The following is a 57,671-nucleotide window of genomic DNA, read 5'->3' on the forward strand; positions in this document are numbered from 1 at the left end:
GGTGCGGCGCAGGTGGTGATGGTAGTAGCCGCCGCCGTGCAGGAAACCCTCGGTCCCCGCGGCCACCATCTCCCGCGTCGGAGCCAGCGTGTCGGTGAACGGCGCGCTCACTCTGGCCTCGCCCCCGGCCAGGTCGACGCGCGCCGCGCCGATCAGGTGCAGCCTGGCGGGCCAGTGCACCAGCACCTCGGCCAGCCACGCCTTGACCTCGTCCCTGGTGCCCCTGATGCCGCCTGACGAGCTGTAGTCGATCACCGCGTCCTGGCAGAACACCTCGTCGAGCAGGTCCCACTGGCCCGAGTCGATGGCGTAGGTGTAGCGCGCGAGCAGGCCGGCGATCTCTAATCGGTCGGCGATCTCCTGATGGTCCATGTGCTGATCGTCGCGCTAAGGACGCCGGATGACCAGGCCGGCCAGCCGATCGCCCGGCACCCGTGCCGTGAAGGGGGCACAGGGGACGCAGAAGTAGTCGCGGCCGAACGTCAGCTCCACCGCGCCGGGGGCCAGGTTGACCAGCAGGCGGTCGCTGTCCACGCTCACCGTCCGCGGGTCGTGGCCCTTGGGGGCCAGCGGGCGCAGCACCTCCGCCAGCCGCCGCCGTCCTGCCGGGGTGAAGGCTTGCGGGGCGAAGACGTCCCGGACGGTGAGGGTTCTGCCCGCGCGACGGTCGTAGGTGACGGCGCGGCCGAGCTCGCCCGTCAGCGCGTAGCGGACGGAGATGAGGTGGGCGTCGTTGCGGACGAGCGCGTATCCGCCGGTCAGCGTGGTCGTGGAGGTGGTGGGGTGCATGCGGTGCCTGCGCAGCGCCTCGGTCACGTACGCCCGCACGGGGGCTGCCAGCGCGGCGCTGACCCTGGAGGCGTCCTGCGCGCTGGCGGTGCTGGGGTAGGAGACGTCGATGGTGAGGCCGGGCAGGCGTTCCTGCCAGGTCTCGGTGGTGATGGCCAAGGGGTGTCGTTCGCCGGTCACGAAGACGAGCGGCGCCGCCGCCGGCACGGTCAGCACCAGCCCTCCCACCAGCAGCACCTTCCGCGGCACCGCGACCGCCGCCGCACTGCCCGGCTGCGCCTTCCGCCGTGCCGTGACCGCCGCCGCACTGTCCGGCTGCGCCTTCCGCCCTGTCGTGACCGCCACCCCGGCCACCGCGAACGGCCCCGCCAGCAAGCCGAGCTGCAGCCCCGCGGGTGTGCCCAGCCCCGCCGCCACCCCGGCGAGCACCGACATCCCCCACACCGTCGACCACACCGCCCACCGCCGCTCCGCCACGTTCACCCTCGCCAGCCCCACATACACCAGCACCCCGAGCAGCACGAGATAGGCCAGCCCGGTCAGGTTGTCCGCCACCGGAACCCCCGCCGACAACACGGGAAACGCGAGAAACACCCCACTCCCACGCCACGGCCCGGGATCCACCGGCCCCCCGAACCCCTGAACCGCCCCGGCGACCACGGCCAGCACCAGCGCACCCCCGGCCGCCCTGGCCGCGATCAGCCCGCGCTCCCGCCTCCCCGGCACGTGCCCGCGCACCTGCTCCCGCCAAGCCCGGTACCGCTCGGCCAGCTTCTCCCACTTCTGCTCACCCTCCAGCTCCACGACCCGCGCGAACCGCGTCACCCCCACCTGCGAGTGCACGATGAACAACACCGCCGCGAACACCGGCGCCGCGAACACCGTGAACTCGGCCGCCTCCACCGCGGGCGAGATCCCGGCGGGCCGCCCCCCTGTCAGCACCAGCCCGGCCAGCCCGCCCACGTTCCACGCCAGCGCCGCGGCCAGCGCGACCGCCGCCACCAGCACCGGGTACGCCGACACGGGGAAGACCCGGACGAGCTGCCCCCGCACGGCGACGTACACCAGCACCGCCGCCGCCACCGCGAACACCGCCGGGATCGCCCATGACCACACCACCGCGACCCGGCCCAGCCCGGGGTCGGGCGGGGCGAGCAGCGCCAGCGCCCGCACGGTCACGGGCGTGTCCGCGTCGAACGTGCGCCGCGTCAGCAGCGTGAATCGCGAGGTCACGGCCAGGCAGAAGTACGTCAGCGCGACGGCCGCCCCGGCCACCAGCAGGCCCCACCGCCGGTCGGTCCGCACCGGGTCGGCGGGCACGGGGGCCGGTTCGGCGCGCAGCACCCGCTGCACCCCGGTCGCGGCCAGGGCCAGCAGGAGCGGCGGCAGCGCGGTCTGCGCGGGCGCGGCCACCAGCACCGCCGTCATGTCGGTCGCGTACTCGGCCATCCAGGCCGTGCCCAGCGGCGCCGTCAGCAGTGACTCCCGCATGCCCAGGTCGATGGCGACGACGGCCGCGTACACGACGGGCGCGACGGACAGCGCGATCCACGCCAGCACGAACGCCCGTCCTGGCCGCCCCTCCACGGGCAGCCGCCGCCGCAGCGCACCTTCCAGCGACGCCGCCGCGATCGTCGCCAGCACCACGGCCACCTGCTCGAAGTAGCTGAACGACAGCGGCAGCCAGCCCAGCAGCGGCAGCCGTTCGCGCAGCAGCACGCTCCACACCAGCGACCACCCGGCCACCAGGCACGGCAGCACCCACGCGCGGGGCCTGAAGGTCCGGGTCCGCTCCCGTCCGGCGGCGGGCAGCATCCGCGTCCCGGCCAGCGCCAGCCCGGCGGCGGGCAGCGCGATCGCCATCCCCCAGGAGGCGGCGTCCGTGACGTACGGGCCGGACGGCAGCCGGTGCCCCCGCGCCCACAACAGCACCGCCAGCACCCCGGCGGGCCCGCCGGCCAGCCCCCAGCACACGAGCAGCCCGACCCGCGACTCACCGAACCCGGACCACCGGTAGGCGAGGTACGCCCCGCCGGTCAGCATCACGCAGAACGCGCCGAGCGTCACAGCCGTGCCGGCCGCCCGCCCCTGCCCGAGCCCGGGGAAGACCAGCGTCGCCGCCACGGCCCGGTCGAGCAGGAACCCGCCGACGGCGGGGAGTGCGCACAGGGCGGCCAGGCCCAGCGCGGAGCCCGCGGAGGCGAGCAGGAATGTCCGCGTCGTCGTCCGGGCCGCCGCCGGGGTCGTCCGGTTCGTTAACGTCTGGGTCGTCTTCGCCACGCCCTGTCATCTGCCCGCCACGACCCGCTTGCGCTCGCCCGGTGACCTGGAACTGGCCGCCTGGTGAGGCCGTTCCGCCCATCTTCAGCACGGACGGCCTGGCCTTCTCGCTGAACGGCAGCATCAGGTATGTGGGGATGAGCAGCTCCGCCGGCCCCGAACCAGCCGCACCCGTGGCCGCGCCAGGCGAGCATCCCCTTGCCTCGAACAGCAAGAAGCCCCAGCTCCCGGTGTATGCCGGGCGCTGGGGCCGCAATGCTGGTGGACGATACTGGGATTGAACCAGTGACCTCTTCCGTGTCAGGGAAGCGCTCTCCCGCTGAGCTAATCGTCCTTGCGAGGTGGCGACGGGATTTGAACCCGTGTGGACGGCTTTGCAGGCCGCTGCCTCGCCTCTCGGCCACGCCACCGAGCCGGAAGCTCCGAGCGGAAGACGGGATTCGAACCCGCGACCCTCACCTTGGCAAGGTGATGCTCTACCACTGAGCCACTTCCGCATCAACCCCGTGGGCTCAACCCCGGGGCGACGAGAGAACTCTAGCGAATCCTGGCCGAGTCCCCAAACTGGAATACGCCCGCCCAGGTCAGGTGTGCCCGCCGTTGACGGTGAGGCGCTGGCCGGTGACGAACGCGCCGCCCTCCGAGGCGAGGTACGACACCGCCGCCGCGACGTCCTCCGGCGTGCCCATCCGCCGCAGCGGCACCTCCTCCCGGTAGGCGCTCTCGTCCAGGCCCTCGTGCCGTTCCACCGGGATCCAGCCGGGCGCGACCACGTTCACCGTGATGCCGTGCGCGCCCAGCTCCCTGGCCCACACCTGGGTGAGCGCGTGCTGCGCGGCCTTGGCGGCGGTGTAGGCGGAGCTTTCCGGCAGCTTGCGGTCCACGATGTCGGAGCCGATCTGGATGACGCGGCCGCCGCCCTGCTCCCGCATGCCCGGCAGGACCGCCTGCACGAGCAGCGTCGGGCTCTTGACGAAGAAGGTGAGCTGGTCGAGGTGCGACTGCCAGGTGAGGTTCTCGACCGCGATGACCGGCTGCGGGCCCGTCGCGTTGGCCACCAGCACCCCGACCGGGCCGAGCCGGTCGGTGACGGCGGCGGCCAGGCGCTCGACGGCGGTCTCGTCCGTGACGTCGGCGGCGAACGCCTCGGCGACGCCGCCCGCCGCGCGGACGGACTCCACGACCTGCTCGGCTCCGGCGTGGTCGGAGTGGTAGTTGACGGCGACGGCCAGGCCGTCGGCGGCCAGCCTGCGGGCGATGACGGCCCCGAGGCCGCGCGAGGCGCCGGTGACGAGCGCGACTGTTGTCATGGGGCCGAACTCTAACCTGGCGATGACAGGCGCCCGCGCTAAGGGGCCGCCGACCGGCCGGTCAGCGGCTGAGCTGGAGGCCCGCCGGATGCGGCCCCTCCGTCTCCAGCCGGTACTCGCGCCCCGAGATCGCCCGGTTGTCGTCGATGACCCGCTCGGACGCCGGCTTCTCCCCGTTCATCACGGCCTCCTGCATCCGGGTGAACCGCTCGTGCGCCTCCTTCACGTACCCCGTGCCCAGCGTCGTGCAGTCGATCTGGGTGGCGAGCAGCTCCCGGATGTAGGCCTTGTTCGGCTCGAACGTCACGGGCGGCGGCAGCGCCGGGGCCAGCACCTGATCCGGCTCACGCCCGTCGAACCGCCTGAACAGGTCGGCCGCCAGCCGCAGGTGCTCCAGCTCCATGTTGAGATGCAGCTCCCAGATGTTCTTCACCTTGGGATCGGACTCGGTCTCCATGAACGAGTAGTACAGGTAGCACTCGTTGTACTCGTGGTTGAGCAGCATCTCCCACCAGCTCTCACCGGGGTCGACCAGCGACTCGTAGTGGGTGACGTGCTCCTCCTCCACCATCGCGATCTCCTGGTAGAGCTGCCGCGCGATCGGCTCCATGCAGGTGGGGCCGACGTTCATGTAGAAGTTCATCGTCTGCTGCTCGGCCGCCATGACGGTCAGGGCGTGCAGGCGGGACAGCGGCTCGGTCACGCTCCGGTCGTACGGCTGGCGCACGTTGTCGAGCGGGTCGCGGTGGTGCAGGTACGTGGGGCGGCCCGGCATCACCTCGGTCAGCCCGTCGACGATCTTCTCGGCCTTGCGATGCTCGATCATCTCGTACAGGTTGGCGTAGCGGTACAGGTGGTCGAAGTCCTCCAGCACGCCGAACTGGTAGGCCTGCTTGAGGTACGGGTCCGGCTCCATCCGCGCGACCCACGCCGTCAGGTCCACCGCCACCTGCTCGTAGGCGATCGTCGTCTCCAGCACCGACGACGTCCCCGGCAGCAGCCAGTTCACCGCCTTCTGCTGCTGCGCCTCGACGTAGCGGACCCGGGCGAGCTGCTGCTTGATCTCCAGGTCCGGGCAGTGCCGGGCGAGCTGGTGGCTGAACAGGATCGCCTCGGTCTCGATCCCGTTCATCGTGATGATCCGGCACCGCGTGTACGGGTCGGCGTGGTCCGGGTCGATCGGCGTGACGTTCAGCTCCCGCCAGTCGCGGAGCTGCTCGTCGAGCGGGATGCCCCGCTGCTGGAGTGGGTCGAAGGCCATGCCGCTGCGCGTACCCGGCGCCTATCCGGGCAACCTCCGCGTTCGGTCCGCGTTCGGTAAGGCGGCGCGTGCCGGGTGCGGGCCCGGGTACGGGCGCTGACGTGGCTGAACAAGATGTCATCGAGCTCCTGATGGCCCAGCACGGTCAGATCAGGGACCTGTTCGACGAAGTGGAGCAGGCGCCGCCGGACAAGGTGGGTGAGGCCTTCGACCGGCTGACGCGCATGTTGTCCGTGCACGAGACGGCCGAGGAGGAGATCGTCCACCCGTACGCGCGCCGCAAGCTCGACAACGGCCAGGGCGTGGTGGCCGACCGGCTGACCGAGGAGAACAGGGCCAAGCGACTCCTGCTCGACCTGCACAAGAGCGGCGTGGACCATCCGCAGTTCTGGGACGGCCTGGCGGCGCTGCGTACCGCCGTCTTCACGCACGCCCGCAGCGAGGAGCGTTACGAGTTCGTCCGCCTGCGCGCGCGGACGTCCGTCGTGGAGCGGCGGGCGATGGCGGCGGCGGTGCGCGCGGCCGAGACGCTCGCGCCGACCCGCCCGCATCCCGGCACGGAGTCCGCCGCCAAGAACCTGCTGATGGGCCCGCCGCTGGTGGTCATGGACCGGGCGCGCGAGCTGATCAGAAAGGCGCTGGGCAAACGCTGACCCTTCGACGTGCGTCGAAAGGTTCTCGTACTACCGTCGCAGGCATGGAACACATCGCCAGGGACGCGGACATCGCCCCCGTCGCCGCCCTGATCGCCGACCCCACGCGGGCGGCGATCCTGACGGCGCTGCTCGGCGGGCGGGCGCTGGCGGCGGGCGAGCTGGCCAGGATGGCGGGGGTGAGCGCGGCGACCGCGAGCGCCCATCTGGCCAAGCTGCTCGACGGCCGGCTCGTGGACGTGGTGCGCCAGGGCCGCCACCGCTACTACCGCCTGGCCGGCCACGAGATCGCCGAGGTGCTGGAGGTGCTGGCGCGGATCAGCGCCCGCCCGCCGGTGCGCTCGCTGCGCCAGTCGCGGCAGGCTAAACAGCTGGAGGAGGCCCGCACCTGCTACGACCACCTGGCGGGCCGGGCCGGGGTCGGGCTGCTGGACCGGCTCAAGGAGAGCGGCTGCTACGACGGGCACGACGTGACGGAGGCGGGGGAGCGGCTGCTGTCGCGGCTGGGCGTGGACGTGGCGGGCGCGCGCCGGTCGAGGCGGCGCTTCGCGCCCGAGTGCCTCGACTGGACCGAGCGCCGCGCGCACCTCGGCGGCGCGCTGGGCGCGGCGATCACGGAGGTCCTGTTCGAACGGGGATGGTACCGGCGGGGCAACGTGCCGAGGGCGGTGGTCCTCACCGACGAGGGCAGGCAGGGGCTGGCGGAACTGTTCTCCGGTAAGGGGCTAACATCGGTTACGCCGGTTACCTGAACGAGAGAGACGCACCATGCGCGACAACGAGGTCGTGACCGTCGGTCCGGAGCCCCTCACCTTCGACGACGTCATCAGGGTGGCCCGCCACGGAGCCCCCGTACAGCTCGGCGACGATGCCATCGCCGCCGTCTCGGCGGCCCGCCAGCGGGTGAACGAGCTGGCCGAGAGCCCGGTGCCGGCGTACGGCATCTCGACCGGGTTCGGCGCGCTGGCCACCCGCCACATCGACCCGGCGCTGCGCGCCCAGCTCCAGCGCTCGCTGGTGCGCTCGCACGCGGCGGGCAGCGGGCCCGAGGTGGAGACGGAGGTGGTGCGGGCGCTCATGCTGCTGCGGCTGAGCACGCTGGCCACCGGCCACACCGGCGTCAGGCCGACCACGGCCAAGACCCTCGCCGCGCTGATCAGCGCGGGCATCACGCCGATCGTGCACGAGTACGGCAGCCTCGGCTGCTCAGGCGACCTGGCGCCGCTGGCGCACGTGGCGCTCACCCTCATGGGCGAGGGCGTCGTACGGGACGCCTCGGGCACCGTCCAACCGGCGGCCGAGGCGCTCAAGCAGGCGCGGATCGACCCGGTCGAGCTGGCCGCCAAGGAGGGCCTGGCGCTGATCAACGGCACGGACGGCATGCTCGGCATGCTGATCCTCGCCATCGACGACCTCACCAGGCTGGTCAGGACCGCCGACGTGAGCGCCGCGATGAGCGTGGAGGCGCTGCTGGGCACCGACCGCGTGTTCGCCCCAGAGCTGCAGGCGCTGCGGCCGCACCCGGGGCAGGCGCTGTCGGCCGCCAACATGACCAAGGTCCTGCGCGACTCGGGCATCATGGCCAGCCACCGCGACCCGGCGGCCTGCACCCGCGTCCAGGACGCGTACTCGCTGCGCTGCGCCCCCCAGGTGGCCGGCGCGGTCCGCGACACGATCGCGCACGCCGCCACCGTGGCCGGGCGGGAGCTGGCCAGCGCCATCGACAACCCGGCCGTGCTGGCCGACGGCCGGGTGGAGTCGAACGGCAACTTCCACGGCGCGCCCCTGGCGTACGTGCTGGACTTCCTCGCCGTCGTGGCCGCCGACCTGGCCTCCATGTCGGAGCGCCGCACCGACCGCTTCCTGGACGTGGCCCGCAACCACGGCCTGCCCGCGTTCCTGGCCGACGACCCCGGCGTGGACTCCGGCCACATGATCGCCCAGTACACCCAGGCGGCCGTCGTGTCGGAGCTGAAGCGCCTGGCCGTGCCGGCCAGCGTCGACTCCATCCCCAGCTCGGCCATGCAGGAGGACCACGTCTCCATGGGCTGGTCGGCGGCCCGCAAGCTGCGCAGGTCCGTCGACGGGCTGACCAGGGTGCTGGCCGTCGAGGTGCTCACCGCCGCCCGCGCGCTCGACCTGCGGGCCCCGCTGGAGCCCGCGCCCGCGACGGCGGCCGTGGTCAGGGCGCTGCGCGAGACCGTGCCCGCGCCGGGCCCCGACCGGTTCCTGGCGCCGGAGATCGACTCCGCCGTGCGCCTGGTGTCCGAGGGCGGCGTGGTCGCGGCGGCCGAGACGGTCACCGGCCCCCTGGACTAGCTTCCGGGCAGGGCGACGATCAGGTCCACCTCCAGCAGCAGCCCCGGCATGAACAGTTTCGACACCTCGACCGTCGTGCTGGCCGGGGCCGTGCCGGTGATGTACTTCCTGCGCACCTGCCCGTACGCGACCCGATCGTCCATGTCCGTCAGGTACGTCCTGACGAACGCGATGTCGTCGAACGTCGCCCCCTGATCGGCCAGGATGCGCGAGACGACCTGGAAGACGTGCTCGGCCTGCTCCGCCATGGAGCCCTCGCCGACGACGTTGCCCTGCTCGTCGAAGGCTGCCTGGCCGGAGACGTAGAGCATGTCGCCGACGCGCACGGCGTGCGAGTACATGCCGTTCGTGGCGGGGATGGCGGGCAGGTTCAGCGGCACGGCCCGCCGCCCGGCACCGCCGCCGACGCCCCCGGCTTGCCGGTCCTGGCCCTCGCCGACGTGCTCGGCTCGCCGTTCCTGGTCCCCGCCGACGTGCTCGGCGATGGCGGTCAGGTCCCGCTCGCCCAGCCCGGCCGCCTGCGCCTGCCGCATCCTGGCCCGCGCGGCCGTGGCCATCGTCGCGCCCTGCCACGCGCCCAGCCCCAGGTCCTTGGTGGCGTGCGCGAGCGAGTAGCGGGTCTCGGCGGACGGCACGCGCAGCCGCTCGGCCAGCGTGCCCAGCGGGGTGCCCGACAGCACGTCGATCAGCGCGTTCCGGTCCACGCCGTGCGCCTCGCCGTACGCGAACGTCTCCGCCAGCAGCACCTGCGCGGGCACCAGCGCACTCATGACGGCGATCTTCATCGCGGCGCCGGACCCGAGCGGCCCGCACTCGCGGACCGTCCCGAACACCGACAGAGTCTCCCGCCATCGCCGCACGTCACCACCGGCCAGCACGGTCAGCGTGCCGTCGGCGGCGGGGCCCACGCTGCCCAGCACCGGCGCGTCCACCAGGCTCACCTCCGCAGGAAGCAGCGCGCGCAGCTCCCGCACCGCCTCGGGCCCGATCGTGGACATCTCCACCACCGTCGCCCCAGGCCGCAGCCCCGGCAGCGCCGCCGTCAGCACCTCGCGCACCGCCGCCGGGTCGCTCAGCATCGTGATGACCAGATCGGCGCCGTCCACCGCCGTGGCCACCTGCACCCCGTCCGCGCGCCGCCACGTCGTCACCTGGTGCCCGGCCTCCACGAGTCGCCGGGCCATGGGGGCGCCCATGCGTCCCTGTCCGAGAAAAGTAATCACGTGCCACATGGAACACCTTGGCGAGGTATTCCACCACCGACTAGATTGCATGGCAGCCATGCCTGACACGAATGCCTTCAACCCCGCTACGCCGCAGCTGCCCGACACCGCCTTCGACTCACGGACGCCGCAGCTGCTCGACACCGCCTTCGACTCACGGACGCCGCAGCTACCCGGCACCGGCGTGTCGCGCGTCCTCGACACCGGCGCGCTGCGGCTGTTCGACGAGGTCGCCAGGAGCGGCTCGTTCACGGCCGCCGCCGAGCTGCTCGGATACACCCAGTCGGCGGTCTCCCGCCGCGTCGCCGCGCTCGAACGCGCCGCCGGCGGGCCCCTGTTCGAACGGCTGGCCCGCGGCGTGCGCCTGACCCCGGCGGGAGCGGCCCTGCACCGGCACGCCGTCGCCGTGCTCGACCGGCTCGACCGCGCCGGCGACGAACTGGCCGCCATCCACCGGGGGCGCGGCGGGATCCTGCGGGTGGGCTCGTTCGCCACGGCCAACATCGACCTGCTGCCCGGCACGCTCAAGCGGTTCCTGGAGCGGCGGCCCGGCGTCGAGCTGCGGCTCACCGAGGGGCTCAGCGCCCGGCTGATGGAGCTGCTGCACGCCGGGGCGCTCGACGTGGCCGTGATCAGCGACTACCCGGCGGGGTTGCCCGGCGAGGGGGAGCGCACCGTCCCGCTGCGCGAGGACCGGCTGCTGGTCGCGCTGCCCGCCGGGCACCGGCTGGCCGGCGAGCCCGACGTGGACCTGCGCGACCTGGCGGAGGAGAGCTGGATCGAGGCCGCCCCGCGCGGCCAGCCGACGCTGCTGGTCACGGCGTGCGCGGCGGCCGGGTTCCGGCCGCGCGGCGGCCCGCGGGTGGCGGAATGGTCGGGCAAGTTCGGATTCGTCGCCGCGGGGCTCGGGGTGACGCTGGTGCCGGAGCTGGCGGCGCGGGCCGTACCGGCGGATCTGGTGCTCAAACCACTCAGAGGCGGTACGACCCCCGCACGCAAGGTCTACGCGGCCCTCCCCGAGTCGCCACTGCCCGCCGCACTGGAACTGGTCGAGATGCTGGGAGAATGGGAAGTGTGTACGACGGATTCGCCCACTTAGGCGGCTTTCTCGCCAGTGGGTTGCGGGATGTGACCTCGGACCTCGCCGCGCTCGACGGCCAGGGCTGGTGGGCCGTCGTGGTCGACTACGAGGGCAAGGTCACGTGCGCCCGGTTCGACCGGGTGCGCAGGTCGCCCCTGCCCGTCCCCACCGTCCCCTGGCGCGGGCCGCGCCCCGGCCAGTGGCGCAGCTCGCTCGACCAGGCCGCCTACGAGCGCGGCGTGCGGATCATCCGCGACTACATCGAGCAGGGCGAGGTCTACCAGGCCAACCTCTGCCGCGTCCTGAGCGCCCCCGTGCCCCGCGACGCCGATCCGCTCGCGCTGGCGGCCCGGCTCGCGGCCGGCAACCCCGCCCCGTACGCCGCGGTCATCGACGTCCCCGGCCTGAGCGTGGTGTCGGCCTCGCCCGAGCTCTACCTCTCGCGCGACGGGGACGTGATCGAGTCCAGGCCCATCAAGGGCACCGGCGCCACCGCCGGCGACCTGCTGGACAAGGACTACGCCGAGAACGTCATGATCGTCGACCTCGTCCGCAACGACCTCGGCAGGGTCGCCGCCGTCGGCTCGGTCGAGGTGCCGTCGCTGTGCGCGGTCGAGGAACACCCCGGGCTCGTCCACCTCGTCTCCACCGTGCGGGCCAGGCTCGCGCCGGGGGCGGGCTGGCCGGAGCTCTTCGCGGCCACTTTCCCGCCCGGATCCGTCACAGGCGCTCCGAAATCGTCGGCTCTGCGCATCATCAATGAGCTCGAACCAGCCCCCCGCGGGCCGTACTGTGGGGCCGTGGGCTGGGTCGACGCCGACCGGGGCAAGGCGGCGCTGGCCGTAGGCATCAGAACATTCTGGATCTCAGGCAGCGAGATCCGGTTCGGCACGGGAGCGGGCATCACCTGGGGCAGCGACCCCCGGCGCGAGTGGCTCGAGACCGAGCTCAAAGCAGCCAGGCTCATCGCACTGGCATCCACGCATCCACAGGAGGCAACTGAATGAACATCCCTGTCTGGGTCAACGGGGAGCTGATCGACCCCGCTCAAGCCACCGTGTCGGTGTTCGACCACGGGCTGATGGTCGGCGACGGCGTCTTCGAGACCATCAAGATCGTGGACGGCACGTCGTTCGCGCTCACCAGGCACCTCGATCGGCTCACCCTCTCGGCCCAGCGCATGGACCTGCCCGACCCCGACGTCGACGCCATCGCCGACGGCATCACCAAGCTCCTGGAGGTCGCGCCCGCCTGGGCGCTGGGCCGCATCCGCGTCACCTACACCAGCGGCCCGGGCCCCCTCGGCTCCGACCGCGGCGACCAGGGCACCACCGCCGTCGTCATCGTGGACGAGCAGAAGCCGTTCCCCGCCACCGCGAACGTGGCCGTCGTCCCCTGGCCGCGCAACGAGCGCGGCGCCCTGTCGGGGGTCAAGAGCACCTCGTACGGCGACAACGCCAAGGCCCTGCTGCACGCCAAGAAGCGCGGCGGCGGCGAGGCCATCTTCGGCAACCTCGCCGGCAACCTGTGCGAGGGCACCGGCTCCAACATCTTCGTCGTCCGCGACGGCCGCCTGCTCACCCCCACCCTCGCCTCCGGCTGCCTGGCCGGCGTCACCCGCGCGCTGGTGCTCGAATGGTGCGGCGGCGAGGAGTCCGACGTGCCGCTCTCCGCGCTGTACGAGGCCGAGGAGGCGTTCCTCACCTCGACGACGCGCGACGTGCAGCCCATCAAGCTGGTCGACGACACCGAGCTCCCTGTCGCGCCCGGCCCCATCACCACCAAGGTCATGCGCATCTTCGCCGAACGCTCGGCCGCCGACCTCAACCCGTGAGTGGGGGGGTCTGTCTGCTTTTTTGTTACGGCAGAGCCAAGTGGGCCCCGCCCGCCGTCGGGCGCTGACGGCCCTCCAGGGGGACGCTCCTCCGCCTCACCGCCACCTCGCCGTTACGCGCGCATGTTGCCCGGCGAGGTGGTGACAGCGGAGGATCTCAGCGACCGAGCGGCCGATGGGACCGGGTGAAGGAGCCGGTTCCGGTCGGCCGTCTGCCGCATGTGGCGTAGCTCAGGCCGGTTGGCGTAGCTCAAGCTGTTTGGCGTGGCTCAAGCCGTTTGGCGTGACTCAGGCCGTTTGGCTGGCTCGCTCAGCTCAGCCGCTCAGCTCAGCCGGCTTCGGCCAGTCATCCGCCTTCCTAGTACGACTTCTGGGTCTGGACGTTGAAGTCGTCCATCTTGACCTGCTTGGCCGGGTCCGTCAGCGGATCGGTGATCTCCAGGACGTCCAGGCCCTCAGTCATGTCGCTGGAGTAGATGTAGCCGTTGTAGTAGTAGGCCGACCAGGTGCCCGCGATGCCGCCGCCGTCGTGGGGCCCGCGCTCGAAGTAGCCGATCTCCTTGGGGTTCGCCGAGTCGGTGAAGTCCCAGATCGACACACCGCCCTGGTACCAGGACTGGACCATGATGTCCTTGCCGTCCACCGGGATCAGGGAGCCGTTGTGGGCGACGCAGTTCTCGTTCTCCTGCTGCTCCCTGGGGATCTTGAAGTAGCCCCGCTTCTCCAGCTTGCCGTCGACCAGGTCGTAGATGGCGTTGGCGCCCTTGGTGGCCGGCGTGTTGCGGTCGCAGGTGGCCTGGCCGCCGCCGCCCAGCTCGTCGCTGAAGACGACCTTCGTCGCGTCATTGTTGAACGTGGCCGAGTGCCAGATCTGGAAGTTCTCCAGGTCGGTGAGCTGCTGGAGGACCTTCGGCTTGACCGGGTCGGAGATGTCGAGCAGCACGCCGTCGCCGAAGCAGGCGGCCGCGGCCAGCTTCTTCTCCGGGTAGGCGGTGATGTCGTGGCAGCCGGAGGCGAGCTCGGAGTGCTGCCGCTCGGGGAAGATGTCCGGCTTCGCCACGACCTTGGCGTCCGCGGGCGACTTCACCGGCACCTCCACGATCGAAATGAGCTCGTGCGGTGCGGGGCAGGTCTGCGAGTCGGGCTCGGGGCCGGGCGAGGAGACGTACACGTACAGCGTCTCCCCGGCGGGCACCATCGTGTGCGTGTGCGAGCCGCAGTCGGCCTGCACCGCGCCCACGTACTTCGGGCTCTTCTTGTTCTTGACGTCGAAGATCCGCAGGCCTTCCCAGTTGCGCTCGCCGTCGTCCGAGCCGCACTCGGGGCCGCCCTGCGGTTCGTCGATCGAGAGGATCAGCAGGTCCTCGTAGATGGTCACATCGTTCTGCTGCGCCGGGCAGGACACCTGGCTGACGAGCTGGGGCTTGGTCGGGTCGCCGATGTCGTAGATCGAGAACCCGCCGAAATTCCCCACGTAGGCGTAGTCGCCCTGGAACGCAAGATCGGTACCTAGGTCGCCCTCGCCGTTGAACGGAGCCGTCAACGGCATGTTGGCGATGTGCTTCACGTTTTCGCTCGTCATCACGTCGCCGGAGGGCGAGGTGGCGGGCGTGCTGGCCGCAGCGCTGGTCTCCTGCGGAGCGGTCGCGGGTGCCGGCTCCTCGGTGACCCCCGGTCCCGCGGCGCACGCGGAGGCCAAGAACAGCACCGTACACAGCAACACTCCGCGCAACTTGGCAGAGATCAACGCGCATCCCCTTTGTCTAGTAGCTCACTATGGAAGCTATGTCAGCAGGTTATGGGCCGCGTACGGTCTTCATCACAGTTATGTCGACATTTGCCCTTGCCGCCTGCTCGCAACAGCCCGCCGAGCCGGCGGGCCCGTCGCCGGTGGGCACGCAAGCGCCGGTCATCGTGCCGGGCAGCCCGGGCGCGCCGGGCCGCACGGCGACGCCGGGCGAGCGGGTCGGGGCCACGCCTTCTCCCACAGTGGCCTCGGACGTGCGCTTCGCGGAGGGCATGATCCCGCACCATCGGCAGGCGCTGGAGATGACGTCCATGGTGGAGGCGCGTACGAGCACGGCGTCGATCCGCTCGTTCGCCCGCCAGATCGCGGCGGCGCAGACGCCCGAGATCAAGGCCATGACCGCCTGGCTCGCCGAGCTGGGCCGGTCGGTCCCGGCGGGACACCAGCACGAGCAGGGCGCGACCTACGGGATGGCGACGCAGGAGGAGCTGAACAGGCTGCGCGCGGCCAGGGGCGCCGCCTTCGACCGCCTGTTCCTGCAGCTCATGACCAGGCACCACGAGGGCGCGGTGAAGATGGCGGGGGAGCAGCTGGCGGGCGGGCGCGACCAGCGCATGCGGCTGCTGGCCAAGGACGTGTACTCGGGGCAGAGCATCGAGATCGCCCGCATGCGCGAGGTCCTGAAGTCGCTCCCGGCCTAGATTCGACGGGGAGACCCGGGGCTTCTGGATGCGAGGGAGAGAGCCGGGGGCCTGGAGCAGCAGCTCGCGGCCTGAACGCGACGGGGGACTCGGGGGCTTGGAGCAGCGGCTCGCGGCCTGAACACGACGAGGAGGCCCCGCCCACGGGCGGAACCTCCCCATCGCACAACAGAGTCCGGCCCCCTCGGGGATCGCCGGACGCCTTCCCTGTCCCTGCCCTGCGCCTGCTAGGACGGCCAGAGCATGTTGGTCAGCTCGGCGTCCAGATCCATGAAGTCGGTCTCCCGCCCGGCGGGCACCTTCTCGTAGGTCCGATGGAGGAACTCGGTCAGCGGGGCCAGCGGCACTTCGAAGAGCGCCTGACCGAACGGCGATGTGAGACTGATGTGCAGGGTGCGCTCGCCGTCGGCGCGCGCGGGCCACACCTGCACGTCGCCGTCGCCGACACGCCTCACGATGCCCACGGTCAGAAGCTCGCGGGCGAAGATCCACTCGACCGGCTCGTCGTTCCCTACGTGGAAGGCCATGCGGATGGCGTACGGATCGTCGGCTGTGTAACTCAGTCCGGCGAGCAGGGGGACGGTAGTACGGTCGGGGACCACAAGCCGAAGGCCAAGCTCGGCGGAGACGGTGGTGCTGTTCATCGTCAGCCAAACCTTTTCGTCGTAGGTCCCCTCTACGGGGCTTTCACTGCTCTGACGGACTTCGTCCTGAGCTATGACGCGGAACGAAGAAACCTGTAGGAAAGATTCCGCTCCTAGGGCCTTCTGTAACGCACATCACAGCTGGACATTTAGGCATCTACCAGGCTAAACGGCATCAATCGGGTCGTATTTACAAGGGTTTTGCGTGCTGTGGAGCCTGCCCCGGACGCGCCCTCCATGAACGTTTCTCGCGAAAAGATCATGGCCGGAGGGATCCGGGACACGACGATGGTATGCCACCCGCCCGCCGTGCCGATGGGCAACCGCCGCGTTTCACCCGAATCCCTCTGAGACGCCACCCCTGTGTGTCCCTCAGGTGTAGTCATGATCGTCTTGGCGGCCATCGGTTCGCCGTCGCTGCCGGAGTACGGTATGGTTTTCCACGTCGGCACCGCAAGGAAGCCGACGAGGGCGGGCGATTAGCTCAGCGGGAGAGCGCTTCGTTCACACCGAAGAGGTCACTGGTTCGATCCCAGTATCGCCCACCACAGATCAAGGGCCACATCCCACAAATGGGAGTGGCCCTTTCGATCTTTGTGCAGCAGCAATGTGCAGCAGTCTCCATGAATCGAGGCTGCCACCCAACCGCCTGAGCGCGTTCCTGGTCTCCTCGTTCGGTACTTCGCTGTAGACGTCCATCGTCACCGTGATCTTGCTGTGACGGAGGATCTGCATCGCCACCCGCGGGTGCACGTTCAACGCGACGAGGAGCGACGCGCACGTACGACGAGTGGACTGACGTTGCGCGGCTCGTACGGCGTGCCGTGCCTGGTTGTGATCACCGATCCGTTATCGACCCACGCCACACCGGCCGCGGCCTTGTCCACCACCTGCTGTTCTGACCGTTCCTTGAGCGCCGCCACGCACATGTCCGGGATCGGCAGCACCGCCGCCGACCCAGGCGTCTTGGTTTCACGATGGTGCAGCTTGCCGCCGACACGTTGGAGCTGCCAGGCGACCGTCAGTTCGCCCGCATCGAGATCGACCCTTGCCGGACGAGCCCGAGCACTTCCCCACGAGGCAGCATCGGCGGACGGACCGCTCTGGTTACGCTCTTGGAGATGATCTCTTCGGTGATGGCAATGCTCGGCGCTGCTCGCGGGCTGCCCCGAGCGTCCTTGATCGTGCGGGCGGACAAGACGCTCTGGCAGCACCTGCCCATGGCGCAGCGCTTCGGCGTGCGCCGCTGGGCATCCTTGCCCAGAGCGCAGCACTGGCAGGTCCGACGGAGCTTGTTGCGCCACTCGCGGACATGCTTGACCGTCAACTTGTCCAGGCGGCGAGAGCCGAGCCCGGGAACAAGGTATAACCGCACGAAGCTCTCATACCGCGCATACGTTGCAGGCGTCAGATTGGGCTCCACCAAGGCGCGTCCGGCCCGGTGCGACGTAACCTGTCCGACGAGGAGACGCCCCGAACCGCCCCCTTGTAGATGGCTGACGCCGGAGCCATCGAGCTAAACCACACCCCTTCCGTGCCAGACGGACGTTCGGGATTCGACTACATTCACGACAATGGTCATGTTTGCGTGCGCCACGTGCGGTACGGCTGTGACGTTGGACCTGGAAGAGACCGACTACCCCACCGGCCTCCAGCCCGATCGTGAGCTCAGCCTGACTGATGAGAAGCCGCAGCTGATTCCGCAGGGCAGGTACGCGGTCAATCCGCGGTCAGTCCGGCGGAAGCCGTACATCGCCATCGCGGGGTACGGCCGCGAGTTCGTGTCCGAAGGGCCAGGCAGATCGATCGTCGTGAATTCGGCGGACATCATCGCGTTGACCTGCCCTCCGAATCCTCCCGGGGGCGGGTGCTGCGGCTGGGGGCCGAACGATGGGCCCAACCTGGCGTGTGAGGCATGCGGCAGGGAGATCGCCACCGAGGTGAACGACTGCGGCATGAGCTGGTGGTGGGTCACGCTCTTCCTCGACGACGTGCTCGGAGCTCCCCCCGCACGGCCTGTCAGGAACCCGCCCGCCGTTCAGCGGAGGCATGACAAGAGGCGACGGCTGCGGTGACCCAGGACAAGTCGCTCGGGAACCGGTCGTGTTCGTCTACCGGCGCGGTGCAGCGACAGAGTGCAGCAACTTCTCACGCGCGGGAGTGGCCCTTCGGTCTTTCCCTGACCGAGTTCCTGGCGACGACCCGTCATCTGCAGGCGGTAGACCGTCTCATTGACGGCTGTCCACCGGGGCGTTGCCGGCGCGCTCATCTTGGGGCTGTTCTGGGCGGCGGCCACCAAGTCATCCTGATCGTCCCCCTGCCGGCGCCTTGCCGGTGGCGCTCAGAGGCTTCAGGACGCGTCGAGGGTCACGACGTGCGACCAGTTCAGGCCGTGAAGATGAAATGTCCTTTCAATGAGAAGACCACCAAGGCCATCGACGGAACTCTTGTCGGCATCGGGTCCTGCACCTTTTGGCCGTGATCGACCTCGTCCCGAGATCTGCGTGGACCAAGGCTGATGGCGAAGGTCTGGTTCGCGTCCCATCGCATAAGTGAGTGACGAACTGCGTGACGTCCGGGATGCGCAATGAGGTCTGGTCATGAACGTCGCTGCAGCTCAAGGTCTTCCTGAGCGACCAAGGCTCCTGGCCGCCCTTGAGGCGACGCCGTTCCCGGAGACCGCCCCCCGACGCGCGCATACCTGCCGCATACCGCCCCTTGTTAGCGTCCGCCGCACAAGTACGTGCCCATTCTCCCGGCAGAGAGGAACGCGCATGTCCCGCACCCGACAATGGGTGGCCGCGCTCACAGGAGTCCTTCTCCCCATGGCCGTCGCCGGTGTCTGCGCCGCTCCCGGCGCGTCCGCGGATCCGATCGGCCCGACCTTCCGGTTCGTCTACAGCGTCAAAGTGACCAGCACGCACACGGCCGCGGTCAATCGTGACCGCGTGCTGGCGACCTGCTCGGCAGGAAAGGGCGGAACCTGCTCGATTTCGAAGTCCCGCTCCGTCGCGCGCACCATAGACCTTGGGCTGGGCGTTTCGCGGGGTTTCGTCGCAGGGCAACTGGGCTGGAGCAAGAGTTCTTCTGTCACGGTGACGGCGCAGTGCACCTCCCCGGTGTTCACCAAGAGCGGCCAGGTATACCGCGCTTACCCGCAGGGAATCAGGAAGCGCTACACGATCACGAAGAAGACCTATTCGTACGGTTCCAAAAAGCCCAAGCTGATCAGGATCGAGACCACCGGCGGGGTGGCCTTCAATCCCAAGGGTGTCTCCTGCTACCTGTCCTGAGCGTCACCATCCGATTTCGCCGCCGGGCAGGAACACCACGGAGATGTCGTCGTGGCGTTTGGCCCGCGGCCAGCGCTCACCCTCGGGGTCGCTGGTCTCGGCCGCTCGGATCTCGTCGAACAGCCGCCACGGCGTGCGTGATCCGAGTACGTCCAGGAGGTCAGCGAAGGTCCCCAGGCCGAACTCGACGAATCGGGTGGCACCATCGCTCAGGAGGGCCAGGCGGCGCACCTGCCCGGCCGGGTGGCTGCCTGTGAGCGCGTGCCGGGCCGCCTGTTCGTGGACCGAGGCGATGGGGTAGCCGCGGGGGTGGTTGCGCATGCGGCGCTGGTGTTCGACGAACTCGATGCGGGCCGCCTGGTGGGCTGGGGTGCCGGTGGGGAGCGACGCCATCCGTTGCCAGAGGTCGTGGCCGACCGCCTCGATGCGCCGGTCCGTCACCGTGACGATCTGACCGTCGAGGTCGGCGACGAAGGTGGAGTCGCCGAGGACGAGGTACTCGACGTGGCCGTCCCGGAGTCGGACCAGGGCGGTCGTGCTGGACGGGGTGCCGGGGTGGCCGAGGTCGCAGGTGTACGCGCGATGCGTCCGCGTGACGGAGGCGATGGCGCGTAAGAGGGCGAGGTCCACGTCGACGGCGGGGTCGCGCAGGTGGGTCATGGCGGCCTCGCCGAGCTGGGCGACGAACCAAGGGGTGCCGTGGCGGCATCCGGTGGGGAGCTCGGCGGGGCCGCCTGCGCCGTCGAGCAGGAGGGCTTGGGTCATGGTGCCGGCGGCTGCGGCCACGTAGTCCTCGTTCGGTTTGCCGGGGCTGCCGGGCCTGCTGTGGAGGAACAAACGCTCTCCTTGGGGGTGGGGGTCGGGGCCGGGGAGTCGGGTGTGAGTCGAAAAGTGGGGCGTGGGCTGGGGAGTGGGCGAGGGCCGGGGAACTGGGCGTGGCTCGGGTGTGGGGTGAGGAGTTGGGCGTGGCTCGGGTGTGGGGTGAGGAGTTGGGCGTGGCTCGGGTGTGGGGCGAGGAGTCGGGCATGGGCCGCGGTGTGGGTCGGGGAGTTGACCGTGGGGCGGAGGTGGGTCGGGGAGTTGAGTGTGGGTCGGGGAGCGGGTGCGGGGCGGGGCGCTGGGTGTGAGCCGGGGAAAACGGGTGGAGGCCGGGTCTGCTCTGATGCGATAGTCATCCCGCACGCCTGCATAGCTCAGTCGGTGAGAGCGCCGCACTCATAATGCGGAGGTTCCCAGGTTCGAGTCCTGGTGCAGGTACAGAAGCGGAACCCGCCGTAACGGCGCAGTGAGCAGAATGAGCTTTTCTTGACCATGTCAGAGTGAGTCAGTAATGATCATCGCCGGACCCCACCGAAAGGTGATCACGTGCGACTCTTCTCGACAGCAAGAGCCGCGGCGTTAGCCGCCGTCCTGACCGCCACCACCTTAGCCGTCCCGCCGCCGGCCTCCGCCGCCGCCCAGCTCATCGCGAACGGCACCTTCACCGGCTCGACCTCCCCCTGGGCCGCCATCGGACAGACCACGGTCGCCGCCGAGAGTAACCGCCTGCGGATCAATGTCACGCAGGTCGTGGCCAACCCCTGGGACGCGATGGTGGCCGCACCCACCACCGCCGCCCTGAATCCCGGCAAGAGCTACACCCTCTCCTTCGACGCCTACTCCACCGTCGCCTTCACGGCCAGGACCACGGTGCAGTACACGGCCACCCCCAGCTCCAACCAGTCGCTCGCCGCCGACGTGCGGCTCACCACCGGGAGCAAGCGCTACAGCATCCCGTTCACGGCCGCGTCCGCCTCCGCGACGGCCGCCGAGGTGACGTTCCAGCTCGGCGGGTCGGGCGGCAAGCCGGTCGTGCGGCTCGACAACGTCTCGCTGATGGAGACGCAGACGACCAGGCCCACGTCCCTGTACGTGTCGCCGCTGTCGCACCCCGCCAAGTGGGCCGCGGACAACGGCAACACGACCATCATGACGAACATCGGCAGCAAGCCCATCTTCGAGTGGTTCGGCGGCTGGTTCAGTGACCTCACGCTGGCCGTGGACACCTACGTCGGCGCCGCGCAGGCGGCGGACCGGCTGCCGATGCTGGTGGCCTACAACATCCCCAACCGGGACGCGTGCGCCGGGCATTCGGGCGGTGGCGCCGGTGACGCGGCCGGATACCACACCTGGATCACCGAGTTCGCCAAGGCGATCGGCACCCGGCACGCCATCGTCGTGCTGGAGCCCGACGGGGTCGCCGCCGCCGGATGCGTGACGCAGATCGGCAAGGACCCCGAGGACCAGTACCGGATGCTGCTGGACGCCGCGCAGGTGCTGCGTGCGCAGGCGCCGAACGCGTGGGTGTACCTCGACGCGGGCAACGCCACCTGGATCCCGGCCGCGGAGATGGCGTCGCGGCTGGTGAAGTCGGGCATCGCCGACTCGCGGGGCTTCTCGGTCAACGTGTCCAACTACTTCACCACGGCCGACAGCGAGACGTACGCGGTGGCGGTCAAGAACGCGCTGCAGGCGTCGGTGGGCGCGAAGACGTACGTGATCGACACCAGCCGGAACGGCAACGGCCCGTACGTGGACGGCACACCGGACGACAACTGGTGCAATCCGCCGCAGCGCAAGCTGGGCGCCACGCCGCGGCAGCAGACGAGCGGCGCCGAGTACCTGCTGTGGGTCAAGGTGCCGGGCGACTCCGACGGGCCGTGCGGCATCGGCGCGACGATCCCCGCGGGCACCTTCAGCCCCGATCTGGCCATGGCTCTGATCAACGGCAACCCCTGACGTCGTACACCCCCCAAAACACGTGGACCGCGGCAGGTCGGCCGCGGTCCACGCCCGCGACTCTCTGGAGGCTGAGACCCCCGTGTCAGACCGGAAACGCTTAGCGGTGGGCGTCACCGCTCTCGCGCTCATGACCGCGAGCGTCCTGTCCACCCCGGCCGTCGCAGCGGCCCCCGCCACCTACTACGTCGACAGCGTCAGCGGCAACGACGCGAACCAGGGCACGTCCGAGGCGACCGCGTGGCGGACGCTGTCCAAGGCCAACGCGGCCAACCTGAGCGCCGGCTCCAAGCTGCTGCTGCGCAGGGGCGGCACGTGGGCGGAGCAACTGCTCATCACCGAGTCCGGTACGCAGGCGGCCCCCATCGTCGTCGAGGCGTACGGCACCGGCGCCAAGCCCGTGATCAAGGGCACCGACGAGGTGGCCTGCGTGCTGCTGTCCGGCGACCACCTCGAGGTCTACGACTTACAGGTCGGCGTGGAGGGCGCGGGCCGGTGCGAGTGGTCGGGGTTCTCGGTCGAGGGCGACCACAACTTCCTCAACCGCAACTACATCACGGGCGCGTCGGCGGGCGTCTTCATCGACGAGGACGCCGACTACACCTCGATCAACAACAACGAGTTCGTCAACAACAACGTCATGAGCGTGAACACCGACGCCTCGGAGATGGGCGAGGAGTACTCCAACGACGACTCGGGCGCCTTCGCCATCCTGGTCCACGGCGACGACTCCGAGATCTCCTGGAACGACATCAGGGGCTCGATCGCGCCGAGCTTCGACTACGTCTTCGACGGCGCCGCGGTCGAGATCTTCAAGGGCTCGCGCAACCGGGTGCACCACAACATCTCGGTCGACAACGACACCTTCACCGAGCTGGGCACCCTGACCTCGCCGAACGGCCAGACGCAGGACCCGGACGGCACCGCGGACAACGTGTTCGAGTACAACGCCATCTACGGCGACCGCACCAGGGGCGGGATGGTCACCCGCGGCCCGTACAAGGAGGAGGCGGGCTCGCCGATCGAGCCGAACGGGCCCGTGCTGCGCACGGTCTTCCGCAACAACTCCATCTACCTGACCCACGAGGACGCCGAGGGCGTGGTCTGCGACGCCACCTGCACGAACCAGCACCTGACGATGACGCAGAACGCCATCTACGCCAAGAAGAAGAGCGTCTACGCGCCCGGCGTGACCGGGGCCGCCAACACGTACAACGTGCTGGAGGGCGACCAGTACCAGGCGGGTGACGACGGCGTCGGCAACTTCTTCGAGGACCCCCGGTTCGACCCGGCCAACCCGCTGCGGCTGCTCGCCGGCAGCAAGGCGATCGGTCTCGGCAAGGTCGCGTACGGGCAGATCGACCTGAACGGGGTGGCGATCGGCTCGGGCGGCGGCATCGAGGCGGGCGCCTACGAGTACGCGGCGGCGCAGCGCTGAGAAACGCGGTTGCGGGAGCACGGGCCGGGTCGTCATGATCCGGTTCGTGCTCACCGAACTGTGGCCCACGTACGGCCTGACCATCCGCACGCCACGACTCGAGCTCCGGCTGCCTCGGGAGGACGAGGCGGCGGCGCTCGCGCGGCTCGCCGGCGAGGGCGTGCACCGGGCGGACGAGCGCCCGTTCCTGACGCCGTGGACCGACGGCGGCCCCGGGGAGCGGGTGCGTTCCGTGTTGCGGGGGCACTGGAGCCGCCTCGCGGAGTGGGACGTGGCGGATTGGCGGCTCGGGCTCGGGGTCTTCCTGGACGGCGAGCCGCTCGGCATGGTGACGCTGCGGGCGCGCGACTTCCGCGTCGTCAGGGAGGTCACGACGTTCTCGTGGCTGGGGCTCCGGCACCACGGCAAGGGGTACGGGACCGAGGCCAGGACGGGGGTGCTGGCCCTGGCCTTCGACCACCTGGGGGCGCGGGCCGCGCGCACCGAGGTGTTCCAGGACAACCACGCCTCCCAGGGGGTTTCGCGCAAGCTCGGGTACGAGCACGACGGCGTCTCGGTCGACGCCCGGGGTGAGGAGGCCGTCGTGTCGGATCGGCTGCGGCTCACCCGGGAGAGGTGGGCCGGTCAGGAGCGGCCCCCGGTGCGGGTCGAGGGGCTGGCGGGCTGCCGTTCCCTCTTCGGCGCCTGATACGCGTCAGAAGCCGCGCGTCCGCCGCAGCTTCGGCGGGCGGCCGTCCGGGTCCACCGCGAACCGGTACAGCGGCAGCGCCATCAGCTTCCGTGCCCGCGACAGGCGCGGCTCCGGATGGGGCCGCAACCGCCCCGGCGGCCGAGGCCCCGCACCATCGGACTCGTGCCAGGCCTCCAGCGCCTCCGCCGACCGTTTGAACGCGTCGAAGGCGGCCACCGGATCGCACAGCTCATCCACCCGCTCGCCGGGCAGATCCAGATGCTCGGCCATCAACGTCAGCCGCAGATCCCTGGCGAACCGCAGCGCCCCGGCCGGCGCCCGAGGGTCCTCCTCCTCGTCGAGCACCGCGCAGCTCAGCTCGGAGTCGTACGTCCACGACCGCAGGTTGACGTTGTCGGAGCCGATGGCCGCCCACACGTCGTCCACGACGCACACCTTGGCGTGCACGTAGATGGGCGTGCCGTGGTGGTTCTCCAGGTCGTAGATGCCCACCCGGTCCCCGCCGGCGTCGCGCAGCCGGCGCAGGGCGTCGGTGCGGCCGATGAGGCTGGCGGGGCCGGCGAGCCAGCCGTCCTGGTCGGGGTGGCGGGGGACGATGACGATCATGCGCAGGTCGGGCTCGCGTTCCAGGGCGCGGGCGAACGGCTCGATGACGTCCGTGGACCACAGGTACTGGTCCTCCAGGTAGATGAGGGAACGGGCCCGGGAGAGGACCTTGCGGTAGGCGTGGGCGATGCTGCGTTCCCCGTCGGGCGCGAACGGGTAGCCGCTGCGCCGGGCCGGGTAGGTGCGCAGCAACTGGACGCGGTGACGGCCGGCGGGTGGCGGGGGCGGGCCGGGGCGGGGGAGCGGCGGGGCGTCGTCGAGGCGGCCGAGGTGGTCGCGCAGGCGGCGCAGCGGGTCGCGGGTCTCCGGGGCCGGGTCCTCCCAGCGCTCGCAGAACACCTGCTCCACCTCCGCCACGGCGGGGCCGCGGATGGCGGCCTGCACGTCGTGCCAGGGCGGGCGCGGCCCGTACACGTCGGGCATCGGCGCGGACTGCGGGTCGCCCTCGTGCGCGGCGTCGTCGCGGCGGCTGTGGCACAGGTCGATGCCGCCGACGAACGCCACGTCGCGCGTCGCGTCCTGGTCGTGGCGCAGGATGACGAACTTCTGGTGGTGGGAGCCGCCCGCCTTGGTGCGGGTGTCGAGGAGGGCCTGGCCGCCGGTGTCCTCGATCTCCTGGCCGAGGTGGCGGTTCTCGGCGGAGCTGAACCGCAGCAGGTCGAGGTGGGAGCGCCAGATGAGGCCGCGGACGAGCGCGCCGCGCTTGGCCGCCGCCGCCATGGCGGCGCCCACGGTGGGCCCGTCGGGCGTCAGGCGCTCGTCGGGGTCGCCGCGCCAGTCCGCGAACAGCAGCAGGTCGTCCTTGTCCAGCCGCTCCAGGCAGTCCTGTAACACGGCGAAGTAGGCGGCGCCGTGGACGAGCGGCCGCACGTCGTTCCCGCACGACCAGGGCTTGAGCTTGGTCGCCGGATTGCCGCGCTCCTCGTCGGTGAGGAACCAGTCCTCGATTCGCATTCGGTTCTGGCTACCCCGGCAGCGGCGGCTGATACCTCTGATAGGCGGGCTCCACGATCGGTACGGGCGGGTGGGCGGGCAGCCGTACGGTGAACTCGGCGCCGTCTCCGGGCCGGCCGTCGGCGGTGATGGTGCCGTTGTGGCCGTCCACGACCTCGCGCACCAGTGCCAGCCCCAGCCCGAACCCGGTCCCCTCGAACCGGGTGAACAGCCGCTCGGCGTGCTCCGGGTCGAGGCCCGCGCCGTCGTCCCTGACGGTGAGGCCGACCGTGCCCGGCCCGCTGGACAGCGTCACCCAGATGTGCCCGCCGGGGCCGGTGTGGCCGAGCGCATTGTCGAGCAGCGCCGAGACGACCCGCCGCAGGGCGGATTCCACCCCGCGCACCACGTGGTCGCCCGGCCCGTCGCAGCGCACCTCGATGCTCACCCCCTGGTCGGCGGCCCTGACGTCCTCGGCCACGGCCAGCTCGGCGGCCAGCACGGCCAGGTCCACCGGGCCGAAGGGGCGGCGCAACTGCTTGAACTGGGCGGATCTGAGCAGGTCCTCGACCACCTCGCCGAGCTGCCTGGTGCCGGTCGCGAGCTGGTCCACCTCGTCGATGAGCAGGATCGGGTCGGTGTCGCCGCGCAGCCGCCGCGACAGGAGCTGCGCGCGGGTGTGCAGGCGGGTCAGCGGCGTGCGCAGCTCGTGGCTGACGTCGGCGGCGAAGCGGCGCTGGCGGGCCAGCGCCTCGCCCAGCGGCGCGATCGCGCGGCGTGAGACGACCTGCCCGACCAGCAGCGCGGCCAGCAGCCCGGCGATCTCCGCGCCGACCAGCGTGCGCAGCAGCCGCTGCTGCTCGGCCATCAGATAGCGCAGGTCCATCGCGGCCTGCACGGTCGCGCCGCCGCGCTCGCGCGTGTGCACCAGGTAGTCGCGCCCGGCCACGCTGACGTGCGCCGTCTGCGGCCCCGACCCGGCCGCGACGCGCGCGAGCGCCACCCGTACGGGCAGCGCCGCGGGCGCGCCGGGCGAGGCGCGCACGGTGCCGTCGGCGCGCAGCTCGTACAGCCACACGCAGGGCGGCGGGTACGCCACGGGCGAGCGCTGCGCGGCGGCGGCCAGGTCGCGTTCGGCGGCCACGCCCTGGCTGTGCCCCATGGCGCACCACACCAGCACGCCGACGAGCGCCAGGACCACCGAGATCGCGCCCGCGACCTGCACGGTGATGCGCCGCCGGGCACGGACGAGCAGCCGATGGTCGGGGTCCGGCAGCCGGGGACGGCCGAACCAACCAACGCTCATAACGCACCCAGGCGGTAGCCCACACCTCGCACGGTGTCCACGACGCCGGAGCCGAGCTTGTTGCGCAGGTAGTACACGTACGTGTCCACGATCGACTCCTTGCTGGCCCCGTCGAAGACCCGCTGCCGCAGCGACCTGCGCGTGTGCACCTGCCTGGGACGCATGGCCAGCGCGCTGAGCAGCCGGCACTCCTGGCCCGACAGCGTCACCTGCTCCCCGCTCGGCAGCCGGACGACGTGCGCCTCGGTGTCCAGCCAGCCCGCGCCCAGCGGCAGCAGGCCGGCCAGGTCGAGGTTGCGGCGGTGCAGCGCGCGCACCCTGGCCAGCAGCTCGTCGATCTCGAACGGCTTGACCAGGTAATCCTCGGCCCCGGCGTCGAGCCCGGTGACCCGGTCGGCGACCGTGCCGAAGGCGGTGAGCACGAGCACCGGGACGGTGACCGCCTGCCGGCGCAGCCGCCGTACCAGGTCGATCCCGTCGAGGGCGGGCAGGCCGCGGTCGACGATGAGCACGTCGTACGCGCGGGACAGCGCCAGGTGCAGCCCGCGCTGCCCCTCCGGCGCCAGATCGACGGTGTAACCCTGCTCGGTGAACAGGCCGACCAGCATGTTCCCCAGTTCGCGGTCGTCCTCGACGAGCAGCAGCCGGCGTGAGGCGGGGCCGGCTGTGCCTGATGTCCCAGCCACCAGACCACGGTTGCACCGCCGTGGCGGATTTTCCAGGTCCACTCGGTCATTGGCCCACCAGAACCGCGCGGGTGGTCACGCGGAGACGGACCGGGCCTCGGCCCGGGTGCCGGTCTCCAGCCGGTCGGGCAGCGCCAGCTTGTACAGGGGGAGGGCGCTCGCGGTGGTGAGGACGGCCACGAGGACGAGCATGGCGAACAGCTCCTGCGTGATCATGCCCTGGGCCAGGCCGATGTTGATGAAGATGAGGATCATCAGGCCCCGGGCGTTCATCAGCGCCCCCACCGCGTACGACTCCCGCTTGCCGAACCCGATGCCGCGCATCGCCAGCGAGCACCCGAAGTACTTCCCGGCGAACCCGGCCGCCAGGATCAGCCCGAACGCCCCCAGCATGGCGCCGCCCGCGATGCCGCCGAGCTGCGTGTTCAGCCCGGAGAAGGTGAAGAAGGTGGGCAGCAGCAGCGTCGAGACGAGCTCCATCATGCGGCTGTGCAGCGCCTGGCGGAAGGCGGGGTCGCGGGGCATGGCCAGGCCCGCGAAGAAGCCGCCGAACACCGAGTAGACGCCGATCCAGTCGGTCACCCAGCCCGCGGCGAGCGGGACGAGGATGACGACGTACATGGCGGTCGGGCCGAGCCGGCCGGTGCGCGCGACGGTCCTGCCCATCGGGCGCAGCAGCGGCGCCACGACCTTCAGCATGACGACGGCGAACAGCGCGGTCAGCGCGATCGTGGGCAGCGCGCCGCCGGCGCCGCCGCCGAGGTGCATGGCCGACAGGACGGCCAGGATGCACCAGGCCAGCGCGTCGTCGATGGAGGCGGCCAGCAGGGTGAGCCGGCCGATGGGGGTGTGCTCCAGGCCCCGCTCGTACAGGATCCTGGCCAGCATGGGGAAGGCGGTCAGCGACAGCGCGCCGCCGACGAACAGGGCGAACTGGAACGGCGGCACGTCGGGCCGGGACAGCAGGTCGTACAGCAGGAAGCCGGTGGCGGCGCCGAGCAGCAGCGACGGGACGATGCCCGACGCGGCCAGCACGCCCGCCTTGCGGACCTCACCGGGCGTCTGGGAGCCCTGTTCGATGCCGGCGCCGACGAGGAACATGTAGAGGGTCAGGCCGATGGTGCTCAGCACGTACAGGATGGGCCGCACCTCGGGCGGGAACAGCGCCGCCTGCGCCTCGGGGAACAGCCAGCCGAACAGCGTCGGCCCGAGCAGCACGCCGGCGACCATCTCGCCGAGCACGCGCGGCTGCATCACCATCTGGGCCAGCCGACCGCAGATCGCCGCCGTGATGAGCAGCACGACGAGGGCGGGCAGGACCTTGAGCACCAGCGCGAGGTTCGCGTCAGGAGCTGTGACGTGAGCCAGGATGTGCATGGGTATTCTCCGGGGCGTCAGAGGCGAAGTGGCGTTCGCACAGCCGCAGCCTGCGCGCGTCCCACACCATGTACGTGCCGAGGACGAGCTGGACGAGGCTGCGCCAGACGTCCTCCCACCGGTCGCGCACGCGCAGGTAGGCCAGCGCGCGGCCGGGCCGGTGGGGGGCGCCGCGAGGGGTGAGCAGGCAGGGCCCGCGATGCGGCATGGACCTGGTGTGGGTGACGGAGGAGTCGAGGACGTAGCGGCCCAGCACCTCGCGGGTCACCGCCCGCATGACGATCGGCGCCAGCCGCCAGGCCGGGCACGGCCGGTTGGCCGCGACGCCGAACGGGATGTGGTTGAGGTCCTTGGCGCCGGGCCCCGCGAACCGGTCCGGATCGAACCGGTCAGGGTCGGGGCAGCCGGCGTGGTGGAAGGCGGGGTAGTTGAAGCAGAGCACCGACCCGGCGGGGATCGTGGTGCGCTCGTCGAGCTCGATGTCGCCGGTGGTGATGCGGTGGGCGATGCCGAACAGCGGGTAGAGCCGCATCGTCTCGGCCATCACCTGGTCGAGGTAGCGGTCGTCGCTCTTGCGCGCCCGCTCCTGCACGGCGGGGTGCCGCGCGAGGGCGAGCAGCAGGTGGGCCATGGCCTCCGACATCTGCACGACCGCGGTGGTGAAGAAGGCGCCGTGCAGGTAGTACGCCTGCTGCCGCGGTGTCAGGCCGTCGGGGAGCGGCAGGCGCACCCGGTGCAGGTTGCGCAGAAGGTAGGCGTTCAGGCGGTCGCGGCGGCCCATGTGCCGCAGGCTCGTGCACTTGAGCGAGGCGGCGACGTCGGCGGCGTTCCCGGCGATGAGGTCGCGGGCCTCGCGCGGGCAGGGCTCGGCGAAGACCAGCTCGTAGGAGAACTCCGCCCACAGCGGGATCATCAGGTCCCGCAGCCGCACCAGGCCGCGCACGTCCCGCAGCGCGCGGCCCGCGCAGCGGCGGGCCAGCTCCTCGGCCTCCGCGCGGCGCACGGCGAGCATGCGGCGCGTCAGCCTGGCCACGGCGTCGTAGGCGCCGCCCGCCTCCAGATGCTCCTGGTGCATCTCGGGGCCGGGCGAGAGCCAGTACCAGAACACGTCCGACAGCGCCGCCCCCTTGCTGCGCCCGCCGGCGGCCGGGTGCGCGTACACCTGCTCGAAACGCTCGACGGGGACGAGGTCGCCGGGCACCGGGATGCCCTCGTCCCCGTTGATCCGCTCGAACACGCGCACCCGCAGCGCCACGACCCTGGCGGGCAGCCACCACGGCAGGCCGGCCAGTATGGCGAGCAGCACGACTGGCAGCACGACCGTGACCAGCACGGCGGTCAGCATGCCCGTCCCCTCCTCACGCGGGCACGCCGGCCAGCCGCGCGGCGAAGAAGGCCCGGAGCGGCTCGACGTGGACCTCGGGGGAGTCCCACTCATTCTCCAGGTTCTCCGTGATGTGGTGCACCGCGACGGGCCCGCCCGGCAGGTGGTGCCGCACGACGGGGTGCAGGTAGTGGCCCTCGTGCGCGCGGGCCGAGTCGCTCTGGCTGATGCGGCCGACCTCGATGTCGAAAGGGTCGATCTTGTCGTGGTCCGGGCCGTACTCCAGGGTGATCGCGAAATGGCCGCGGTCGCCGATCGGCGGGCCTTGCAGGTCGAACGGCAGCTCCTCCAGGTAGCGGGCGGTGCCGTCGCCGTTCAGCACGATCACGTCGGCCAGCAGGCCGAACTGCTGCCACAGGGCCGAGGCGCGGTTGACCCGGCCGATGACCGCCGCCGCCAGCGCCGCCGGGTCGGCGGGCAGCTCCGCGGCCGGCCAGGGCACGCCGTGATGGCGCGACTCCATGATCCGGTGCAGGGCGCGCACGCCGTAACGGAAGCCGTGGATGAAGCCGCTGGTGCCGCGCTTGAAGTCGCGCGACTGGGTGATGGTGCCGGCGAAGTACAGGCCGGGGACGCTGACCGACTCGTACGCCGGCGTGAGCGCCGGGAACCTGCCGTTGATCACCAGGTCGGGGCGGCAGTCGTCGGCGAAGATCGAGGAGTCGAAGCGGAAGCCGGTGCAGACGATCACCCGGTCGTACGGGATGTCCTTGGTGACCTCGTTGACCCTGGCGAAGGCCACCGTGACCCGGTAGGTGCCGTCCGGCTGCCGCTCGACGCGCTTGATGTCGCCGTCGAGCAGCGCGTTCTGCGACTTGAGCTGGTAGGTGTCGAGCAGGCCGTTGTTGATCGCGCGCAGGTGGCCGACGTAGTGGGTGCGCCAGGCCATGCGTACGGAGTGCGGGCCCGCCACGTGGATGACCGCCGCCGTCTCGATGAGGTTGTCGGCCGTCTCGAAGGCCGAGTTGCCCTTGCCGATGACGAGCACCCGCTGCCCGAGGTAGTCGGCCGGGTCGGTGGAGGCGGTGCCGTACGGGTCCGCCGTCTCGATGCCCGGGATGGGCGGGATGTTCGGCTGCGTGACGCCCGCCGCGACGACGATCCGGCGCGCCTCGTAGACGCGGCCGTCCTCCACGGTCACGCGGAAGCTCCCCGGCCGGTCCACCCGGACCACGCGCGAGTCGAAGGCGATCCGCAGCCCGCACGTCTCGGCGAAGTCGCGCAGGTAGCGCACCATGTCGTCGGCGTGCGGGAAGTAGCGGTCGCTGTAGCCGGTGAACAGCAGGCCGGGGTCGTCCGACAGCAGCGAGTTCCAGTCCATCCGGAGGTTGAGCTCGGGGTCGTCCCATCCGGTGTGCTTCTTGTTGATCGAGATGAGCGTGCGATGGCGAGGGAAGGTGCGGAAGAACCGGCCAGGCCCGGACCCCGCCTCGAGGATCAGGTACTTCCGGTCCGCCTTGTGCAGGAAGTAGCCGAGCTGGAGGCCCGCGGGCCCGGCGCCGATCACCAGGTAGTCGAGGGTGTTGTCCGCCACTGACGCCTCCGTCACTGCGAAGTGGTTGAAGAGACAACCTCAGTGTTGGCGGGCGATTCTCAGAGTTCGATCAGAACAGGCCGTTCGAACAGAACAGGCCGTTCGATCAGAACAGGCCGTCCGATCAGAACAGGTTCTCGCCGTGCCGCGCCAGCAGGGCCCGCTTGTCGGGCTTGCCGCTGGTGGCCACCGGAACGCCGGGCACCACCGTGATCGTCTTGGGCACGCTGTCGTCGCCCAGCTCGGCCCGTACGCGGGCGGCCAGAGCGGCCTGGTCGGGCACCCGGCCTGGCGCCGGCACCACGAACGCGTGCACCGCCTCGCCGCTGCCCTCGTCCGGCGCGCCCACCACGTACGCCTCGTCCACGTCCGGGTGGGCGGTCAGCACCCGCTCGATCGGCCCCGCGTACACCACCATCGCGTTGACCATGACCACGTCCCTGGAGCGGCCCTCCAGGTGCAGGAAGCCGCCGGCGTCCACGTGGCCGAGGTCGCGGGTGCGCAGCCAGCCGTCCCGCAGCGTGTCGCGGGTCTCCGCCTCGTCGCCCCAGTACCCGGCCATGAGGTACGCGCTGCGCACATGGATCTCGCCCGTCCGGCCGGGCGGCAGGACGGCGCCACCCTCGTCGCGCACGCTCAGCTCGACCCCGGGATGCGGCAGGCCCACCGGCGCCACGATGCCGGCGGCGATGTGCGCGGGGGTGAGCATGGCCACGTTGCCCGCCTCGGTCTGCCCGTACCCCTGGTAGACGACCGGGCCGAGCCGCTCGGCCGCCGCCCTGAGCCGGCGCGGGCCGATCGGCGAACCCGACACCATCAGCGCGCGCAGGCTCGACACGTCCGCCGAGCCGAGCAGCTCCAGCATCCTGAACAGCCTGGGCACGGTGATGATCGACCCGGTGATGCGGTACCGCTCGATCGCGTACGGGAACATCGGCCGCCCGTCGTCCTCCGGGATGACCGCCGTGCCCCCGCCGAGCAGGCACGGCGCCAGGAACTCCAGCACCACCATGCTGGCCAGCGTCCCGAACAGCAGGTACCGCTCGAAGGCGCGGGCGAAGGCCGCCGCCACCGGCCCCCAGACGCGCGGCTGCCACGCCCAGTGCTCGCTGAGCGCCTGATAGGTGATCGCGCACCCCTTGGGCCGGCCGGTGCTGCCGCTGGTGAAGGTCAGGGCGGCCACGTCGCCGGGCCGGGCGGTCACCTCCAGCGGGCGGCCGTCGTCGGGGCAGGCCAGCAGGTCGGTCGCGCCGGGCACGGGGCCGAGCGAGAGCGTCCGCCCCGTCATGAGCTGGGGCGTGGCGGTGACCGGGTCCACGAGGACGGCGTCGATGTCCATGCCGAGCACGTGGGCGAGCTGGCCGGGCGGGTAGCCGGGGCGGATCCCGACGACGCGGCAGCCCAGCGCGTGCGCGGCCATGTGCGCGGCGAACGCCTCGGGCGTGACCTCCGTGCGGACGGCGACCGCCCGGCCGGGGCCCAGGCCCGCCTCGCGCATGGCGCCCGCCAGCCGCCGGATCAGCTCCAGCAGCTCGGCGCGGGTGACGGTCCTGCCGCAGTGCTCGAAGGCGGGGGTCGCGGGGGCCTGGCGCAGCGACTCGATCAGGGGGGACGGGAAGAGCATGGTGGGGCTCCTCTGTGCGGTGAGGGGGCGTTCCCGGAGTGCCTGATGCCGTCATATAACGGGATTTGTCGCGACATTAGGCGGCGCACATCAGAGAAGGATCAGAGGTGCGCGGGTGAAAGTGATCGGCGCGGGCTTCGGCCGTACGGGCACGAGGTCACTGAAAGCGGCACTCGAACTGCTCGGACTCGGGCCCTGCTACCACATGTCCACCGTCATCGCGGAGCCGTACCGGGTGCGGCAGTGGCTGGACGTCGGCGAGGGGCGCACGCGGGATTGGGACGCGCTGTTCACCGGGTTCCGGTCGGCGCTCGACTGGCCCGCCTCCGCGTACTGGCGGGAACTGGCCGCGCACTATCCCGAGGCCAAGGTCATCCTGACCGTCCGCGACCCGGGACGCTGGTACGAGAGCGTCAGCGCCACCATCTTCCGCAGCGCCCTGGAACAGCGGGGGAGGCCGCCGCTGCGGCGGCGCGCGATCCGGTGGCTGGTGGCCAGGCGGTCGCCGGACTTCGCCCTGTACCCGCGGATGGCCAGGGCGACCTTCATCGACCCCGTCTTCGGCGGGCGCATCGACGACCGGGAGCACGTCATCGAGGTCTTCGAACGGCACGTCGCCGAGGTCAGGGCCACCATCCCGGCCGGGCGGCTGCTGGTCTTCGAGACGGGGGACGGGTGGGCGCCGCTGTGCGCGTTCCTCGGGGTGCCCGTGCCGGACGTGCCCTACCCGCAGGCCAACGAGCGGGCGGCGTTCCGGCGCAAACGGCCGCGGCGGCTGGCCAGGCTGATCCTGCGGGGGCGCTGAGCGTCAGGACAGCGTCCACTCGCCCTTCTGGTCGGCGATCCCGTAGTTCAGGCCGAACTGGAACTTGGTCAGCCGCGCCGCCTCCGGGACCTCGAACACGATCACGCCCTTGCGCGAGTCGCCCGCGTTGACCGTCACGGTGCCGCCGAAGCTCTGGCCCTCGGTGACGCTGGAGAGCGAGAAGCGGTACTGCTGGCCCTCCGCGTCGATCAGCCAGGCGCCGGTCGTGGGGGCGTCGGCGTAGACGGCCTGGCCCGCGTTGGTGAGGGTGATCTCGACGGCGGCGAGCTTGTTGCCGGTCTGCGGCTTCAGGAAGTCGGAGGCGGGGGTGGCGGGGTTCACCACGCGGTTCAGGGTGACGCTCACCTTGAGGGCGGGGTCGGTGCCCTGGAGGGTGAGCGCGCCGCCCACGCGGGCGGTCTGTCCCTGTGCGCCAGGGTTCGTCGTGCCGCCACCGGCCGGCGGCTGGCCGGCGGCGGGTGGGCTGGTGGCGGGCTGGCCAGAGGCGGGCGGGTTGACAGCAGGCTGGCCGGGCGAGGGCTGGCCGTACGCGGGCTGGCCGGTGGGCGGGGTGATGCCCGCCTGATCGGTCCCCGGCTGCCCGCTCGTGTCCGCGGGCGGAAGCTGCGCCCACGGGTCCGCGGGAGGCTGCCCCACCGCGTCACCCGCCGCCGGTGGCTCGCTCGGCAGCGGCTCCTGCGTGATGACCATGGTCGCCCCCTCCGAGCCGGTGAGCACGGACGGCCGCCCGGTGTCCGTCAGCACCATCACCACGGCGGCGCACGCCCCCAGGAGCAGCAGCGGGACGCCGGCCGCGAGCAGCAGGACGAGGGGCCGGTTGTCGGGAGGCGACGGCGGCGGCGCGTCGGCCACGAACTCCTGCCCGGGCCGCATGCCGTACGGCGGCTGCTGGTACGGAGGCGGGGGTCCGTACGGGCCGGACGGCAGGGGCGGATATCCCATGGCGCGACTCCTGATAGGGGACGGGATTAGTGAGACGTCCGGCATCCGCCTCCGGTTGTCCTTGATCGCGAACCCCGGATGCCGCCACGCCCGGCCGATCCCCTAATGTGCCGTGAATGAGCGGACGTGCGGTTGTTGTCACCGGAGCATCGCGAGGCATCGGACGGGCGGTCGCGGCGGCGTTCGCCGCGCGGGGGGACAGGGTGGCGATCCACCACCGCGACTCCGCCGAAGAGGCCGGCGACCTGCTCCGCGAGCTGCCCGGCGAGGGGCACGCCGTGGTGCGCGCCGACCTGGCCGACCCCGAGGGCGTCAAGGCCATGGTGGACGCGGCGGCGCGGGAGCTGGGCGGCTCGATCGACGTGCTGGTCAACAACGCGGGCAGGTACTTCCACCACCCCGTGACCGACCTGTCGTACGAGGAGTGGCAGGACGCCTGGCGGCGCACGCTGGAGGTGAACCTGCTGGGCGCGGCCAACGCGATCTGGTGCGCGTTGCCGTACATGCCGCCCGGCGCCCGGATCGTCAACGTCTCCTCGCGCGGCGCCTTCCGCGGCGAGCCCGACGCGCCCGCCTACGGCGCCAGCAAGGCGGGGCTCAACGCGATGAGCCAGTCGCTGGCCGTCGCCCTGGCCCCGCGCGGCATCGCGGTGGCCGCCGTGGCCCCCGGGTTCGTCGAGACGGACATGACCAACGAGCACCTCAAGGCGCCGCGCGGCGACGCCATCCGTGCCCAGAGCCCGTTCGGCAGGGTGGCGCGGCCCGAGGAGATCGCCGCGGCCGTTCTCTACCTGGCCTCGCCGGACGCCGAGTGGGCCAGCGGCGCCGTACTCGACCTCAACGGGGCCTCCTACCTGCGCTGACCCGTAAGCCCGTGATCTTAGCGAGATCGGGAGCTATGGTGAACTCTCAGGGCACTTCGGAAACTCGCTCAGAGGGGGACGGCGTGGCCAAGGGCTGCCTGTACGCGCTGTTATCGGTCGCGTTCTCCGCGGCCGTCCTGGTGACCTGTCTCGCCATGTACCTGGTGGCCGGGCCCGTCGGCGCCGTGTTCACCGTGCTGGCCGGGCTGGTCGGCCTGTGCGGGTTCGTCGTCGCGCAGGACTCGGTGCGCCGCCGGTCGCTGGCCGCCGAGGAGGCCAGGCGGCTGGCCCAGGAGCGCGACCACGTCAGGCGCACGGTCGACTTCGTCGCCGACCCCGGCCTGAGCGAGGAGCAGCGCCTGGCGGTCATCGACTCGTTCGTCCCGAGGCTGCGCGTCTCGCGCGCCCCGTACCGCGACCGGGTGGTCCTCGTCCCCGAGCTGTCACCGGCCGCCCGCGCGCTCCTGGAACGCGCCAGGCGGGCCGTGATGTCCGTCTACACCTCGCAGGTCATGCGGCAGCGCCTGCTGGACGGGCTGGCCAACGAGGTGCTGCTGCCCCGGCAGATCTGGGAGATCGCGATGCTGCTGCGCGTCCAGACGCACCTGCACGAGGAGCAGGACCGCGCGGTGCGGGGCGTCGTGGTGACCCCCGAGCTGCGGGCCGTGCTGGAGCCCCAGCAGGAGGCGCTGCGCCGCTCCGTGGCGGCCGTGACGGGCCGGGTGGAGCAGCTCGAACGGTACGCGCGCCGCGTCCAGGAGGCCGACGCCGCCCTGCGGGCCCGCGAGGCGCTGGACAACAACGACAAGTACCGGGCCCTGCTGGCGCACACCGACGACGCCGAGGGCATGCGCGCCCTGGAGGACCACGGCGTGGCCCTGGAGGAGACGCTGGCCAGGAGCGTGCGGGTGGCCATCGAGGCGGGCCACACGCTCAGCCTGGACCGCACGGCCTGAAGGGTCAGCCCAGCTTCCACTCGCCGTGCTGGTCGGCGTAGCCGCTGTTCAGCGTGAACTGCAGGGTGGTCATCCTGGCGCCCTCCGGCACCTCGAACACGACCAGTCCCTTGCGGCTGTCACCCGGGTCGATGGTGGTCGCCCAGTGGAACTGCTGGCCCTGCTCGACGTAGGCGATCGAGAACGGGTACTGCTGCCCCTCCGAGTCGATCACCACCGCCCCGTTCATGGGCGCGTCCTTGTAGGTCACGCGGCCCTTGTTCGTCAGCGTGAGCTGGACCGCCATCAGCCGGTTGCCGGGCTTGGGCTGCACGCTGTCCTGCGTCGGCCGGGCCTCGCTCCAGGCCCGGTTGAGCGTCACGGCCATCTTGGAGCCCGCTTCCATGCCCTTCAGCGTCACCGTCCCGCCGGGCTCGCTGGTGAGCGGATCGCCGTCGTCTCCGCCCGGCGCCGGCTCCTCGGCGGGCGCGTCGGAGGGCCCGCCGGACGGCTCGTCGGGCGCGGCGGCGTCCGGCTCCGCGTTCTCGCGTGTCTCGGCGGGGGCGACGGTGGCCGAGGTGATCGAGTCGCGGACCGGGGCGATCAGGACGAACCACGCCGTCGCGATGCCCCCGATCAGCAGCAGCGGCACCCCGATGGCCAGGGCCAGGACGAGCCCCAGGCCGCGGCGCGGCGGAGGCGGGGCAGGCGGCCCGTACCCGTACGGCGGGCCTCCGCCGTACTCGGTGCCGCCCAGGTACGGCGGCATCTCCTGCTGCGGGCGTTGCGGTTCTGATGGGTATCCCATGGCGCGGCTCCACTGGAGGGAGAAGGACCGTCCAAGGATGCTCCCGGCCGCCCGCCCGGGATGGCCGTGATGCCGGTTAGGTCTTGGGTTGAACCCTGGCGGCCGCTCAGCCGCCCCGCGTGGCCCAGTCGTGCAGCTCGTCCGCCGTGCCGGACGCGTCGAGGTTGAGCGCCGCCTCGATCAGCGCCAGATGCGTGAACGCCTGCGGATAGTTGCCCAGCATGCTGCCGTCGTCCGGCGCCATCTCCTCGGCGAACAGCCCCAGCGGCTCCGCCCGCGCGCACAGCGTCTCGAACCGGTCGCGGGCCTCCGCCGTCCGCCCCGCCAGCACCAGCGCCGACACCATCTCGAACGAGCACATCAGGAACGCGCCCTCCGGCCCGTCCACCCCGTCGCCGGTGCTCTCGGGGTCGTAGCGGTGCAGCAGCGCCCCGCCCTCACCCAGCCGCGACTGCACGTGGTCGAGCGTGCCCAGCACCCGGGAGTCGCGCCCGTCCAGGAAGCCGACCAGCGGAAGCCGCAGCAGCGACGCGTCCGCGCCCGTCGCGCCGTACGACTGCGTGAACGCGCCGGCCTCCGCCGAGTAGCCGTGCGTCAGCAGGTCCTCGCGCACCGCCTCCCGCTCGGCGCGCCACTCGTCGAGGGGCAGCCCCTCCTCGCCGGTCAGCTCCGCCAGCCGCACCGCCCGGTCGAAGCACACCCAGGCGTACAGCTTGGAGTACGTCCACGCGCGCGGCGCCCCGCGCACCTCCCAGATCCCGGCGTCGGGCTCGCGCCACTGCTTGCGCGCCAGCCGGACCAGCCGCCACAGCCTCGACGTGTCGTGCCCGGTCAGCTCGCCGGTCACCTCGTGGTAGGCCAGCGCCGCGTCCAGGATGTGGCCGTAGGTGTCGAGCTGAAGCTGCGTGGAGGCGTCGTTGCCGACCCGTACGGGCCGGGAGCCCGCGTACCCCTCCAGATGGCCGAGCACGCTCTCCCCGGTGACGGGACGGCCGTCGATGCCCGCCATCGGCGGGATCCGGTCCGAGTCGCCGCCGCACTGCCGCAGCAGGCACTCCAGGTAGCCGCCCGCCTCCTCGCGGTGGCCCAGCCGCAGCAGCGCCAGCACCGTCAGGGCGGCGTCGCGGTGCCAGACGTAGCGGTAGTCCCAGTTGCGCGGCCCGCCCGGCCATTCCGGCAGGGACGTCGTGGGCGCCGCCAGCAGCCCGCCGCCCTCGTCGTACAGCAGGCCGCGCAGCACGATCGCGCTGTGCCGCACCTCCTTGGCGCCGATGCCCGCGTACCCGGAACGAGCCGACCACGACCGCCAGGACCGCACCGTGTCCTCCAGCAGCCGCCCGGCGTGGCCGCCGGGAGCGGCCCCCGTGTAGTCGAGCGTGAGCGCCAGCGACTCGCCCTCCCGCAGCACGGTGCGCGACTCGGGCTCCGGCGCGCCGGCCAGGATCAGCCCGGACTCCTCCTCCAGCGCCTCGCCACGGGCGGTCCAGCGGGCCTCGCGCACCCCGTAACCCGGCCTGGCCAGCACCCGCGACCTGACGACCGCCCGGCCGCGCTCGCACCTGGCCCACCGCACGAGCAGGCGCACGGGGTTCATGCCGCCGTCGCCGGAGGGGGACAGGGCCAGGAAGTCGTGCACGACCACCGAGCCCTGCGTGCCCTCCCAGCGCGTGCGCAGCACCAGCGTCTCGTCCAGGTAGCCGCGCTCGGCCACGGACGCCTCCTCGACGTGCAGCTCCCACGCCCCGCCGCGCCCCCGGTCGAGGATCCTGGCGAACACGCTGGGGCCGTCGAAGCGCGGCACGCACATCCACTCCACCGCCCCGTCGGGAGCGACCAGCGCCGCCGTGTGGCAGTCGGACAGGAACGCGTACGAACCGATGGGCGGGTAGCCGCTCGTTCTCACCCGAACGGGCTGCCCGGCCCCTGACCTGCTTAAACGGCCGTTCCGGCTAAGCGGAGGCGCGCCGCTCCAGGAGCAGCGCCCCGCGCCCGGCCAGCAGCGAGCGGCACCACTCGCGCAGGTCCGCCGGCTTGGGGCCGCCCAGGTCGCCCTCGTCCAGCAGGTCCGCCCAGTCGAGCAGCGACTCGGCCAGCATGAGCGGCACCCCCTGCCGCTCGTGCACCTCGGCGGCGGCCTCGAAGTGCTCGGCCGCCCGCCGCGGATCGCCCATCGCCACGCGCAGGTGCGCCAGGTAGTGGTGCCCGCAGTGGTGGGCCACCGCGCCGTGGCCGAACGTCTCGCCGCCGGAGGCGGCCAGCGAGTCGTACAGCCGCCCGGCCAGCTCGGCCCGCCCCAGCCGGGCGGCGGCCACCGCCAGGTTGTCGAGCGCGGACCGGTGCGCCATGTTGCGCGGCGGCGCGGCGCCGCCGTAGCCGAGGATGCGGTCGAGCAGCGGAGCGGCCTCCTCGTCGCCCAGCTCGCACAGGTAACGCAGCACCGCGTGCACCGGATCGACGCGCGGGCGCTGCCCGGCGCGGCGCAGCCGGTCGCGCAGCTCCCACAGCCGCCCCTGCAGCCGCCTGATCTCGCGGATCTGCTCGGAGTAGATGGCCATGGCCTCCAGCCGGCGGCCGATCTCCGAGCCCAGCCGCAGCGCCGACTCCGCCTCCGCCTCGGCCTGCACCAGGTCGCCCTGCATGAGGGTCAGCCCGGCCTTGGAGTAGCCGATCAGCCAGGTCAGGTGCGGCTGCCCGAGCCGGCGCGCCAGCTCGTCGGCCTGGCCGAGCAGCATGGCCACCCTGGTGGTGTCGCCGAGGTCGAGCACCGGGGGAGTGCGCTGCATGTACGCGTGGAACAGTGCCAGGTCGTCACCCGTCCTGCGGGCCGCCTCCAGCATCTCGTCGCCGTCGCGGTGCCGCTGGTGCAGCGGGTCGGCCGGGATGATGGTCAGGCTGCGCATCCCCAGCACGCTCGCCAGCGTGCGCGGGTCGCCGGACTTGCGGGCCAGCGCCACCGCCTCGTCGCTCAGCGCGAAGCGCCGCTCGCCGTCGGGCGCCCAGATCAGCTCGGAGGCGAGCTGCGCCGCCAGCAGCGCCCTGGTGCTCACGTCGGTGGAGTCGACCACCTTGCGGGCCTCGGTCAGCAGCGCGATGCGCTCGTTGTCGGGCGCGGCCGAGATGGCCGAGCCCCGGTCACCGCCGAGCGCCGCCGTGACCAGCAGGTCGTGCCGCTCGCACTCCCTGGCCAGGTCGGCGGCGTCCAGCAGGGTGCGCCTGGCCTCGGGATGCCCGGCCAGCCACATCGCCCTGCCGCACTCGACCAGCAGCTCGGCGCGCCGTTCCAGCGTGGTGCCGGGCAGGTCGCGCAGCAGGTCGAGCACCCGCTGGTACCAGGTGACGGCCTCGCGGTGCGCCAGCCCGGCCAGCGCGTGCTGGGCGGCCTGCACGCCCGCGTCGGCCGCCGCGCTCACCCGGCCGGGGTCGCGGCCCTGCTCGGCGGCGGCCACCAGATGCCTGGCCACCACGTACGGCCGCGCCCGCACGGCCGCCGGGTCCGTCTCGCACAACGCGTCGGCCACCCGCCCGTGCAGCAGCGCGGCCCGCGGCGGCGACAGCGTGGCGTAGAGCGCGTCCCTCGTCAGCTCGTGGGAGAACTGGCAGGACCCGTTGTCGAGCATGGTCACCAGGCCGGTGCCCATGGCCTCCTCCACCGCGGCCACGAACCTGGCCTCGTCGAGGCCGAGCCCGCGGCGCAGCTCCGCCGAGGTCATCCGCTCGCCGACGGCCAGCAGCGTGACCAGCTCCCTGGCGTCGGGGTGAAGCTGCGACAGGCGGGCCGTCACCATGCGGGTGACCGAGTCGGGCACGGCCAGCGCGTCGAGCTCCTTGCCCGCCGCCAGCTCCCTGATCACCTCGCTGACCAGGAACGCGTTGCCGCCCGTGATCCGGTGCAGCCGCTCGGGGTCGCTGCCGGCCCGCGCCTGTGTCAGCGCCGAGGAGACCTCGTCCAGCCCGAACGACGGCACCTGGACGACCCGCGCGGTCGCGGTGAGCTTGTGCAGCTCGGGCAGCGCCTGGGGCGCCGTCTGCTGGGACGGCGCGGACTCGACGGGGACGGGCCGCGAGGTGGCCAGCACGAACAGCGGCAGCGCGTCGGCGTCCCACATGAGGGAGCTGAGCATCTGCAGCGACTCCAGCGTGGCCCACTGCAGGTCGTCGATGATCAGCAGCACGGGCCGCACGGTGGCCAGCCGCTCGATCAGTGTGCGGGCCGCGGCCATCAGGTGGTAGCGCTCCGACACCGGCTCGGTGGCCGGCGGCACCTGCAGCGACAGCGGCGGCGCCGCCAGCGACGGCGCCAGCCGGACGAGCTGGCCGCACTGCTGGTCGACGCCCGCCCGCAGCAGCAGCGCGGGCGAGGTGCGGGCCAGCCGCTCCACGGCTCCGGCGATCGGCTCGTACGCCTTGCGCGCCGGATCCGTGCACCGCCCCGCCAGCACCGTGAACTGCCGCTTGAGCGCCCGCCTGGCCACCTCGGAGGCCAGCCGCGTCTTGCCCACCCCGGGCTCGCCCTCCAGGATCACCAGCCCGCTGCCGAACTCGGCCGCGGCCAGCTCCCCGTCGAGCGCCCGCAGCTCCCGCTCGCGGCCGACGAAGGGCAGCACGCCCGCGTCGTCCAGCCACGACGCCAGCCCGCCGCCGAGATGATGGTCGGCGCTCTGCCAGTGCAGCTCGTAGGTGTGCAGCGGCTCGCGCAGCCCCTTGCCGGGCAGCCGGCCGAGATCCTTGAACTCGTGCCGGCTCCGCCCCTGCGCCAGCCTCCTGACCAGGTCGGTGCAGAGCACCTGCCCGCCCTCTGCCACCGCCACCAGGCGCGCCGCCTCCACCGTGGGCAGCCCGCTCACGTCGTCCTGGCCCCAGCACACGTCGCCCGCGGCCAGCGCCGCCCTGATGGAGATCTTCTCCAGGGCGCGCTCGTTCTCGTCGGCCACCGCCTGCTGCACCGCGATGATCGCGTCGAGCCCGGCCGTCGCGGAGTCGAACACGGCCATCAGCCCGTCGCCCAGGCTCTTGGTGAAGGTGGAGCCGCTGGCCGTCACCACCGAGCGCAGCAGCTCGTACAGGCGGCGGAAGACCACGTTGGCCCGCTCCTCGCCGAGCCTGATCCGCAGCGCGGTGGAGCTGACCACGTCGGTGAACAGGATGGTCGCCGTGGTGAGCGTGCCCGGCTCACGCCTGTGCTCATCTCGTCTGGGCTCATCACGCCGGGGCTCATCGCCTCTGGGCTCATACGCAGCAGTCACTAGCGCGGGCCTTTCCGCCCCTGCGCGGGCGCTCGTAGCGTCGTACGGACGGAGCGGCGGATCGCACGGGTCTTGACCGCGGGGGCCGACCGCTTGATCCGCCAGGCGCGGGCCAGCTCGTCGGGGATCCTGAACGCCGCCTGCCCGTCGGAGTGGCGGTCGATCAGCGCGACCACGACGTGTCGCCCGGCCTTCCGTACCAGCCAGCGAACCACACCCCGCACGGGACCTGCCAGCCGGTTTCGCCGATGAGCGGAACGTGCCACCGCGAACATCCAGGTGAACCACCAGGCGGGCGCGGGCACGCCGAGCAGCTCGGGCACCCGGTGGACGCCGTGCTCGGCGTGCTGGAAGATCCAGTGCACCAGGCTGCGCGGCATCTTGCGCCAGCCCAGCGGCATGTAGGCCTCCATCTCGGTCAGCAGCATGGCCATCAGGCGGCGGCCCTCGTCGCTGGTCTCCAGCATGCGGCCCAGGCGCGCGCTGACCGCCGGGACGTCGTCGAGCGTGAGGGGGCCGTCGCTGCACACCTCGATGCCCATGAGGTGGCCGAAGACGCTCCAGGTGTAGAGGTTGGCGGTGCGCTCCTCGTCGGTCAGCACCACGCCCATCGTCTCCATCGCCTCCCACGTGACGACGGAGAAGTCGAAGAGCGTGGCCAGCAGCAGCTCCTGGTTGACCGGCGGGCCGTAGCGCCCGGTGTCCCAGTGGTCGGCGTACTTCTCCTCGACCAGGGCCCGCACGACCGAGTGCAGGATGCGCAGCCCGATCGCCGTCGTGTGCCCGGGGCGGCCCGGCTGCAGGCTGTCGGTGGCCTTCAGCCCCATCACGTCCACCAGCATCTGGCCGGTCTCGGCCACCCGGCGGGTCAGGCTGTGCGTGGCCAGGTTGGAGACGCCGGCCAGCACCTTGGCGCTGGACACCTCCACGTACGCCATCGGCAGGCACGCGAAGAACAGCGCGGCCGACTGGTACAGCCCGTAGTCGGCGAAGACCGCCTGCCCTCTGGCCAGCAGCTCCCTGTCGTCGCCCCACTCGGGCAGCTCCCTGACGAACTCGATCGCCTCGAAGATCTCGGAGGCCGGCGGTTCGCCCGACGGCTCCCTGGCCTCCCGCTTGGCCGCCCCCAGCTCCGCGATCACGGCCTTGACCAGCTCCAGCGCGCCCTGCCCCGGGGGCCGCGTCTCGAGGTACTCGGCCACCACCTTGTCGACGTCAGGGTCGGCCTGCTGCCTGAGCTGCCGGAACCGCTTCTCGGGCCAGCGCTCGTCATGCTCGTTCATCTACCCCGTACTCCCCAGTTCGTGTCAGAGGCCGCCCCGTTTCCGCAGGGCGGCGACATCCAGCAGCGTGATCGTCCGCCCTTGGACGGCGATGAGGTTCCTCGACACCAGCGACTGCAGCGCGCGGTTGACCGCCGGCCGCGAGGCGCCGATCAGCGCGGCGAGGTCGGACTGGGTCAGCCCGGGCAGGTCCACCACGTCGTCGGACTTGCCGTGCCTGTCGGCCAGTTGCAGCAGCAGCTTGGCCAGGCGTCCCCCCAGGTCGAGGAAGGCCAGGTCGGCGGCCTGGCCGGTGAGCCTGCGCACCATGCGGCCGAGCAGCCGCAGGAACTCGTCGGCCAGCCCCGGATGCTCCCGCATCAGCTCCAGCAGCCGCGCCCTGGGCAGCGCGAAGACCCACGCGGCCCGCACGGTCACGATGGAGGCCGAGCGCGGCGAGCCGTCCAGCAACGCCATTTCGCCGAACGTGTCGCCCCGCCTGAGCATGTTCAGCACGATCTCGTCGCCGTGCTCTGTCGTGAAGACCACCTTCACCAGCCCGTCGAGCAGCACGTACAGCGACTCTCCCGGGTCCCCCTGATGGAAGATGATCTGCCCCGACCGGTAGCGGCGCGCCATCCCCGCGCGCGCCGTGCTCTGGATGCCGTTCTCCCCGAGCACGCGGAACAACGGGATCTCCGCCAGCACGGCCGCGACCGGCTCGACGTCGTGGGGAAGGCCGCTGCGCGCGTTCATGCAAGAACTCTAGGCCGCAATCCGCGAGCGGACAGCAGGCGGCGGGCGATCTCCCGAATGTGACGCAGACCACACTCCGTCTGTCTCCTTCGGAACAGTCTTTTCGGATCATCCATCGCACGGTGAGGTAGCCGGCCGGAATTGGCCCCCCGAGAACCCGGACCGGCGGGGAGACCGACATGCAAGCGCAGACCATCGAACGGCTCGACACCGGCGCCCTGGTGACCGCCGCCCAGGAAGGCGACGCCTGGGCGTGGGAACAGCTCGTCGAGGAGTTCAGCCCCATGCTGAAGGCCCGCATCCGGCGCTTCAGGCTCAGCCACGAGGACGCCCAGGACGTGCTGCAGACGACGTGGATGCTCGCCTGGCAGAACCTGGGCAGCGTCGAGGACGGCCAGCGCATGCCGGGCTGGCTGGCCACGATCGCCTTCCGCGAGTGCCTCAAGCTCACCAAGCGCACCAGGGAGATCTGCACCCCGGATCTCGACTCGCTGGGCAGCACGGACGACGTCGACAGGGAACTGGCCAGGATCTGGCTGGCCGGCACGCTCGAAGAGCTGGTCGAGGAGCTGCCGGCAGCGCAGAGGGTGCTGTTCAGAGCGCTCACGGAAACCTCCGAGCCCCACTACGTGGACGTGGCGCGCAGGCTGGGCAGACCGGTCGGGAGCATCGGGCCCACCCGAGCCCGCGCTTTCGCGAGGCTGCGCGGGCTGCTCCAGGCCCGCGAGATCACCCGCGACTTCCTGGACTAGCCACTACTGGTCATCAAGGGGGATCGCCTCCAGGAACGGCTCGAAGTCGAAGTGCGCCATCTCGTACGCGTCCGGATCGGTCTCCGTCGGGAAGGCGTAGAACTTCGTGCCGCGCAGCGCCGGCATGCCGCTGACGGCCTCGGGGACGAGCCCCCGGGCCATCTCCTCGGCCAGCCCGTCGGCGATCTTCTGGTCGAAGGGCACCCGGTAGAGCGCGTCCACCGTCTGGTAGACCCGGAAGTAGCTGACGATGAAGCGCATGCGGTCGGGGTAGGACACCCAGTCGGTCACCCCGGCCGTGGACGCCTCCTGGTCCTCGGTGATGAACTCCTCGGCCAGCTTGCGCACCCGCTCGTTCTGGATCGGCACCCACGCCTTGGCCATGTCCACGCCCGCCGGGGCGGTCAGCGGCCTGCCGACCTTGACGTCGCTGAGCGGCGTGGCCACGGCGAACAGGTGGCGGGTGTAGAGGGAGGACCACAGGTCCTCCAGCTTGCGGGTCAGCCAGGGCTGGTCGGCGTGCGCCGCCGCGTACAGCTTGAACCGGGGGAAGGGCTTGCGCGTGACCAGGGAGCGCAGCGACCGCCACGACACCCGGGTCATCCACCGGACCGGCCGGTAGAGCACCAGCTCCAGCGCCGCCTGCGCGCGGGCCTGCTCGTAGGCCGACAGCGCGATGTTGGCGCCGAACATCAGCTCCGCGCGGGCCGCCGGATCCTCGGTCTTCGCTGCCTCCACCATGAGCTGGGCGGCGTCCTTGAGGTAGCGCGGGTCGGCCGGTGACAGCAGGTCCGTCAGGAACTCCGGCGGCACCGGCGTCAGGTCGGACTCGGGGCTGACCTTGAGGAAACGGTCGGGCTCGTCGTTCCACAGGTTGACCGCGAGGCTGGCCGTCTCCAGGAAGATGGCCCGGTTGGCGAGCGCCAGGCCGAGCTGGTAGCTGGGCCCGAGCAGGGTGAGCAGCCCGGCTCTGAACAGCCGTCTGAAGCGCTGCGGCACGCGCAGGCGGCGGCCGAAGTCCTCGATGAACGGCGACTTCGGGCCGAGGTCGAGGCTCTCGCCGACCGCCTTGGAGGTCCAGGTGGCGTAGCAGTACCAATTGTTGGCGGCCCGGCCCAGGCGCGCCGCGAGGTCCCCGGCGACGCGGTGGTAGCTGTAGGCGATGACCATGGCTTCGAGTGCCGCGCTCCGGTCCTTGTAGGCCGCGATGCGCAGCACGTCATCCGCGGTCATCGGAGTGTCGGACATGGAGTCTCCCGTTTGCTGGTCCCGTCGCCTGGCGGAGGGCTCACGGAGTTAAGAGCGCCCCCGTCGGCGTCAGATACAGTCAGGCGGCTGGTCTCTCCCCGCAGCCGCGGCAGGAGCCTAGGAGCCCGCGCTTGCGGCATGCTTGCAGGATGATCACCGCCCCCGGCGATCCGGGGGCGGGGCGCTCAGTCCTTGACCGTCAACTTGCTGATCACCACGAATCCGCCGAGCGCCCCCGCGGTGCCCGCGGCCGTCGTCGTGGTGAGGTTGACCACCAGGTCATAGATGCCGGGGTCGAGCTGTCCGCGCATGGGGATCGAGGCCGTGTATCGGCCGGAACCAGGGGTGAAGGTCAGCTCCACGGGTGGTGACGGATGCCTGGTCTCGCCACCGCCCATCAGGTCCGCGATGATCTCCACCTGCCAGCGGCCCGCCAGCCAGTCGATGAGCTCGCCGGTGACCTCCCAGCTCACGTCCACCGTCCAGCCCTCGTCCCGATGGACCACATAGGTGGGCTGGGCACCGGGATCGACAACCTGGCCGTGAAGAATGCCGGCCAACTGCTCGGCCGGCACCTTCATGACCTGGAACTCTCCTGATGCCATGGTGATCTCCTCTCCGCGGGCGGGTCCCCGTGCGAAGGAGCAGAGCGACGACACCGGTGGCGAAATACCCGTCCCTTCTATCGATGCATATCCCGTTTTCGTCTAGACAAGTCGGTTGTTGATCCGGGTGAGATCGCCGGGCCCGGCGGCGCCGGTGCGCACCCCGTTCAGCCGCACGCCGGCCTCCACGGCGCAGTCGAGGTAGGCGTTGAGCCCTCTGATCACGACGTCGCCCACCTGCCCGTCGGCCAGCCGCAGCACCGCGCCGGCGCCCTGCGCGGCGACCACCTCGACCGTCCCGTACGGCGTCCGCAGCCCGATCGGCCCCTCGTTGCCCGACTGCACGAGCACGACGAGATAGTGCACATCCCGGGCCGGATGGCTGCGCAGGAACGCGTCGGCCTCGCCGTGCAGGACGAGGCTCTCGTCCGCGGCGGGCAGGGCGGCGGGCAGGGCGGCGGGCAGGGCGGCGGGCAGGGCGGCGGGCAGGGCGGCGGGCAGGGCAGCGGCCGGCGTGATCAGCGCGCAGGGCGCCATTCGCTCGTCGAGGGCGGGCACCGGGCCGTCCACCAGCACCAGCCCGCCCGCTCGCGCGTAGGCGGCCAGCAGCTCCTGCACGCGCCGGTGCATGAACGGCCCGCCCGGCACCGTGACCGACCGGTAGGCGGCCAACTCCGCCAGGCTCGCACTCTCCAGCTCGACCAGCCCGTAGTCCAGCCCGCGCGCCCGCATGCGCTCGTGGAAGTCCAGCAGCGCCCGCCCGCACCCGGGCCCGCCGGGCTCCCGGGACAGGGCGGCGATCCCCGCGTAGGGCAGGTACAGGCCGAACGCGTCGCGCCGCACCGGCTCGCACTCCAGGAACTCGGCGCCGTGCGCGGCGAAGAAGCCCGCCAGCGCCCGCACCACCGGCGCCTTGCCCGTCGGGCCGCCGTCCGCGCCGATGGGCGGGCAGTCGGGGTACGGGCCGGCGCAGGCCGCGTCCAGCTCGGGCGCCCAGCCCGAGGTGGCCACCCCGGTGTAGACGTTGAAGCCGGTCGCGCCCGCCGCCAGCGCCAGCAGCGACTGGTGGAAGCTGGTCGCCCCGTCGATGAAGGCCGGGTCGTACAGCTCGGAGAAGCCCCAGTTCTCCTCCAGGTTCGGGCCTGGGGCGCGCTTGGCCGCGATGACGTAGCGGGCGTGCGCGTCGCGGTCGGCCGACACGACGCCCATCCAGTTGGTGAACCCGTAGGAGATCTCGCCCCACAGCTCCGGCCTGACCCTGGCCAGCCAGTCGTCCAGGGCGGGCACGGTCGGCGGGTTGAGGTTCACCAGGACCGGCAGGCCGGAGCCGACGGCCTGCGTCCAGACGCGGTACACCTCGGCCAGGTACTCGGCGTGGAAGCGCCCCCAGTCGGCCTGGGCGAGCGGGCCTGAGGCGGCCGTCGCAGGCTCGATCTCCGCCCAGTCGCCGCAGGCGGTGCCGTGCGCGGCGTTGTACGCCCGCGGCGTCCCGTACCAGGCCCGCAGCCGGTCACGGTAGAACGCCACCCCGGACGCGCTGTAGTCGTAGGCCGTCAGCGGCAGCGCGCCGCTGGTGTAGACGCCCTCGTTCGCGATCTGCAGCGCGATCACCGCCTCGGCGCCGTCCAGCACCTCCTTGCCCACCGCCGACAGCCACTCGCCGGCCCTGGCCAGGAACGCCGGACCCAGCGGCGCGGGCAGCGGCCTGCCGCCCGGCGCGGCGGCGTCCGCCCAGCACGAGGGCGCGCCGGACGCGTCGAGCAAGGCCTCGAAGGCGGGGTCGGCGTCGGGGCACACCCAGTCGGGCAGCCCGCCGTAGTTCACCTCCGCGTGGATGAACGGGCCGGGCTTGGCGATCACCCGCAGGCCCAGCTCGTGGCAGAGCGCCAGGAAGCCGGTGACGTTCCTGGACGGATGGGTCAGGCCGGTGAAGTCGGGCGCCGTGGCCGCCTCCGGCTGGTGGTGCCGCCAGGGCAGGTAGCAGGTGATCACCTCGATCCCGAGCTCGTCCCGCACGGCCCGCAGCCGGTCGGCCCACACGGCCGGATCGTCGCGGTAGTACGGATAGTCGGCGGTGACGAGCACCCGCGGCACGCCGTCGACGACGGCGACCCCGTCGCGGACCTCGATGACCACAGTCGTTTCTCCTAACCCTTGAGACCGGTGAAGGCGATGCCCTGGAGGATGCGGCGCTGGAAGACCAGCAGGACCGCGATCACGGGCAGGACGGCGAGCGTCGCGCCCGCCATGATGTAGTACGCGCGCCCGCCGTCCGGGCTGGCGACGAGCTGCTGCAACGCCAGCGGCAGCGTGTACAGCTCGGGGTCGTTGGTGACCAGCAGCGGCCACACCAGGTCGTTCCAGTGGAACAGGAAGCTGGTGATGGTCACGACCGCCAGCACCGGCTTCGACAGCGGCAGCACGATCCGCCAGAAGATCTGCATCCGGCCGGCGCCGTCGATCAGCGCGGCCTCCTCCAGCTCGCCGGGCAGCGACAGGAAGAACTGCCGCAGCAGGAAGATGTCGAGCACCGAGGCGATGTTCGGCACGATCAGCCCCCACCCGGAGTCGAACATGCCCAGCGACTGGGTGACGTGGATGCGCGGCACCAGCAGCGTGATCGCGGGCACCATCATGCCGCCCAGCATGATGACGAACAGCTTGTCGCGGCCGGGGAACGGGATGCGCGCGAACGCGTACGCGGCCAGCGCGTCGATGAGCAGCTTGGCCGGCACCAGGATCGCGCACACCCAGACGCTGTTGACGAACGCGCTCCCGAGCCCGCCGACGTCCAGCACGTAGGCGTAGTTGCCGAGGGTGGCCGCCCACTCGCCGGTCTTCTTGTCCAGCGGCAGCAGGCTGGGCGTCTTGGTGTAGATGTCGGGGCCGTGCTTGAGCGAGGTGGCCAGCATCCACAGGAACGGCACCACCGACACGGCCGCCAGCAGCACCAGCGCGACGTAGACGGACGCCTTTCTCACGTGGCCTCCTGCTTGACGAAGCGGAACTGCAGCGCGGTGACGATCATGATGAAGACCAGCAGGACGAACGACATCGCGCAGGCCGCGCCCATCGCGTCGTAGCGGAAGGCGAACAGGTACAGGTGCAGCACGTACGTCAGCCCCGACTGCTCGGGGCCGCCGGTGACGCTGCGCCCGTTGCCGGAGAAGATCACGTACACCAGGCCGAACACCTGCAGCGCCGCGATGACGCCCGTCACGAGCAGGTAGAACGTGGTCGGCCGCAGCATCGGGAAGGTCACCCGCCAGAACCGCTGCCACGGCCCGGCCCCGTCGATGATCGCCGCCTCCTGGATCGAGACGGGGATGCCCTTCAGCCCCGCCAGATAGATGATCATCGAGATGCCGCACTGCCAGGCCGCGATGAACGCCAGCGCCGGGATGACCAGCTCGGGGGTGTTGAGCCAGTTCTGCCCCGGGATGCCGACGAGTTCGAGCAGTGTGTTGATCAGGCCGTACTGCGGGTCGTAGAGCCAGCGCCAGATCGCGCCCACCGCCGCCTCCGCCGTGACGACCGGCAGGAACAGCAGCAGCCTGAACAGGTTCGCGCCGCGCCTGACCGCGTTCAGCAGCAGCGCCTGCGCCAGCGCGGCGACCAGCGTCAGCGGCACGGCGAGGAGCGTGTACTGCAGGGTGACGCTCACCGACTTCCAGAAGTGCGGGTACTTGACGTCGTCGAACAGCAGGTCGGTGTAGTTGGCCAGGCCCACCCAGGCCGCGTCGGTGCGCAGGTTCCAGTCGGTGAAGCTGTAGTAGAGCGCGGACAGGGCCGGGTACAGCAGGAAGACCACGAAGTAGGCCAGCGCGGGGGTGACCAGCAGCCAGCCGATCAGGTGGTCGCGGCGCCGGGCGCCCGGGCGGCGTCTGGCGCGCCTCCCGGGTCCCGTCGTCACCCGTTCGAGTACGGGAGCGGCCACGTCAGCCGTTCCAGCCGAGCAGGGACCTGGTCTTGGCCGCCGCGTCGGTCAGCGACTGCTGCGCCGTGGCCTTGCCGGTCAGTGCCGACTCGATGGCCGGGGCGATGATCTCGTCGTTGACCTGGATCCACTGCGGCACCGCGGGGCGCGCGTGCGCGACCTTGAGCTGCTCCAGGAAGGCCGCCTGCTCGGGCCCGCCCGCGGGCACCTGCGCCTTGAGGTGCACGGGGAAGCCGCCGAACGCGTCGGCCACCGCGCCGTTGTTCGCCGCGTTCGACAGGAACGCCAGCCACTTCCACGCCAGGTCGGCGTTCTTGCTGGTGGAGAAGACCACGGAGTCCTCGCCGCCGATGTTGCCCGCCGGCTCCGTCTTGTACGGCAGCGGCGCCACCCCGAAGTCCAGGTCGGGGAACTGCTCCTTGATCGTCGGCACGTCCCAGGGGCCGGAGACCGTCATGGCCGCCAGGCCGTTCTCGAACGGCTTGTCCGAGTCGGTGATCTTACGGGGCGACGACTCCTGGAGGTCCACCCAGAGTTGCAGCGCCTCCACCGCCGGCGGCTGGTCGAACAGCACCTTCTTGCCGGCGTCGTCCACCATCTCGCCGCCCGCGCCGTGCACGAAGCCGGGGAACATCCAGGCGCCGTACCCGTCGCCCTTGGGCACGTTCATGCCGGCCACGTTTGCGTCGGCGGCGTGCACCTGGGCGGCGATCCGCTTCAGCTCGTCCCAGGTCTTCGGCGGGGCCGGCACCAGCTTCCTGTTGTAGAAGAGGGCGACCGTGGTCTGGTCCTGGGGCAGGCCGTAGAGCTTGCCGCCGGCGCGGTTGGTGTCGAGCGCGCCCTTGTAGTACTCGGCCTCGTCGATCAGCCCCGCGGGCACCTCCTTGATCGTTCCGTCGAGGGCGTACTTGGACACCAGGGGCTGGTCGAGAATGCCCGCGTCGGGCGCGCTCTTGCTGGCCACGGCGCTGCCCAGCTTGGTGTTGTAGTCGTCCTTGGGGATCTTGACGAGCTTGACCGTGACACCGGGGTTGGCCTTCTCGAAGTCCGCGCGGACCTTCTCCATGACCTGGCCCGCCTGCGGGGTGCGGTCCTGGTACATCCAGAACGTCAGCTCCTTGCCGCCCGCGCTCTGTTCGCCGCCGCCACCGCCGCATGCGGCCAGCCCGCTCACGAGGGCCGCCACGACGGCGCCACGCACAAGTCCTCGGCTCATTGCCATCTCCTCATCGGGGGGATGGCCCAGACCATAATCTAAGCTTCGAAGAAAGTCAGGAAACGCTTTGGTAACACCGCCTGGGTGCGTTCTTCGGGCCGTGAACTAACATGGCGGCGAACTTCTGAGAGGGACGGGGAACGAGCATGGGCACGCCAGGGCGCAAGACCGTACGGGACCTTCGCCGGGGCAACCGGGCGATGCTGCTGCGCGCGCTCTACTTCGGCGGCCCCGCCAGCCGCAACGAGCTGTCCGCCGAAACCGGGCTGAGCGCCGCCACGGTCAGCACGATGACCGGCGACCTGCTGGCCGACAACGTCATCGTCGAGGCCGGCCAAGTCGACTCCGACGGCGGCAGGCCCCGTGTGCTGCTCAAGGTCAACCCCGCCTACGGGTACGCCGTCGGCGTGGACGTCGGCGAGACCCAGGTCAAGGTAGAGCTGTTCGACCTGGAGATGAACGTGCGGGCCAGGGCCCACTACGCGGTCCGCTCGGCCAAGCACGACCCCGAGCTGGTCGCCCGCCACATCCTGACCGGCGTGGACGCGGTCATCGCCGAGGGCGAGGTGCCGCAGGGCCAGGTGCTCGGTGTGGGCGTCGGCGTGCCCGGCATCGTCGAGCCGGGGCCCGACGGGCTGGTGCGGGCCAAGACGTTCGGCTGGGCGGCCGTGCCGCTCGGCGCGCTGCTGCGGGCCGGCACCGCGCTGCCGCTGGTCCTGGACAACGGGGCCAAGACCATGGGGCAGGCCGAGCTGTGGTTCGGGTCGGGCAAGGGCACCCGCGAGGCGGTCATCCTGCTCGTGGGGTCGGGCGTCGGCGGCACGATCGTGACCGGCGGGCACATCTACCGGGGCGCGGGCATGGCGGCGGGCGAGGTCGGGCACCTGAAGGTGGTCGCCGGGGGGCGGCAGTGCCGGTGCGGGGCACGCGGCTGCCTGGAGGCGTACCTGGGGGCCGAGGCCATGCTGGAGCGCGCCGGCGTCGAGGCGGACTCCGCCGACGAGGAGGCGGCGCTGGCCGGGCTGCTGGAGGCGGGCTCGCCGGTGATCGGGGAGAGCGTCGAGCTGCTCGGGGCCGGACTGTCGTCGCTGGTGCACCTGTTCAACCCCGAGCGCATCGTGATCGGGGGATGGGCCGGGCTGATGCTGGGCGGGCGGCTGCTGGCGGAGATCCGCGCGGCCACGGCGGCGAACACGCAGGCGCAGCCGTTCCAGCCGGAGTCGGTGGTGCTCGGGCGGCTGGGCCCCGACGCGGTGGCGCTGGGGGCGGCCACCCTGGTCATCGAGCCGTTCTTCGGGGATGCCGCGTACCCGTCGTCCGCTATTGCGTAGAAGTTAAATCAAGCATTGACATAAGTCCGCGCCGCAGGCACGCTCTGCTCGATAGAGCGCTCTCTTCACCGCCCCCCGTTCGTGAGGAGTCCAGCAGTGCACCCCCGCAGAAGCCCCGCTCTCCTCGTGGCCGCGCTGGCCGCGTTACTCCTGTCCTTCCTGGTCACGCCCCCGGCCCAGGCGCTGGCATGCGGCACCGCGAACGCCGCGCTCAACCGCCCCGCCACCGCCTCCTCCACCGAGAACGCCGGCACCCCCGCCTCCGCCGCCGTGGACGGCAACGCCGGCACCCGCTGGTCCAGCGCGTTCAGCGACCCGCAGTGGCTCCAGGTGGACCTGGGCACGTCCCAGGAGATCTGCCAGGTCGTGCTCCAGTGGGAGACCGCCTACGCCACCGCCTTCCGCGTCCAGGTCTCCGGCAACGCCTCCACCTGGACCGACCTGTACTCCACCACCACCGGCACCGGAGGCACCCAGACCCTCGCCGTCGCCGGCACCGGCCGCTACCTGCGCGTGCACGGCACCGCCAGGGCCACCGGCTGGGGCTACTCGCTGTGGGAGCTGGCCGTCCGCACCACCACCACGACCCCGCCGGGCGGCGGCGACCTCGGCCCCAACGTGCACGTCTTCGACCCGTCGATGTCGTCGGCGAGCATCCAGTCGACGCTGAACTCCGTCTTCACCCAGATGGAGTCCAACCAGTTCGGCACCCAGCGGCACGCCCTGCTGTTCAAGCCCGGCAGCTACAACGTCACCGCCGACATCGGCTTCTACACCTCCATCATGGGCCTCGGCCGCAACCCCGACGACGTCACCATCAACGGCCAGGTCAGGGTGGACGCCGGCTGGTTCGGCGGCAACGCCACGCAGAACTTCTGGCGCTCCGCCGAGAACCTGTCCATCACCCCGACCGGCGGCACCAACCAGTGGGCCGTCTCCCAGGCCGCGCCGTTCCGCCGCATGCACGTCAGGGGCAACCTCAACCTCGCCCCCTCCGGCTACGGCTGGGCCAGCGGCGGCTACATCGCCGACAGCAGGATCGACGGCACCGCGCAGCCGTACTCGCAGCAGCAGTGGTTCACCCGCGACAGCAGCATCGGCGGCTGGCTCAACGGCGTGTGGAACATGGTGTTCTCCGGCGTCGAGGGCGCGCCCGCCCAGTCGTTCCCCGAGCCGCCGTACACGACGCTCGCCAACAGCCCCGTGACCAGGGAAAAGCCCTACCTGTACGTGGACTCCGCCGGGGCCTACCAGGTCTTCGTGCCCTCCCTGCGGCAGAACACCCGCGGCGCGAGCTGGCCCGGCAGCGGCACCTCGATCCCGCTCACCCAGTTCTACGTGGCCAAGCCGTCCGACACCGCCGCCACCATCAACGCCGCCCTCGCCTCGGGCCTGAACCTGCTCTTCACCCCCGGCATCTACCACGTCGGCCAGACCATCAACGTCACCAGGGCGAACACCGTCGTCCTCGGCCTCGGCTACGCCACGATCATCCCCGACAACGGCGTCGTGCCGATGAAGGTCGCCGACGTGGACGGCGTCAGAGTGGCCGGGCTGCTGTTCGACGCGGGCAGCGTCAACTCGCCCATCCTCATGGAGGTCGGCCCGCCCGGCTCGTCCGCCTCCCACGCCGCCAACCCCATCTCCATCCAGGACGTGTTCTTCCGCATCGGCGGCGCCCACGCCGGCAAGGCCACCACCAGCCTCGTCGTCAACAGCGACCACACCCTCATCGACCACATCTGGGCCTGGCGCGGCGACCACGGCGCCGGCATCGGCTGGACGGTCAACACCGCCGACACCGGCCTGATCGTCAACGGCGACGACGTCACCGCGTACGGGCTGTTCGTCGAGCACTACCAGAAGTACCAGGTCATCTGGAACGGGCAGCGCGGGCGGACCATCTTCTTCCAGAACGAGATGCCGTACGACCCGCCGAACCAGGCCGCCTGGATGAACGGCTCCACCCGCGGCTACGCCGCCTACAAGGTCGCCGACTCCGTCACCTCGCACGAAGCCTGGGGGCTCGGCGCCTACTGCTACTTCAACGTCGATCCGAGCATCGTCGCCGAACGCGGCTTCGAGACGCCCGTCAACCCGAACGTGCGCTTCCACTCCCTGCTCACCGTCTCGCTCGGCGGCAACGGCACGATCAACCACGTCGTCAACAACACCGGCGCCCCGGCCCAGGGCACCGCCACCGTCCCCGTCAAGATCGTCAACTTCCCCTGAGCCGCACCAGGTCGGGGGTCAGCCCCTCGACGCCGCCGCTCACACCCAGGAGCTGCAGCGTCCGTACGAGCTCGGCGTGGAGCAGGTCCAGCACCCGCGCCACGCCCGGCTCACCCCCCGCCATCAACCCGTACAGGTAGGCGCGGCCGACGAAGCACGCCCTGGCGCCCAGCGCGACCGCGGCGGCCACGTCGGCCCCGCCGCGCACACCCCCGTCGAGGAACACCTCCGTACGGTCGCCGACCGCCTCCACCACCTCCGGCAGCAGCTCCAGCGGGGTGGCGGAGCGGTCGAGCTGGCGCCCGCCATGGTTCGACACCACCACCCCGTCCACCCCGACCGCCGCCAGCTCCTTCGCGTCGTCCACCCGCTGCACGCCCTTGACCAGCAGCTTCCCCTGCCACACCGACCGGATCCACTCCAGATCGGCGATCGTCACCGACGGGTCGAACATCAGGTTCGTCAGCCCCGCCATGTCGGCGGGCGCCCCCTCCACCGTGGCGAACCTCAGCGGCTCGCCGGTGAGGAAGTCGAACCACCACGCCGGATGCCGCGCCGCCTCCAGCACACCGCGCCAGCGCAGCGACGGCGGGATCGTCAGACCGTGCCGCACGTCACGCAGCCGCGCCCCGGCGACCGGCACGTCCACGGTCACCACCAGCACGTCCATGCCCGCGTCCGCGGCCCGCTCCAGCGCCTCCACGTTGCGCCCCCGGTCCCGCACCACGTAGAGCTGGAACCAGTTCCACCCTCCGGGCGCGGCCGCCGCCACATCCGCGGCCGTCGTGGTGCCCATCGTGGACAACGTGTACGGGACGGCCGCCCGCTCCGCCGCCCTCGCCACCGCCCGCTCTCCGCCGCGGTGCATCATCCGGGTGAAACCCGTGGGGGCCAGCACCACCGGCATCGCGATTCGCCGCCCCAGAATCTCCACCGCGGTGGGGGCCTCGGCGACGTCACGCAGCACGTGAGGGGCGAACTCCACCCGGTCGAACGCCGCCGTCGCCCTGGCCATCGACCGCTCGCCCTCGGCGGCGCCGTCCACGTAGTCGAACACCATGCGGGGGGCGCGCCTTCTGGCCAGCCGTCTCAGGTCCGTCAGGTCGGCGGCTGCTCGGATCCTGGCCGTTCTGGACCAGTGGGGGCGGGCGGGCGCGATTCTGCGCAGCTCCCGCCAGCTGGGCAGGCGCCGGGGTTCGTTGCGCGCGTTCGACCCGATGCCG

The 57,671-nt window shown here is 71.6% G+C and carries 46 protein-coding genes, 5 tRNA genes and 1 pseudogene (1 of these 52 running past the window's edge); 19 read left to right on the forward strand and 33 right to left on the reverse strand.

The window, feature by feature from the left end:
* The 7 genes from FXF51_RS22520 to FXF51_RS22550 form a co-directional block, all read right to left on the reverse strand.
* Positions 1-372: the 5' portion of a nuclear transport factor 2 family protein gene (locus FXF51_RS22520; protein WP_148436508.1), read on the reverse strand. It extends 60 nt beyond the left edge of the window; the window shows 372 of its 432 coding nt (coding positions 1-372); it begins with the start codon at positions 370-372; the stop codon falls past the left edge of the window.
* A 15-nt stretch (positions 373-387) separates the two neighbouring features.
* On the reverse strand, positions 388-3,069 hold the full coding sequence (locus FXF51_RS22525; protein ID WP_148436509.1) for a hypothetical protein: 2,682 nt from the start codon (positions 3,067-3,069) through the stop codon (positions 388-390).
* 259 nt (positions 3,070-3,328) lie between these two features.
* A tRNA-Val gene (locus tag FXF51_RS22530) sits at positions 3,329-3,403 on the reverse strand.
* 5 nt (positions 3,404-3,408) lie between these two features.
* Positions 3,409-3,479 (reverse strand) — tRNA-Cys (locus tag FXF51_RS22535).
* A 15-nt stretch (positions 3,480-3,494) separates the two neighbouring features.
* Positions 3,495-3,566, reverse strand: a tRNA-Gly gene (locus FXF51_RS22540).
* An 87-nt stretch (positions 3,567-3,653) separates the two neighbouring features.
* Positions 3,654-4,379, reverse strand: a complete 726-nt coding sequence (locus FXF51_RS22545; protein ID WP_148436510.1) for an SDR family NAD(P)-dependent oxidoreductase — start codon at positions 4,377-4,379, stop codon at positions 3,654-3,656.
* Positions 4,380-4,440: 61 nt separating this feature from the next.
* Complete coding sequence (locus tag FXF51_RS22550; protein WP_148436511.1) at positions 4,441-5,640, reverse strand: hypothetical protein; 1,200 nt, start codon at positions 5,638-5,640, stop codon at positions 4,441-4,443.
* A 101-nt stretch (positions 5,641-5,741) separates the two neighbouring features.
* On the opposite strand from FXF51_RS22550, the gene FXF51_RS22555 reads away from it, so the two are divergent.
* From FXF51_RS22555 to hutH, 3 genes are read left to right on the forward strand one after another with little or no spacing between them, the layout of a single operon-like run.
* Positions 5,742-6,293, forward strand: coding sequence for a hemerythrin domain-containing protein (locus FXF51_RS22555; RefSeq protein WP_262379751.1), 552 nt, complete (start codon positions 5,742-5,744; stop codon positions 6,291-6,293).
* A 44-nt stretch (positions 6,294-6,337) separates the two neighbouring features.
* Complete coding sequence (locus FXF51_RS22560) at positions 6,338-7,045, forward strand: ArsR/SmtB family transcription factor (RefSeq protein WP_148436512.1); 708 nt, start codon at positions 6,338-6,340, stop codon at positions 7,043-7,045.
* 16 nt (positions 7,046-7,061) lie between these two features.
* Complete coding sequence (hutH, locus tag FXF51_RS22565; protein ID WP_148436513.1) at positions 7,062-8,612, forward strand: histidine ammonia-lyase; 1,551 nt, start codon at positions 7,062-7,064, stop codon at positions 8,610-8,612.
* Here hutH and FXF51_RS22570 read toward each other — a convergent pair.
* On the reverse strand, positions 8,609-9,796 hold the full coding sequence (locus FXF51_RS22570) for a Rid family hydrolase (protein WP_411268368.1): 1,188 nt from the start codon (positions 9,794-9,796) through the stop codon (positions 8,609-8,611). The genes hutH and FXF51_RS22570 overlap by 4 nt on opposite strands.
* Positions 9,797-9,893: 97 nt before the next feature.
* Here FXF51_RS22570 and FXF51_RS22575 point away from each other — a divergent pair, with 97 nt between their 5' ends.
* From FXF51_RS22575 to FXF51_RS22585, 3 genes are read left to right on the forward strand one after another with little or no spacing between them, the layout of a single operon-like run.
* Complete coding sequence (locus FXF51_RS22575) at positions 9,894-10,934, forward strand: LysR family transcriptional regulator (RefSeq protein WP_148436515.1); 1,041 nt, start codon at positions 9,894-9,896, stop codon at positions 10,932-10,934.
* A gap of 29 nt (positions 10,935-10,963) precedes the next feature.
* Complete coding sequence (locus FXF51_RS22580) at positions 10,964-11,923, forward strand: chorismate-binding protein (RefSeq protein WP_262379753.1); 960 nt, start codon at positions 10,964-10,966, stop codon at positions 11,921-11,923.
* Entirely contained in the window at positions 11,920-12,750 is an 831-nt protein-coding gene (locus FXF51_RS22585) for an aminotransferase class IV (protein WP_148436517.1), read from the forward strand. The genes FXF51_RS22580 and FXF51_RS22585 overlap by 4 nt, the downstream gene beginning before the upstream one ends.
* 358 nt (positions 12,751-13,108) lie before the next feature.
* Here FXF51_RS22585 and FXF51_RS22590 read toward each other — a convergent pair whose 3' ends face one another.
* Positions 13,109-14,449, reverse strand: a complete 1,341-nt coding sequence (locus tag FXF51_RS22590) for an LVIVD repeat-containing protein (protein ID WP_411268369.1) — start codon at positions 14,447-14,449, stop codon at positions 13,109-13,111.
* A gap of 128 nt (positions 14,450-14,577) precedes the next feature.
* Here FXF51_RS22590 and FXF51_RS22595 point away from each other — a divergent pair, with 128 nt between their 5' ends.
* Positions 14,578-15,198 (forward strand): DUF305 domain-containing protein, encoded by a 621-nt coding sequence (locus tag FXF51_RS22595; RefSeq protein ID WP_148436519.1) that lies wholly within the window; start codon positions 14,578-14,580, stop codon positions 15,196-15,198.
* Between the two features lie 227 nt (positions 15,199-15,425).
* Here FXF51_RS22595 and FXF51_RS22600 read toward each other — a convergent pair whose 3' ends face one another.
* Positions 15,426-15,842: an SsgA family sporulation/cell division regulator gene (locus tag FXF51_RS22600; RefSeq protein WP_020547189.1), complete on the reverse strand. Its 417-nt coding sequence runs from the start codon at positions 15,840-15,842 to the stop codon at positions 15,426-15,428.
* 473 nt (positions 15,843-16,315) lie between these two features.
* On the opposite strand from FXF51_RS22600, the gene FXF51_RS22605 reads away from it, so the two are divergent.
* Positions 16,316-16,390 (forward strand) — tRNA-Val (locus FXF51_RS22605).
* A gap of 207 nt (positions 16,391-16,597) precedes the next feature.
* Here the strand turns inward: FXF51_RS22605 and FXF51_RS62730 are convergent.
* Together FXF51_RS62730 and FXF51_RS63795 are read right to left on the reverse strand one after the other, a co-directional pair.
* On the reverse strand, positions 16,598-17,056 hold the full coding sequence (locus tag FXF51_RS62730) for a hypothetical protein (protein ID WP_262379754.1): 459 nt from the start codon (positions 17,054-17,056) through the stop codon (positions 16,598-16,600).
* 86 nt (positions 17,057-17,142) lie between these two features.
* Positions 17,143-17,265 (reverse strand): annotated as a pseudogene (locus tag FXF51_RS63795) (hypothetical protein); the annotation flags it as partial.
* Positions 17,266-18,667: 1,402 nt separating this feature from the next.
* Here FXF51_RS63795 and FXF51_RS22620 point away from each other — a divergent pair.
* The gene (locus FXF51_RS22620) at positions 18,668-19,135 is read left to right on the forward strand and encodes a hypothetical protein (protein WP_148436521.1); all 468 of its coding nucleotides are present in this window, start codon (positions 18,668-18,670) and stop codon (positions 19,133-19,135) included.
* Between the two features lie 3 nt (positions 19,136-19,138).
* Here FXF51_RS22620 and FXF51_RS22625 read toward each other — a convergent pair whose 3' ends face one another.
* Positions 19,139-19,972 carry a protein phosphatase 2C domain-containing protein gene (locus FXF51_RS22625; RefSeq protein ID WP_148436522.1) on the reverse strand — a complete coding sequence of 278 codons (834 nt, stop codon included), beginning with the start codon at positions 19,970-19,972 and terminating at the stop codon, positions 19,139-19,141.
* A gap of 345 nt (positions 19,973-20,317) precedes the next feature.
* Between FXF51_RS22625 and FXF51_RS22630 the strand changes: the two genes are divergently transcribed.
* From FXF51_RS22630 to FXF51_RS22645, 4 genes are all read left to right on the forward strand, one after another.
* Positions 20,318-20,392 (forward strand) — tRNA-Met (locus FXF51_RS22630).
* A gap of 108 nt (positions 20,393-20,500) precedes the next feature.
* A complete protein-coding gene (locus tag FXF51_RS22635; protein ID WP_262379755.1) occupies positions 20,501-21,913 on the forward strand; it encodes a glycoside hydrolase family 6 protein in 1,413 nt (470 codons plus the stop codon).
* Between the two features lie 130 nt (positions 21,914-22,043).
* Positions 22,044-23,351, forward strand: coding sequence for a hypothetical protein (locus FXF51_RS22640; RefSeq protein ID WP_222871417.1), 1,308 nt, complete (start codon positions 22,044-22,046; stop codon positions 23,349-23,351).
* Positions 23,352-23,397: 46 nt separating this feature from the next.
* Positions 23,398-24,039 carry a GNAT family N-acetyltransferase gene (locus FXF51_RS22645; protein WP_148436524.1) on the forward strand — a complete coding sequence of 214 codons (642 nt, stop codon included), beginning with the start codon at positions 23,398-23,400 and terminating at the stop codon, positions 24,037-24,039.
* Positions 24,040-24,045: 6 nt separating this feature from the next.
* Here FXF51_RS22645 and FXF51_RS22650 read toward each other — a convergent pair whose 3' ends face one another.
* From FXF51_RS22650 to FXF51_RS22680, 7 genes are all read right to left on the reverse strand, one after another.
* Complete coding sequence (locus FXF51_RS22650) at positions 24,046-25,602, reverse strand: phospholipase D family protein (protein ID WP_148436525.1); 1,557 nt, start codon at positions 25,600-25,602, stop codon at positions 24,046-24,048.
* Between the two features lie 10 nt (positions 25,603-25,612).
* The gene (locus tag FXF51_RS22655; protein ID WP_148436526.1) at positions 25,613-26,887 is read right to left on the reverse strand and encodes a sensor histidine kinase; all 1,275 of its coding nucleotides are present in this window, start codon (positions 26,885-26,887) and stop codon (positions 25,613-25,615) included.
* Complete coding sequence (locus tag FXF51_RS22660) at positions 26,884-27,573, reverse strand: response regulator transcription factor (RefSeq protein ID WP_222871418.1); 690 nt, start codon at positions 27,571-27,573, stop codon at positions 26,884-26,886. The genes FXF51_RS22655 and FXF51_RS22660 overlap by 4 nt, the downstream gene beginning before the upstream one ends.
* Before the next feature lie 75 nt (positions 27,574-27,648).
* Positions 27,649-28,950: a cation:proton antiporter gene (locus FXF51_RS22665; RefSeq protein ID WP_148436527.1), complete on the reverse strand. Its 1,302-nt coding sequence runs from the start codon at positions 28,948-28,950 to the stop codon at positions 27,649-27,651.
* Positions 28,919-30,295: a cytochrome P450 gene (locus tag FXF51_RS22670; RefSeq protein WP_148436528.1), complete on the reverse strand. Its 1,377-nt coding sequence runs from the start codon at positions 30,293-30,295 to the stop codon at positions 28,919-28,921. Before FXF51_RS22670 ends, FXF51_RS22665 begins: the two co-directional genes overlap by 32 nt.
* A gap of 13 nt (positions 30,296-30,308) precedes the next feature.
* Entirely contained in the window at positions 30,309-31,868 is a 1,560-nt protein-coding gene (locus FXF51_RS22675; protein ID WP_148436529.1) for an NAD(P)-binding domain-containing protein, read from the reverse strand.
* Positions 31,869-31,992: 124 nt separating this feature from the next.
* Entirely contained in the window at positions 31,993-33,492 is a 1,500-nt protein-coding gene (locus FXF51_RS22680) for a class I adenylate-forming enzyme family protein (RefSeq protein WP_148436530.1), read from the reverse strand.
* A 115-nt stretch (positions 33,493-33,607) separates the two neighbouring features.
* Between FXF51_RS22680 and FXF51_RS22685 the strand changes: the two genes are divergently transcribed.
* Positions 33,608-34,297, forward strand: a complete 690-nt coding sequence (locus FXF51_RS22685; protein ID WP_148436531.1) for a sulfotransferase family protein — start codon at positions 33,608-33,610, stop codon at positions 34,295-34,297.
* Positions 34,298-34,300: 3 nt separating this feature from the next.
* On the opposite strand, the gene FXF51_RS22690 is transcribed toward FXF51_RS22685, so the two are convergent.
* Entirely contained in the window at positions 34,301-35,260 is a 960-nt protein-coding gene (locus tag FXF51_RS22690) for a DUF4352 domain-containing protein (RefSeq protein ID WP_148436532.1), read from the reverse strand.
* A 116-nt stretch (positions 35,261-35,376) separates the two neighbouring features.
* Between FXF51_RS22690 and FXF51_RS22695 the strand changes: the two genes are divergently transcribed.
* A complete protein-coding gene (locus tag FXF51_RS22695; protein ID WP_148436533.1) occupies positions 35,377-36,123 on the forward strand; it encodes an SDR family NAD(P)-dependent oxidoreductase in 747 nt (248 codons plus the stop codon).
* Between the two features lie 83 nt (positions 36,124-36,206).
* On the forward strand, positions 36,207-37,079 hold the full coding sequence (locus tag FXF51_RS22700; RefSeq protein WP_148436534.1) for a hypothetical protein: 873 nt from the start codon (positions 36,207-36,209) through the stop codon (positions 37,077-37,079).
* Positions 37,080-37,083: 4 nt separating this feature from the next.
* On the opposite strand, the gene FXF51_RS22705 is transcribed toward FXF51_RS22700, so the two are convergent.
* From FXF51_RS22705 to FXF51_RS22720, 5 genes are all read right to left on the reverse strand, one after another.
* Complete coding sequence (locus FXF51_RS22705; RefSeq protein WP_148436535.1) at positions 37,084-37,866, reverse strand: DUF4352 domain-containing protein; 783 nt, start codon at positions 37,864-37,866, stop codon at positions 37,084-37,086.
* Positions 37,867-37,972: 106 nt separating this feature from the next.
* Positions 37,973-39,769 (reverse strand): glycoside hydrolase family 15 protein, encoded by a 1,797-nt coding sequence (locus FXF51_RS22710; protein ID WP_148436536.1) that lies wholly within the window; start codon positions 39,767-39,769, stop codon positions 37,973-37,975.
* Between the two features lie 46 nt (positions 39,770-39,815).
* On the reverse strand, positions 39,816-43,109 hold the full coding sequence (locus FXF51_RS22715; protein WP_187414521.1) for an ATP-binding protein: 3,294 nt from the start codon (positions 43,107-43,109) through the stop codon (positions 39,816-39,818).
* A complete protein-coding gene (locus FXF51_RS60950) occupies positions 43,109-44,392 on the reverse strand; it encodes an oxygenase MpaB family protein (RefSeq protein ID WP_187414522.1) in 1,284 nt (427 codons plus the stop codon). The genes FXF51_RS22715 and FXF51_RS60950 overlap by 1 nt, the downstream gene beginning before the upstream one ends.
* 24 nt (positions 44,393-44,416) lie before the next feature.
* Positions 44,417-45,127, reverse strand: a complete 711-nt coding sequence (locus FXF51_RS22720; protein ID WP_148436538.1) for a Crp/Fnr family transcriptional regulator — start codon at positions 45,125-45,127, stop codon at positions 44,417-44,419.
* 179 nt (positions 45,128-45,306) lie between these two features.
* Here FXF51_RS22720 and FXF51_RS22725 point away from each other — a divergent pair, with 179 nt between their 5' ends.
* Entirely contained in the window at positions 45,307-45,879 is a 573-nt protein-coding gene (locus FXF51_RS22725) for an RNA polymerase sigma factor (RefSeq protein ID WP_148436539.1), read from the forward strand.
* Between the two features lie 3 nt (positions 45,880-45,882).
* Here the strand turns inward: FXF51_RS22725 and FXF51_RS22730 are convergent, their stop codons facing one another.
* The 6 genes from FXF51_RS22730 to FXF51_RS22755 form a co-directional block, all read right to left on the reverse strand.
* Entirely contained in the window at positions 45,883-47,127 is a 1,245-nt protein-coding gene (locus FXF51_RS22730) for a hypothetical protein (RefSeq protein WP_148436540.1), read from the reverse strand.
* A gap of 185 nt (positions 47,128-47,312) precedes the next feature.
* Positions 47,313-47,732 (reverse strand): hypothetical protein, encoded by a 420-nt coding sequence (locus tag FXF51_RS22735; protein ID WP_148436541.1) that lies wholly within the window; start codon positions 47,730-47,732, stop codon positions 47,313-47,315.
* A gap of 102 nt (positions 47,733-47,834) precedes the next feature.
* Entirely contained in the window at positions 47,835-49,868 is a 2,034-nt protein-coding gene (locus tag FXF51_RS22740; RefSeq protein ID WP_148436542.1) for a beta-galactosidase, read from the reverse strand.
* A gap of 11 nt (positions 49,869-49,879) precedes the next feature.
* On the reverse strand, positions 49,880-50,713 hold the full coding sequence (locus FXF51_RS22745) for a carbohydrate ABC transporter permease (protein ID WP_148436543.1): 834 nt from the start codon (positions 50,711-50,713) through the stop codon (positions 49,880-49,882).
* Entirely contained in the window at positions 50,710-51,645 is a 936-nt protein-coding gene (locus tag FXF51_RS22750) for a carbohydrate ABC transporter permease (protein WP_187414523.1), read from the reverse strand. Before FXF51_RS22750 ends, FXF51_RS22745 begins: the two co-directional genes overlap by 4 nt.
* Positions 51,646-51,670: 25 nt before the next feature.
* On the reverse strand, positions 51,671-52,885 hold the full coding sequence (locus FXF51_RS22755) for an ABC transporter substrate-binding protein (RefSeq protein WP_187414524.1): 1,215 nt from the start codon (positions 52,883-52,885) through the stop codon (positions 51,671-51,673).
* A 146-nt stretch (positions 52,886-53,031) separates the two neighbouring features.
* On the opposite strand from FXF51_RS22755, the gene FXF51_RS22760 reads away from it, so the two are divergent.
* Both FXF51_RS22760 and FXF51_RS22765 read left to right on the forward strand, forming a co-directional pair.
* The gene (locus FXF51_RS22760; protein ID WP_148436546.1) at positions 53,032-54,216 is read left to right on the forward strand and encodes an ROK family protein; all 1,185 of its coding nucleotides are present in this window, start codon (positions 53,032-53,034) and stop codon (positions 54,214-54,216) included.
* Between the two features lie 96 nt (positions 54,217-54,312).
* Complete coding sequence (locus FXF51_RS22765) at positions 54,313-56,448, forward strand: discoidin domain-containing protein (protein ID WP_148436547.1); 2,136 nt, start codon at positions 54,313-54,315, stop codon at positions 56,446-56,448.
* Here FXF51_RS22765 and FXF51_RS22770 read toward each other — a convergent pair.
* A complete protein-coding gene (locus tag FXF51_RS22770) occupies positions 56,435-57,667 on the reverse strand; it encodes an alpha-hydroxy acid oxidase (protein ID WP_316247636.1) in 1,233 nt (410 codons plus the stop codon). The two genes, FXF51_RS22765 and FXF51_RS22770, sit on opposite strands and share 14 nt — an antisense overlap.
* Between the last annotated feature and the right edge of the window lie 4 nt (positions 57,668-57,671).

This window comes from Nonomuraea sp. PA05 (assembly GCF_008086045.1).
Classification (GTDB): domain Bacteria; phylum Actinomycetota; class Actinomycetes; order Streptosporangiales; family Streptosporangiaceae; genus Nonomuraea; species Nonomuraea monospora.

Coding starts and splice junctions, on each gene's coding strand:
- FXF51_RS22545 (WP_148436510.1), bottom strand. CDS start 4,379: ATGACAACAGTCGCGCTCGTCACCGGCGCCTCGCGCGGCCTCGGGGCC.
- FXF51_RS22550 (WP_148436511.1), bottom strand. CDS start 5,640: ATGGCCTTCGACCCACTCCAGCAGCGGGGCATCCCGCTCGACGAGCAG.
- FXF51_RS22560 (WP_148436512.1), top strand. CDS start 6,338: ATGGAACACATCGCCAGGGACGCGGACATCGCCCCCGTCGCCGCCCTG.
- hutH (WP_148436513.1), top strand. CDS start 7,062: ATGCGCGACAACGAGGTCGTGACCGTCGGTCCGGAGCCCCTCACCTTC.
- FXF51_RS22570 (WP_411268368.1), bottom strand. CDS start 9,796: ATGGCCCGGCGACTCGTGGAGGCCGGGCACCAGGTGACGACGTGGCGG.
- FXF51_RS22575 (WP_148436515.1), top strand. CDS start 9,894: ATGCCTGACACGAATGCCTTCAACCCCGCTACGCCGCAGCTGCCCGAC.
- FXF51_RS22585 (WP_148436517.1), top strand. CDS start 11,920: ATGAACATCCCTGTCTGGGTCAACGGGGAGCTGATCGACCCCGCTCAA.
- FXF51_RS22595 (WP_148436519.1), top strand. CDS start 14,578: ATGTCGACATTTGCCCTTGCCGCCTGCTCGCAACAGCCCGCCGAGCCG.
- FXF51_RS22600 (WP_020547189.1), bottom strand. CDS start 15,842: ATGAACAGCACCACCGTCTCCGCCGAGCTTGGCCTTCGGCTTGTGGTC.
- FXF51_RS22620 (WP_148436521.1), top strand. CDS start 18,668: ATGGCCGTCGCCGGTGTCTGCGCCGCTCCCGGCGCGTCCGCGGATCCG.
- FXF51_RS22640 (WP_222871417.1), top strand. CDS start 22,044: ATGACCGCGAGCGTCCTGTCCACCCCGGCCGTCGCAGCGGCCCCCGCC.
- FXF51_RS22650 (WP_148436525.1), bottom strand. CDS start 25,602: ATGCGAATCGAGGACTGGTTCCTCACCGACGAGGAGCGCGGCAATCCG.
- FXF51_RS22655 (WP_148436526.1), bottom strand. CDS start 26,887: ATGAGCGTTGGTTGGTTCGGCCGTCCCCGGCTGCCGGACCCCGACCAT.
- FXF51_RS22665 (WP_148436527.1), bottom strand. CDS start 28,950: ATGCACATCCTGGCTCACGTCACAGCTCCTGACGCGAACCTCGCGCTG.
- FXF51_RS22670 (WP_148436528.1), bottom strand. CDS start 30,295: ATGCTGACCGCCGTGCTGGTCACGGTCGTGCTGCCAGTCGTGCTGCTC.
- FXF51_RS22680 (WP_148436530.1), bottom strand. CDS start 33,492: ATGCTCTTCCCGTCCCCCCTGATCGAGTCGCTGCGCCAGGCCCCCGCG.
- FXF51_RS22690 (WP_148436532.1), bottom strand. CDS start 35,260: ATGGGATATCCGCCCCTGCCGTCCGGCCCGTACGGACCCCCGCCTCCG.
- FXF51_RS22695 (WP_148436533.1), top strand. CDS start 35,377: ATGAGCGGACGTGCGGTTGTTGTCACCGGAGCATCGCGAGGCATCGGA.
- FXF51_RS22705 (WP_148436535.1), bottom strand. CDS start 37,866: ATGGGATACCCATCAGAACCGCAACGCCCGCAGCAGGAGATGCCGCCG.
- FXF51_RS60950 (WP_187414522.1), bottom strand. CDS start 44,392: ATGAACGAGCATGACGAGCGCTGGCCCGAGAAGCGGTTCCGGCAGCTC.
- FXF51_RS22720 (WP_148436538.1), bottom strand. CDS start 45,127: ATGAACGCGCGCAGCGGCCTTCCCCACGACGTCGAGCCGGTCGCGGCC.
- FXF51_RS22725 (WP_148436539.1), top strand. CDS start 45,307: ATGCAAGCGCAGACCATCGAACGGCTCGACACCGGCGCCCTGGTGACC.
- FXF51_RS22730 (WP_148436540.1), bottom strand. CDS start 47,127: ATGTCCGACACTCCGATGACCGCGGATGACGTGCTGCGCATCGCGGCC.
- FXF51_RS22735 (WP_148436541.1), bottom strand. CDS start 47,732: ATGGCATCAGGAGAGTTCCAGGTCATGAAGGTGCCGGCCGAGCAGTTG.
- FXF51_RS22755 (WP_187414524.1), bottom strand. CDS start 52,885: ATGAGCCGAGGACTTGTGCGTGGCGCCGTCGTGGCGGCCCTCGTGAGC.
- FXF51_RS22760 (WP_148436546.1), top strand. CDS start 53,032: ATGGGCACGCCAGGGCGCAAGACCGTACGGGACCTTCGCCGGGGCAAC.